At 68.0% G+C, this 56451-nt stretch carries 57 protein-coding genes (1 of these 57 only partly in view); 48 read left to right on the plus strand and 9 right to left on the minus strand.

Annotated features, from left to right (window positions below):
• The 22 genes from ndhC to VKQ35_RS14260 form a co-directional block, all read left to right on the plus strand.
• The coding region (gene ndhC, locus VKQ35_RS14155) for an NADH-quinone oxidoreductase subunit A (protein WP_324362870.1) at window positions 1-110 on the plus strand (110 nt) is incomplete at its 5' end.
• Window positions 80-661 carry an NADH-quinone oxidoreductase subunit B family protein gene (locus tag VKQ35_RS14160; RefSeq protein ID WP_324362684.1) on the plus strand — a complete coding sequence of 194 codons (582 nt, stop codon included), beginning with the start codon at window positions 80-82 and terminating at the stop codon, window positions 659-661. The genes ndhC and VKQ35_RS14160, both read left to right, overlap by 31 nt.
• Complete coding sequence (locus VKQ35_RS14165) at window positions 658-1320, plus strand: NADH-quinone oxidoreductase subunit C (RefSeq protein ID WP_324362686.1); 663 nt, start codon at window positions 658-660, stop codon at window positions 1318-1320. The genes VKQ35_RS14160 and VKQ35_RS14165 overlap by 4 nt, the downstream gene beginning before the upstream one ends.
• Complete coding sequence (locus tag VKQ35_RS14170; protein WP_324362688.1) at window positions 1317-2555, plus strand: NADH-quinone oxidoreductase subunit D; 1239 nt, start codon at window positions 1317-1319, stop codon at window positions 2553-2555. The genes VKQ35_RS14165 and VKQ35_RS14170 overlap by 4 nt, the downstream gene beginning before the upstream one ends.
• On the plus strand, window positions 2552-3229 hold the full coding sequence (nuoE, locus tag VKQ35_RS14175) for an NADH-quinone oxidoreductase subunit NuoE (RefSeq protein WP_324362690.1): 678 nt from the start codon (window positions 2552-2554) through the stop codon (window positions 3227-3229). The genes VKQ35_RS14170 and nuoE overlap by 4 nt, the downstream gene beginning before the upstream one ends.
• On the plus strand, window positions 3226-3438 hold the full coding sequence (locus tag VKQ35_RS14180) for a hypothetical protein (RefSeq protein WP_324362692.1): 213 nt from the start codon (window positions 3226-3228) through the stop codon (window positions 3436-3438). The genes nuoE and VKQ35_RS14180 overlap by 4 nt, the downstream gene beginning before the upstream one ends.
• A 1-nt stretch (window position 3439) precedes the next feature.
• Window positions 3440-4756 (plus strand): NADH-quinone oxidoreductase subunit NuoF, encoded by a 1317-nt coding sequence (nuoF, locus tag VKQ35_RS14185; RefSeq protein ID WP_324362694.1) that lies wholly within the window; start codon window positions 3440-3442, stop codon window positions 4754-4756.
• 4 nt (window positions 4757-4760) lie between these two features.
• Window positions 4761-6806, plus strand: coding sequence for an NADH-quinone oxidoreductase subunit NuoG (gene nuoG / locus VKQ35_RS14190; protein ID WP_324362696.1), 2046 nt, complete (start codon window positions 4761-4763; stop codon window positions 6804-6806).
• Window positions 6807-7898, plus strand: a complete 1092-nt coding sequence (gene nuoH / locus VKQ35_RS14195; protein WP_324362698.1) for an NADH-quinone oxidoreductase subunit NuoH — start codon at window positions 6807-6809, stop codon at window positions 7896-7898.
• Window positions 7895-8104, plus strand: coding sequence for a hypothetical protein (locus VKQ35_RS14200; RefSeq protein ID WP_324362700.1), 210 nt, complete (start codon window positions 7895-7897; stop codon window positions 8102-8104). Before nuoH ends, VKQ35_RS14200 begins: the two co-directional genes overlap by 4 nt.
• A complete protein-coding gene (gene nuoI, locus VKQ35_RS14205) occupies window positions 8104-8595 on the plus strand; it encodes an NADH-quinone oxidoreductase subunit NuoI (RefSeq protein ID WP_324362702.1) in 492 nt (163 codons plus the stop codon). Before VKQ35_RS14200 ends, nuoI begins: the two co-directional genes overlap by 1 nt.
• Window positions 8596-8658: 63 nt before the next feature.
• On the plus strand, window positions 8659-9288 hold the full coding sequence (locus VKQ35_RS14210) for an NADH-quinone oxidoreductase subunit J (RefSeq protein WP_324362704.1): 630 nt from the start codon (window positions 8659-8661) through the stop codon (window positions 9286-9288).
• 96 nt (window positions 9289-9384) lie between these two features.
• A complete protein-coding gene (gene nuoK, locus VKQ35_RS14215) occupies window positions 9385-9693 on the plus strand; it encodes an NADH-quinone oxidoreductase subunit NuoK (protein WP_324362705.1) in 309 nt (102 codons plus the stop codon).
• A gap of 2 nt (window positions 9694-9695) precedes the next feature.
• Complete coding sequence (gene nuoL / locus VKQ35_RS14220) at window positions 9696-11771, plus strand: NADH-quinone oxidoreductase subunit L (RefSeq protein WP_324362707.1); 2076 nt, start codon at window positions 9696-9698, stop codon at window positions 11769-11771.
• A 14-nt stretch (window positions 11772-11785) separates the two neighbouring features.
• Window positions 11786-13270 (plus strand): NADH-quinone oxidoreductase subunit M, encoded by a 1485-nt coding sequence (locus tag VKQ35_RS14225; protein WP_324362709.1) that lies wholly within the window; start codon window positions 11786-11788, stop codon window positions 13268-13270.
• Between the two features lie 8 nt (window positions 13271-13278).
• Window positions 13279-14709 (plus strand): NADH-quinone oxidoreductase subunit NuoN, encoded by a 1431-nt coding sequence (gene nuoN, locus VKQ35_RS14230; RefSeq protein WP_324362711.1) that lies wholly within the window; start codon window positions 13279-13281, stop codon window positions 14707-14709.
• A gap of 4 nt (window positions 14710-14713) precedes the next feature.
• Window positions 14714-15454 carry a biotin--[acetyl-CoA-carboxylase] ligase gene (locus VKQ35_RS14235; RefSeq protein ID WP_324362712.1) on the plus strand — a complete coding sequence of 247 codons (741 nt, stop codon included), beginning with the start codon at window positions 14714-14716 and terminating at the stop codon, window positions 15452-15454.
• A 4-nt stretch (window positions 15455-15458) separates the two neighbouring features.
• A complete protein-coding gene (locus VKQ35_RS14240) occupies window positions 15459-16238 on the plus strand; it encodes a type III pantothenate kinase (RefSeq protein ID WP_324362713.1) in 780 nt (259 codons plus the stop codon).
• Entirely contained in the window at window positions 16239-17921 is a 1683-nt protein-coding gene (locus tag VKQ35_RS14245) for a ribonuclease J (protein ID WP_324362714.1), read from the plus strand.
• Between the two features lie 68 nt (window positions 17922-17989).
• The gene (locus VKQ35_RS14250; RefSeq protein WP_324362715.1) at window positions 17990-18583 is read left to right on the plus strand and encodes a DUF2975 domain-containing protein; all 594 of its coding nucleotides are present in this window, start codon (window positions 17990-17992) and stop codon (window positions 18581-18583) included.
• Window positions 18583-18834 carry a helix-turn-helix transcriptional regulator gene (locus tag VKQ35_RS14255; protein ID WP_324362717.1) on the plus strand — a complete coding sequence of 84 codons (252 nt, stop codon included), beginning with the start codon at window positions 18583-18585 and terminating at the stop codon, window positions 18832-18834. The genes VKQ35_RS14250 and VKQ35_RS14255 overlap by 1 nt, the downstream gene beginning before the upstream one ends.
• A 39-nt stretch (window positions 18835-18873) precedes the next feature.
• The gene (locus tag VKQ35_RS14260) at window positions 18874-19731 is read left to right on the plus strand and encodes an alpha/beta hydrolase (RefSeq protein ID WP_324362718.1); all 858 of its coding nucleotides are present in this window, start codon (window positions 18874-18876) and stop codon (window positions 19729-19731) included.
• A gap of 222 nt (window positions 19732-19953) precedes the next feature.
• Here the strand turns inward: VKQ35_RS14260 and VKQ35_RS14265 are convergent, their stop codons facing one another.
• Window positions 19954-20928 (minus strand): aldo/keto reductase, encoded by a 975-nt coding sequence (locus VKQ35_RS14265; protein ID WP_324362720.1) that lies wholly within the window; start codon window positions 20926-20928, stop codon window positions 19954-19956.
• 134 nt (window positions 20929-21062) lie between these two features.
• On the opposite strand from VKQ35_RS14265, the gene VKQ35_RS14270 reads away from it, so the two are divergent.
• From VKQ35_RS14270 to VKQ35_RS14300, 7 genes are all read left to right on the plus strand, one after another.
• Complete coding sequence (locus VKQ35_RS14270; protein WP_324362722.1) at window positions 21063-23318, plus strand: CoA transferase; 2256 nt, start codon at window positions 21063-21065, stop codon at window positions 23316-23318.
• A 58-nt stretch (window positions 23319-23376) separates the two neighbouring features.
• Window positions 23377-23799, plus strand: a complete 423-nt coding sequence (gene mce, locus VKQ35_RS14275; protein ID WP_324362724.1) for a methylmalonyl-CoA epimerase — start codon at window positions 23377-23379, stop codon at window positions 23797-23799.
• The gene (locus VKQ35_RS14280) at window positions 23799-24062 is read left to right on the plus strand and encodes a DUF1467 family protein (RefSeq protein WP_324362726.1); all 264 of its coding nucleotides are present in this window, start codon (window positions 23799-23801) and stop codon (window positions 24060-24062) included. Before mce ends, VKQ35_RS14280 begins: the two co-directional genes overlap by 1 nt.
• Window positions 24063-24134: 72 nt before the next feature.
• Window positions 24135-25454 carry a proline--tRNA ligase gene (proS, locus tag VKQ35_RS14285; protein ID WP_324362727.1) on the plus strand — a complete coding sequence of 440 codons (1320 nt, stop codon included), beginning with the start codon at window positions 24135-24137 and terminating at the stop codon, window positions 25452-25454.
• Window positions 25455-25514: 60 nt separating this feature from the next.
• Window positions 25515-26804: a lipoprotein-releasing ABC transporter permease subunit gene (locus VKQ35_RS14290; protein WP_324362729.1), complete on the plus strand. Its 1290-nt coding sequence runs from the start codon at window positions 25515-25517 to the stop codon at window positions 26802-26804.
• A complete protein-coding gene (locus tag VKQ35_RS14295; RefSeq protein WP_324362731.1) occupies window positions 26797-27486 on the plus strand; it encodes an ABC transporter ATP-binding protein in 690 nt (229 codons plus the stop codon). Before VKQ35_RS14290 ends, VKQ35_RS14295 begins: the two co-directional genes overlap by 8 nt.
• Before the next feature lie 127 nt (window positions 27487-27613).
• Window positions 27614-28138 (plus strand): hypothetical protein, encoded by a 525-nt coding sequence (locus VKQ35_RS14300; RefSeq protein WP_324362733.1) that lies wholly within the window; start codon window positions 27614-27616, stop codon window positions 28136-28138.
• A gap of 13 nt (window positions 28139-28151) precedes the next feature.
• On the opposite strand, the gene VKQ35_RS14305 is transcribed toward VKQ35_RS14300, so the two are convergent.
• Window positions 28152-28568, minus strand: a complete 417-nt coding sequence (locus tag VKQ35_RS14305; protein ID WP_324362735.1) for a Spy/CpxP family protein refolding chaperone — start codon at window positions 28566-28568, stop codon at window positions 28152-28154.
• A 170-nt stretch (window positions 28569-28738) separates the two neighbouring features.
• On the opposite strand from VKQ35_RS14305, the gene sidA reads away from it, so the two are divergent.
• Window positions 28739-28828: a cell division inhibitor SidA gene (sidA, locus tag VKQ35_RS14310; RefSeq protein ID WP_324362737.1), complete on the plus strand. Its 90-nt coding sequence runs from the start codon at window positions 28739-28741 to the stop codon at window positions 28826-28828.
• Window positions 28829-28839: 11 nt separating this feature from the next.
• Window positions 28840-32313 (plus strand): DNA polymerase III subunit alpha, encoded by a 3474-nt coding sequence (gene dnaE / locus VKQ35_RS14315; RefSeq protein ID WP_414692350.1) that lies wholly within the window; start codon window positions 28840-28842, stop codon window positions 32311-32313.
• Between the two features lie 3 nt (window positions 32314-32316).
• On the opposite strand, the gene VKQ35_RS14320 is transcribed toward dnaE, so the two are convergent.
• Window positions 32317-32664, minus strand: a complete 348-nt coding sequence (locus VKQ35_RS14320) for a hypothetical protein (protein WP_324362741.1) — start codon at window positions 32662-32664, stop codon at window positions 32317-32319.
• 268 nt (window positions 32665-32932) lie between these two features.
• Here VKQ35_RS14320 and rpsB point away from each other — a divergent pair, with 268 nt between their 5' ends.
• From rpsB to lpxB, 15 genes are all read left to right on the plus strand, one after another.
• Entirely contained in the window at window positions 32933-33913 is a 981-nt protein-coding gene (rpsB, locus tag VKQ35_RS14325; RefSeq protein WP_414692348.1) for a 30S ribosomal protein S2, read from the plus strand.
• Window positions 33914-34013: 100 nt separating this feature from the next.
• Window positions 34014-34952 carry a translation elongation factor Ts gene (tsf, locus tag VKQ35_RS14330; RefSeq protein ID WP_324362743.1) on the plus strand — a complete coding sequence of 313 codons (939 nt, stop codon included), beginning with the start codon at window positions 34014-34016 and terminating at the stop codon, window positions 34950-34952.
• Window positions 34953-35047: 95 nt separating this feature from the next.
• Window positions 35048-35767, plus strand: a complete 720-nt coding sequence (gene pyrH, locus VKQ35_RS14335; protein WP_324362745.1) for a UMP kinase — start codon at window positions 35048-35050, stop codon at window positions 35765-35767.
• A gap of 67 nt (window positions 35768-35834) precedes the next feature.
• Complete coding sequence (gene frr, locus VKQ35_RS14340) at window positions 35835-36401, plus strand: ribosome recycling factor (RefSeq protein WP_324362746.1); 567 nt, start codon at window positions 35835-35837, stop codon at window positions 36399-36401.
• Window positions 36402-36444: 43 nt separating this feature from the next.
• On the plus strand, window positions 36445-37218 hold the full coding sequence (gene uppS, locus VKQ35_RS14345; protein WP_324362748.1) for a polyprenyl diphosphate synthase: 774 nt from the start codon (window positions 36445-36447) through the stop codon (window positions 37216-37218).
• The gene (locus VKQ35_RS14350) at window positions 37196-38074 is read left to right on the plus strand and encodes a phosphatidate cytidylyltransferase (protein WP_324362750.1); all 879 of its coding nucleotides are present in this window, start codon (window positions 37196-37198) and stop codon (window positions 38072-38074) included. The genes uppS and VKQ35_RS14350 overlap by 23 nt, the downstream gene beginning before the upstream one ends.
• A complete protein-coding gene (locus VKQ35_RS14355; protein WP_324362752.1) occupies window positions 38062-39267 on the plus strand; it encodes a 1-deoxy-D-xylulose-5-phosphate reductoisomerase in 1206 nt (401 codons plus the stop codon). The genes VKQ35_RS14350 and VKQ35_RS14355 overlap by 13 nt, the downstream gene beginning before the upstream one ends.
• Window positions 39268-39290: 23 nt before the next feature.
• Complete coding sequence (locus tag VKQ35_RS14360; protein WP_324362754.1) at window positions 39291-40508, plus strand: RIP metalloprotease; 1218 nt, start codon at window positions 39291-39293, stop codon at window positions 40506-40508.
• 29 nt (window positions 40509-40537) lie between these two features.
• Window positions 40538-43015 (plus strand): outer membrane protein assembly factor BamA, encoded by a 2478-nt coding sequence (gene bamA / locus VKQ35_RS14365; protein WP_324362756.1) that lies wholly within the window; start codon window positions 40538-40540, stop codon window positions 43013-43015.
• A 7-nt stretch (window positions 43016-43022) separates the two neighbouring features.
• Window positions 43023-43712 (plus strand): OmpH family outer membrane protein, encoded by a 690-nt coding sequence (locus VKQ35_RS14370; RefSeq protein ID WP_324362757.1) that lies wholly within the window; start codon window positions 43023-43025, stop codon window positions 43710-43712.
• A 38-nt stretch (window positions 43713-43750) separates the two neighbouring features.
• Complete coding sequence (lpxD, locus tag VKQ35_RS14375; RefSeq protein ID WP_324362759.1) at window positions 43751-44767, plus strand: UDP-3-O-(3-hydroxymyristoyl)glucosamine N-acyltransferase; 1017 nt, start codon at window positions 43751-43753, stop codon at window positions 44765-44767.
• Window positions 44764-45237, plus strand: coding sequence for a 3-hydroxyacyl-ACP dehydratase FabZ (fabZ, locus tag VKQ35_RS14380; RefSeq protein WP_324362761.1), 474 nt, complete (start codon window positions 44764-44766; stop codon window positions 45235-45237). Before lpxD ends, fabZ begins: the two co-directional genes overlap by 4 nt.
• Window positions 45234-46031, plus strand: a complete 798-nt coding sequence (gene lpxA / locus VKQ35_RS14385; RefSeq protein WP_324362763.1) for an acyl-ACP--UDP-N-acetylglucosamine O-acyltransferase — start codon at window positions 45234-45236, stop codon at window positions 46029-46031. The genes fabZ and lpxA overlap by 4 nt, the downstream gene beginning before the upstream one ends.
• 1 nt (window position 46032) lies before the next feature.
• Window positions 46033-46872 carry a UDP-2,3-diacylglucosamine diphosphatase gene (gene lpxI / locus VKQ35_RS14390; protein WP_324362765.1) on the plus strand — a complete coding sequence of 280 codons (840 nt, stop codon included), beginning with the start codon at window positions 46033-46035 and terminating at the stop codon, window positions 46870-46872.
• Entirely contained in the window at window positions 46869-48041 is a 1173-nt protein-coding gene (gene lpxB, locus VKQ35_RS14395) for a lipid-A-disaccharide synthase (protein WP_324362767.1), read from the plus strand. The genes lpxI and lpxB overlap by 4 nt, the downstream gene beginning before the upstream one ends.
• Here the strand turns inward: lpxB and VKQ35_RS14400 are convergent.
• The 3 genes from VKQ35_RS14400 to gltX form a co-directional block, all read right to left on the minus strand.
• The gene (locus VKQ35_RS14400) at window positions 48038-49573 is read right to left on the minus strand and encodes a carboxylesterase/lipase family protein (RefSeq protein WP_324362769.1); all 1536 of its coding nucleotides are present in this window, start codon (window positions 49571-49573) and stop codon (window positions 48038-48040) included. The genes lpxB and VKQ35_RS14400 overlap by 4 nt on opposite strands.
• Window positions 49574-49635: 62 nt before the next feature.
• Entirely contained in the window at window positions 49636-50916 is a 1281-nt protein-coding gene (gltA, locus tag VKQ35_RS14405; protein ID WP_324362771.1) for a citrate synthase, read from the minus strand.
• A gap of 46 nt (window positions 50917-50962) precedes the next feature.
• On the minus strand, window positions 50963-52369 hold the full coding sequence (gene gltX / locus VKQ35_RS14410) for a glutamate--tRNA ligase (protein ID WP_324362773.1): 1407 nt from the start codon (window positions 52367-52369) through the stop codon (window positions 50963-50965).
• On the opposite strand from gltX, the gene VKQ35_RS14415 reads away from it, so the two are divergent.
• Both VKQ35_RS14415 and VKQ35_RS14420 read left to right on the plus strand, forming a co-directional pair.
• Complete coding sequence (locus VKQ35_RS14415) at window positions 52347-54560, plus strand: ComEC/Rec2 family competence protein (protein ID WP_324362775.1); 2214 nt, start codon at window positions 52347-52349, stop codon at window positions 54558-54560. The genes gltX and VKQ35_RS14415 overlap by 23 nt on opposite strands.
• Entirely contained in the window at window positions 54560-54835 is a 276-nt protein-coding gene (locus VKQ35_RS14420) for a hypothetical protein (RefSeq protein WP_324362777.1), read from the plus strand. The genes VKQ35_RS14415 and VKQ35_RS14420 overlap by 1 nt, the downstream gene beginning before the upstream one ends.
• A 50-nt stretch (window positions 54836-54885) precedes the next feature.
• Here the strand turns inward: VKQ35_RS14420 and VKQ35_RS14425 are convergent, their stop codons facing one another.
• The 3 genes from VKQ35_RS14425 to trpC form a co-directional block, all read right to left on the minus strand.
• Window positions 54886-55191, minus strand: coding sequence for a hypothetical protein (locus tag VKQ35_RS14425; RefSeq protein ID WP_324362779.1), 306 nt, complete (start codon window positions 55189-55191; stop codon window positions 54886-54888).
• Window positions 55192-55320: 129 nt separating this feature from the next.
• Window positions 55321-56010 (minus strand): transcriptional repressor LexA, encoded by a 690-nt coding sequence (lexA, locus tag VKQ35_RS14430; RefSeq protein ID WP_324362781.1) that lies wholly within the window; start codon window positions 56008-56010, stop codon window positions 55321-55323.
• Between the two features lie 160 nt (window positions 56011-56170).
• Window positions 56171-56451, minus strand: the final stretch of a protein-coding gene (gene trpC, locus VKQ35_RS14435; protein ID WP_324362783.1) for an indole-3-glycerol phosphate synthase TrpC. The gene runs 511 nt beyond the window's last position; only the last 281 of its 792 coding nucleotides appear in the window; its start codon lies off the right edge, out of view — the gene reads right to left on this strand; its stop codon occupies window positions 56171-56173.

The following is a 56451-nucleotide window of genomic DNA, read 5'->3' on the forward strand; positions in this document are numbered from 1 at the left end:
TGCCGCATCAGACCCAGGTGTTTTCGTTCTGGTCGATGATGTGTTTCCTCGGCGTGCTGACCGTCGGCTTTATCTATGAGTGGAAGAAGGGCGCCCTGGAATGGGAGTGATCGTTCCCGCCGGTGAGGCAGGCCGCACCACCGTCGAAGGCTATAATCCCAAGGCCCACGATCCGTTCTTCGACGGCGTGTCGCAACAGCTCGCCGACAAGGGCTTCATCACGGCCGGCGTCGATGACCTGATCACCTGGGCGCGCACCGGCTCGCTGATGTGGATGACCTTCGGCCTGGCCTGCTGCGCGGTCGAGATGATGCAGGCGTCGATGCCGCGCTACGACCTGGAGCGCTACGGCTTCGCCCCGCGCGGATCGCCCCGCCAAAGCGACGTGATGATCGTCGCCGGCACGCTGGTGAACAAGATGGCTCCCGCCTTGCGCAAGGTCTACGACCAGATGCCCGAGCCGCGCTACGTGATCTCCATGGGCTCCTGCGCCAACGGCGGCGGCTACTACTACTTCAGCTATTCGACCGTGCGCGGCTGCGACCGCATCGTGCCGGTGGACGTCTATGTCCCCGGCTGCCCGCCGACCGCCGAAGCGCTCGTCTATGGCGTCCTGCAGCTGCAGAAGAAGATCCGCCGCACCGGGACCATCATGCGATGAGCTGGCCCCAGCCCCTTCCCATGCTGGAAAAGCTCGGCCAGCAGATCGTCAAGAAGTCCAAGGGCGCCTTCTCGGGCTACGAGGTGATGTACGGCGAGGTCAACCTCATGACGTCCGCCGCCCGCGTGATCGACGCGCTGACGGTCCTGCGCGACACGCCGGAGTTCGGCTTCTCGATCCTGATCGACGTCTGCGGCGCCGACTATCCCGAGCGCGAGCTGCGCTTCGACGTGGTCTATCATCTGCTGTCGATGACCAAGAACCTGCGCTGCCGGGTGAAGCTGCAGACCGACGAGGACACCGCCGTGCCGTCGGTCACCTCGGTCTTCCCCAGCGCCGACTGGTACGAGCGCGAGACCTTCGACATGTACGGGGTGTTCTTCAGCGATCACCCGGACCTGCGCCGCATCCTCACCGACTACGGCTTCCACGGCCATCCGCTGCGCAAAGACTTCCCGATGACCGGCTACGTCGAGGTCCGCTACGACGACGAGCTGAAGCGGGTGGTCTACGAGCCCGTGAAGTCCGTCGAATGGCGCAACTGGGATTTCCTCAGCCCCTGGGAAGGCGCCGAGCCCGGCTATGCCCCGCTGATCCCGGGCGACGAGAAATCGCTTCCCGCGGCTAAGGAGCCCATTGCTAAAGAGGGGGGCAAATGACCGGCGCCAACGCTCCCGCCAAGGACTCCGACTTCTTCGCGCCCGACGTGATCGGCGAGACCAAGGTCCGCAAGTTCAACATCAACTTCGGCCCGCAGCACCCGGCCGCGCACGGCGTGCTGCGCATGGTGCTGGAGCTGGACGGCGAGGTGGTCGAGCGCGTCGACCCGCACATCGGCCTGTTGCACCGCGGCACCGAGAAGCTGATGGAGGCCAGGCCCTATCAGCAGACGATCCCCTATTTCGACCGGCTCGACTACGTCGCCCCGATGAATCAGGAGCACGCCTATGTGCTGGCCCTGGAAAAGCTGATGGGCGTCGAGGTGCCGATCCGCGGCCAGCTGATCCGGGTGCTCTACGACGAGATCGGCCGCATCCTGAACCACATCCTCAACGTCACGACCCAGGCGATGGACGTCGGCGCCCTGACCCCGCCGCTCTGGGGCTTCGAAGAGCGCGAGAAGCTCATGGTCTTCTATGAGCGGGCGTCCGGCGCGCGCATGCACGCCAACTACTACCGGGTCGGCGGCGTGCGCCAGGACCTGCCGCCGGAGCTGGTCGAGGACATCGCCGACTGGTGCAGGCGCGTGCCCAAGGTGTTCGACGACATCGAGGGACTGATCACCGGCAATCGGATCTTCAAGCAGCGCAACGTCGACATCGGCAAGGTGACTAAGGCAGAGGCCCAGGCTTGGGGCTTCTCCGGCGTCATGGTGCGCGGCTCCGGCATCGCCTGGGACCTGCGCCGCAGCCAGCCCTACGAGTGCTACGACGAGCTGGAGTTCGAGGTGCCGCTAGGCGTGCACGGCGACTGCTACGACCGCTACCTCTGCCGCATGGAAGAGATGCGCCAGTCGGTGAAGATCATGGCCCAGTGCTGCGAGCGCCTGATGAAGACGCCGGGCCCGGCGCTGACGCCCGACAACAAGTTCGCAGCCCCCAAGCGGGGCGAGATGAAGCGCTCGATGGAATCGCTCATCCACCACTTCAAGCTGTTCACCGAGGGCTATCGGACCCCGCCCGGCGAGGTCTATGCCGCCGTCGAGGCGCCCAAGGGCGAGTTCGGCGTCTATCTGGTTTCGGACGGCACGAACCGGCCGTACCGCTGCAAGATTCGCGCGCCGAGCTTCGCCTTCCTGCAGGCGATGGACTGGATGAGCCGCGGCCACATGCTGGCCGACGTCTCCGCGATCCTGGGGTCGTTGGATATCGTGTTCGGGGAGATCGACCGTTGAGCGTTCGCCGCTTAGCTCAAGTCCAGCCGGCCAGCTTCGCCTTCAAGCCGGCGACGCTGAAGGCCGCCCAGGGCTGGATGGCCAACTTCCCGGCCGGCCGGCAGCAATCGGCGGTGATCGCCATCCTGTGGCTCGTGCAGAAGCAGGAAGGCTGGGTCTCCGAGCCCGCGATCCGCGCCGTCGCCGAGCTGCTCGGCATGCCGGTGATCCGGGTGCTGGAGATCGCCACCTTCTACACCATGTTCATGCTGGAGCCGGTGGGCGAGGTCGCCCTGGTGCAGGTCTGCGGCACCACGCCCTGCCAGACCCGCGGCTCGGAAGGCCTGCTGGCCGTGTGCCAGCGCAAGTTCGGCCCCTCGAACCATCGCTCTGCGGACGGCAAGTTCTACTGGCAGGAAGTCGAGTGTATGGGCGCCTGCGCCAACGCGCCCATGGCCGCCATCAACGACTACTACTACGAGGACCTTACCGCCGAGAGCCTCGAGAAGCTGCTGGACGACTTCGCGGCCGGCAAGAAGCCGAAGCCTGGCTCGGCGATCGGCCGCCAGGGCTCGGCGCCGGAAGGCGGGGCGACGACGCTGACCGACGCCAAACTCTACGACGGCTCGCTCGCCAAGAAGATCAAGATCCCGAACCTGCCCGAGAAGCCCTCCAAGGCGAAGGCGTCGGCATGAGTGGCGACCTCGACCTCATGAAGCAGCGGTTCGTGCAGATGATCCTCGGCTGCACCGCGCTGATGTTGATCGCCGTCGCGTTTGCGATCGCGCACTTCATCTATGGCGTGGGCTGGGCGCTTTGGGGCTTCGTCGGCTTCATGGCGGTCTCGTTCGCCTTGCAGATCTGGTTCGTCCGCGGTTTCGCCCGCACGAAGAAGGGTGGCTGAGTTGGCCGGTTTGCTCGCGGACAAGGACCGCATCTTCCTCAACATCTACGGCCAGCGCGACTGGGGGCTGGAGGGCGCGAAGGCGCGCGGCGCCTGGAACGGCACGCGCGACATCGTCGCCCAGACGCCGGAATGGATCTGCGACCAGATCAAGGCGTCGGGCCTGCGCGGCCGCGGCGGCGCGGGCTTCGCCACCGGGCTCAAGTGGACCTTCATGCCCAAGCAGGAGAGCGAGCGGCCGCACTATCTGCTGGTCAACGCCGACGAGAGCGAGCCCGGCGCCTGCAAGGACCGCGACATCCTGCGCAACGATCCGCACCTCCTGATCGAGGGCTGCCTGATCGCGTGTAAGGCCATGCGGGCGCACACCGCCTACATCTATATCCGCGGCGAATATGTCTTCGAACGCGAGCGGATGACCGCGGCGATCAAGCAGGCCTACGACGCCAAGCTGATCGGGCCGGGCAACGTCCATGGCTGGGACTGCGACGTGCGCCTGGCGCATGGCGGCGGGGCCTACATCTGCGGCGACGAGACGGCGCTGATGGAAAGCTTCGAGGGCAAGAAGGGCCAGCCGCGGCTGAAGCCCCCGTTCCCGGCCGGCGCCGGCATCTACGGCTGCCCGACCACGGTCAACAACGTCGAGACCATCGCCGTCGTCGGCACCATCCTGCGCCGCGGCGCGGCCTGGTTCGCGGGTTTCGGCACCGAGAAGTCGACCGGCACCAAACTGTTCGCCGGCTCCGGCCACCTGAACAAGCCCTGCGTCGTCGAGGACGCCGTCGGCATCAGCGTCAAGCAGCTGATCGAAGACCACTTCGGCGGCGTGCGCGGCGGCTGGTCGAACCTGAAGGCGGTGATCCCCGGCGGCATCTCGGTGCGGATGATCCCGGCCGATCAGTGCGACGAAGCCATCATGACCTACGAAGACCTGCAGTCGCGGGGCTCGGGCCTGGGCACCGGCACCATGATCGTCTTCGACAAGGACGCCGACCTGGTGAAGGCGATCGCGCGGGCCTCCTACTTTTACAAGCACGAGAGCTGCGGCCAGTGCACCCCCTGCCGCGAAGGCACCGGCTGGATGTGGCGGGTGATGGAGCGGATGGTCACCGGCGAGGCCGAGATGAGCGAGATCGACCTGCTGCTCGACGTCGCCAGCCAGGTCGAGGGCCACACCATCTGCGGCCTGGGCGACGCCGCGGCCTGGCCGATCCAGGGTCTCTTCCGCCACTTCCGCCACGAGGTGGAGGACCGGATCACCCAGTACCGCGCCGGCAAACCTCATGTGCAGGGCCACACCCTGCAGGCGGCGGAGTAGGCCCATGCCGATTTGCAAGGTCGACGGCGTCGAGGTCGAGTTCGAGCCCGGGATGAACGTCCTGCAGGTGGCCGAACTGGCGGGGAAGGAAATCCCGCGCTTCTGCTACCACGAGCGCCTGAGCATCGCCGGCAACTGCCGCATGTGCCTGGTCGAGGTGAAGCCCGGCCCGCCGAAGCCGCAGGCCTCCTGCGCCCTGCCGGCCGCCGAGAACATGGAGATCTTCACCGACACGCCGATGGTGAAGAAGGCCCGGCATGGCGTCATGGAATTCCTGCTGATCAACCACCCGCTGGACTGCCCGATCTGCGACCAGGGCGGCGAGTGCGACCTGCAGGATCAGGCCATGGGCTATGGCCGCGACGACAGCCGCTACGCCGACAACAAGCGCGCCGTCGAAGAGAAGTTCATGGGGCCGCTGGTCAAGACGGTGATGACCCGCTGCATCCAGTGCACCCGCTGCGTCCGGTTCATCACCGAAGTGGCCGGCGTGCCGGAAATCGGTCTGATAAGTCGCGGCGAAGACGTTGAAATCACGACCTATCTCGACAAGGCCGTGACCTCGGAACTGAGCGCCAACATCATCGACCTCTGCCCGGTCGGCGCGCTCACCTCCAAGCCCTACGCCTTCAACGCCCGGCCCTGGGAGCTGAAGAAGACCGAGAGCGTCGACGTGATGGATGCGCTGGGCTCGGCGATCCGGGTGGACGCGCGGGGCGCCGCGGTGCTGCGCGTCCTGCCGCGCGTCAACGAGGACATCAACGAGGAGTGGATCTCCGACAAGACCCGCTACGCCGTCGACGGCTTGGCGCGCCAGCGTCTGGACCGGCCGTTCATCCGCTCGGCCGGCAAGCTGCGCCCCGCCACCTGGGCCGAGGCGCTGGACGCCGTGGCGGCGAAGCTGAAGGCGACGTCGCCGGACCGCATCGGCGTCATCGCCGGCGAACTGCAGGACGCGGAATCCATGAAGGCCGCGCTCGATCTCTTCCGTGGCCTGGGCGTGCAGTCCACCGACTGCCGTGAGGATGGGATGCAGCTGGGCGCAGGCCCGCGCCAGAGCTGGCTGTTCAACTCGACGATCGCGGGCATCGAAGACGCCGACGTCGTCCTGCTGGTGGGCGTCAATCCGCGGACCGAAGCGCCGGTGCTCAACGCGCGCCTGCGCAAGCGCTGGCTGGCCGGCGCGCTCAAGGTCGGCGTCATCGGCGAGCAGATCGACCTGACCTATCCTTACGAACACCTGGGCGCGGGCCCCAAGAGCCTGGGCGCGCTCGCCAAGTCGAAGAGCGATTTCGTCGCCGCGCTGAAGTCGGCCAAGGCGCCGGCGATCATCGTGGGGGCCGGGGCCCTGACCCGCGCCGACAGCGCCGCGGTGCTGAAAAGCGCCGGCGCCGTGGCCAAGGCCTTCGGCATGACCTGGAACGTGCTGCACAGCGCCGCCTCCCGCGTCGGCGGCCTCGACCTCGGCTTCACGCCGGGCGAGGGCGGCAAGACGGCGGCGGAGCTGGCGGCCAAGGGCGGCGCGGACGTGCTGTTCCTGCTGGGCGCCGACGAGATCGACACCTCGGCCTCCGGCGCCTTCACCGTCTATCTCGGGACCCACGGCGACCGTGGCGCGCACAAGGCCGACGTGATCCTGCCGGGCGCGGCCTACACCGAGAAGAACGGCCTCTACGTCAACACCGAGGGCCGGGTGCAGCAGGGCGTGCGCGCCGTGTTCCCCAAGGGCGAAGCCAAGGAGGACTGGGCGATCCTGCGCGCGCTCTCCGAGCGGCTGGGCGCCAAGTTGCCCTACGACAGCCTGGACGCGCTGCGCGCAAAGCTGTTCGCCGATCACCCGAGCTTCGGCCGCATCGACCACGTGGACGGCCGCGACGCCGCCGCCGGCCTCGACCTGGGTTCGCTCGGCGGCAAGGGTGACGTCTCCGACGCCCCCTTCGCTAGCGCGGTGACCGGCTTCTACCAGACCAACGCCATCGCCCGCGCCAGCGTGACCATGGCCGAGTGCGCCGCCCAGGCTTCGGGCGCCGCCAGACTTGCGGCGGAATAGATGGATTTCTGGACCACCCCCATCGGCTGGACCCTGCTGACCGTCGGCCAGATTCTGCTGGTCACCGTCGTCCTGCTGCTGACCGTCGCCTTCCTGATCTACGGCGACCGCAAGATCTTCGCCGGCGTGCAGATGCGCAAAGGCCCCAACGTGGTAGGCCCCTTCGGCCTGCTGCAGTCCTTCGCCGACCTGGGCAAGTTCCTGATCAAGGAGCTGATCGTCCCGGCCGGCGCCGACAAGTTCGTCTTCCTGCTGGCGCCGCTGATCAGCGTGACGCTCGCCCTCGGCTCCTGGGCCGCCATGCCTCTCGCGCCCGGCTGGGTGATCTCCAACATCAATGTGGGGATCCTCTACCTGTTCGCCGTCTCCTCGATGGGCGTCTACGGCATCATCATGGGCGGCTGGGCGTCCAACTCGAAGTACCCGTTCCTGGGCGCCCTGCGCTCAGCCGCGCAGATGGTGTCCTACGAGGTTTCCATCGGCTTTGTGATCATCACGGTCGTCCTGCTGTCCGGCAGTCTGAATCTGACGACGATCACCGAGAAGCAGGGCGGCGGCTTCTGGAACTGGAACATCTTCGGCGGCGCGGGCCTGCACAATCTGCCTCTGGCCCTGGTGATGATCCCGATGGGGGTGATCTTCTTTATCTCGGGCCTGGCCGAGACCAACCGCCCGCCCTTCGACCTGCCGGAGGCCGAGAGCGAGCTCGTGGCCGGCTATGCGATCGAATATGGCTCTACGCCCTACATGCTCTTCTACCTGGCCGAGACCGCCAACATCATCCTGATGAGCGGGCTGATGGCGATCCTGTTCCTGGGCGGCTGGCAGGCCCCCTGGCCGACGCACTACCTCGATGGCTTCCACGGCAACGGCCTCTTCAGCGGCGCCTGGATCGCCAGCCTGCATGGCCTGATCATGTTGGCGGTGAAGACGTTCGCTGTCTTCTTCATGAACGCCATGGTCCGCGCCGTCGTGCCGCGCTATCGCTACGACCAGCTGATGCGCCTGGGCTGGAAGGTGTTCCTGCCGACCTCGCTGGTCGCCGTGGCGCTCGTCGCCGGCTGGCGCGTCTATGCTCCGGTGATGGGATGATCCGCGCGTTTGCTCCCCTGCTGGCCGTGCTCGCGCTGGGCCTTTCGGCCTGCGCGGAGACGCAGGACGCCAACGTCACCGGCACCGCCGACTACGACACGCTGAAGCGCGCCACCGCTGACTGCGCGGCCAAGGGCGGCAAGTTCGTCCTCAAGGACGGTGGCGACAGCCAGTACATCCAAGACTACGCGTGCAAGGGGACCTGATGTTCAGCCGTATCGGACAGGCGATGAAGGGCGCGATGCTGCTGGATTTCGCCGGCGCGCTCGGCCTTGGCCTGAAGTACATGGCGCGCCCCAAGGCGACCGTGATCTACCCCCACGAGCGCAACCCGCAGAGCCCCAGGTTCCGCGGCGAGCACGCCCTGCGTCGCTATCCCAACGGCGAGGAACGCTGCATCGCCTGCAAACTCTGCGAGGCCATCTGCCCGGCCCAGGCCATCACCATCGAGGCGGAACCGCGCGAGGACGGCAGCCGGCGCACGACCCGCTACGACATCGACATGGTCAAATGCATCTACTGCGGCCTGTGCCAGGAGGCCTGCCCGGTGGACGCCATCGTCGAGGGGCCGAACCTGGAGTTCGCCGTCGAGACGCGCGAGGAGCTCTACTACGACAAGGCCAAGCTGCTCGATAACGGCGACCGCTGGGAACGCGAGATCGCGAAGAATCTGGAACTGGACGCGCCCTATCGCTAAGACCCGCCCGGGCCTGACGCGTAAGCGAATCTGACGACGAACGACGGGAGCTAGAACCGGCCGATGGCCCTGCAGGCGATCGCATTTTATCTGATGGCGGCGGTGACGCTTGCGAGCGCGCTCGCGGTCGTCTCCGCGAAGAATCCCGTGCACTCGGTGCTGTTCCTGATCGCGGCGTTCTTCTCCGCGGCGGGACTGTTCGTGCTGCTGGGCGCCGAGTTCCTGGCGATGCTGCTGGTGGTCGTCTACGTGGGCGCCGTGGCGGTGCTGTTCCTGTTCGTGGTCATGATGCTGGACGTCGACTTCGCCCAGCTTAGGCAGGGCTTCGTGCAGTACATGCCGCTGGGCGGGCTGATCGCCGGCGGCCTGGCCATCGAGATGATCATCGTCTCGACCACGGTCGCCACCAAGGGCGCGGCCCGACTGAACGATACGCCGATGGCCATGGGCAGGGACCCGACGGCGGGCATGAGCAACATCGAGGCGATCGGGCGCGTGCTCTACACGCACTACGTCTACTTCTTCCAGGCGGCCGGCATGGTGCTGCTGGTGGCGATGATCGGGGCCATCGTGCTCACCCTGCGCCACAAGCCCGGCGTGAAGCGCCAGATCATCATGGACCAGGTGCTGCGCACGCCGAAGAGCGGCATGCGCATGGTCTCGCCCAAGCCCGGCGAAGGGATCGACGCATGATCCTCCTTCGCCAAGGCTTCGGAGGGTGCATCCTCCTGGCGTCCGCACATCGTTCCGAAGGATCAATCCTTCGAAGCTCCAGAGGAGCGAAGTAGGATGACCATCGGGCTGCAGCACTATCTCGCGGTTGCCGCGATCCTTTTCACAATCGGGGTCTTCGGCATCTTCGTGAACCGCAAGAACATCATCGTCATCCTGATGTCGGTGGAGCTGATCCTGCTCGCCGTGAACATCAACCTGGTGGCCTTCTCGGCCTATCTGGGCAACGTCACCGGCCAGGTGTTCGCCATGTTCGTGCTCACCGTCGCGGCCGCCGAGGCCGCCGTGGGCCTGGCGATCCTGGTCACCTTCTTCCGTAACCGCGGCGATATCGCCGTGGACGACGCCTCGATGATGAAGGGCTGAGGATGGATCCCAAGCTCCTCGTCACGATCATCCTCTACGGTCCGCTGATCGGCGCGATCGTCGCGGGCCTGTTCGGCCGCCGGATCGGCAATGTCGCGTCGCAGACGGTGACCACCGGCTTCCTGATGCTATCGGCGGTGCTGTCCTGGGTAGTGTTCAGCCAGTGGACCTGGGGTCATCTCGAGCCCTTCACCAACGTCTACGCGCCGTTCATCCAGGTCGGGAAATTCGTCTCCAACTGGTCGTTCAGGCTCGATGGGCTGTCGGCGGTGATGCTGGTGGTGGTGACCACGGTCTCCAGCCTCGTGCACCTCTACAGCTGGGGGTACATGGCCGAGGACGACAGCAAGCCGCGCTTCTTCGCCTACCTGTCGCTGTTCACCTTCGCCATGCTGAGCCTGATCAGCGCCGCGGACTTCATGCAGCTGTTCTTCGGCTGGGAAGGCGTGGGCCTGGCCAGCTACCTCCTGATCGGCTTCTGGTTCCACAAGCCCACCGCCAACGCCGCGGCGATCAAGGCCTTCGTGGTCAACCGGGTCGGCGATTTCGGCTTCGCGCTCGGCATCATGACGGTGTTCTGGTCGCTGGGCTCGATCCAGTTCGCCCAGGTCTTCCCGTTGGTCGCGGCGCACGCGGGCGACACCTGGCAGTTCGCCGGCCAGAGCTTCCGGCTGATGGACCTCGCCTGCACGCTGCTGTTCATCGGCGCCATGGGCAAGTCGGCGCAGTTCTTCCTGCACACCTGGCTGCCCGACGCCATGGAAGGCCCAACGCCGGTCTCCGCCCTGATCCACGCCGCGACCATGGTCACCGCCGGCGTCTACATGGTCTGCCTGCTGTCGCCGATGTTCGAATATGCGCCGGTGGCCAAGCACGTCGTCGTGGTGATCGGGGCGATGACCGCGCTGTTCGCCGCCACGGTCGGCCTCGTCCAGAACGACATCAAGCGGGTGATCGCCTATTCGACCTGTTCGCAGCTCGGCTACATGTTCATGGCCGCGGGCGTCGGCGCCTATCAGGCCTCGATGTTCCACCTCTTCACCCACGCCTTCTTCAAGGCCCTGCTGTTCCTGGGCGCGGGTTCGGTGATCCACGCCATGGTCCACGAGCAGGACATGCGCCGCTACGGCGCCCTGGCGAAATACCTGCCGGTGACCTTCGCGGTCATGACCATCGGCACCATCGCCATCACCGGCCTTGGCATCCCCGGCGTCGGCGGCTTCGCGGGCTTCTATTCCAAGGACTCGATCATTCAGTCGGCCTACGCCGCCGGCCACGCGGGCGATCCGATCGGCTACTTCGCCTTCGTCATGGGCGTGTTCGTGGCCGGCCTGACCGCCTTCTACTCCTGGCGCTTGGCCTTCTTCACCTTCAACGGCCACGCCCGCTGGACGAGCGAGGACCTGGAGCATCACTGGCACAACCGCGACCACGATCAGGGCGACCACGGCCATGACGATCATGCGCATGCGGCCGAGACCCACGCCGAACCCGGCCACGGCGACCATGCCCACCTGCCGCATGAGAGCCCCTGGACCATGCGCCTGCCGCTGATCCTGCTGGCCATCGGCGCCATCGCCTCGGGCTTTGTCTTCGCCGGCAAGTTCATCGGCGAGGAGCACATTGAGTTCTGGAAGGGCGCGATCTTCACCGCCGCGAACAACCATGTCCTGGCCGAGGTCGAAGCGCCCTGGTGGCTCGCGCAGTCGCCGCTGATCGTCTCGATCCTGGGCCTGCTGTTCGCCGCCTGGATGTACATCCTGAAGGAAGGCATCGGCGCGAAGTGGGCCGCCCAGAAGGGCCCCGTCTACCTGTTCCTCTACAACAAGTGGTTCTTCGACGAGCTCTATGACGCGACCTTCGTGAAGGCCGCCAAGGTCCTGGGCGACCTCTTCTGGAAGGGCGGCGACCAGAAGCTGATCGATGGTCTCGGCCCCGATGGCGTCAGCGCCGTCTCGCTGCAGGTCGGCAAGGGGGCAGGGCGCCTGCAGACCGGCTTCCTCTATCACTACGCCTTCGTGATGCTGCTGGGGGTCGCCGCGATCCTCACCTACGCCCTCTGGGCCTGGAACGCGTAGGGAGCGACAAGCACATGCCCATTCTCTCCCTCATCACCTACGCCCCGCTGCTCGGCGTCGCCGGCATCCTGGCGCTGCGCCTGTTCGGCAAGGCCGACGACCCCAAGTCGGTCGAGGCGTCGAAGTGGATCGCGCTGGTCACCACGCTCGCGACTCTGGCGCTCTCGGTCCTGCTGGTCGTGCAGTTCAATCCGAACGACGCCGGCTTCCAGTTCAACGAGACCGCGCCCTGGTTCGCGGGCCTCAACTACCGCATGGGCGTGGATGGCATCTCCGTCCTGTTCGTGCTGCTCAACGCCTTCCTGATGCCGATCTGTATCGTCGCGTCCTGGAAGGCGATCGAGAAGCGCGTCCTCGAATATATGATCGCCTTCCTGATCCTCGAGACGCTGGTGACGGGGGTGTTCGTCTCCCTCGACATCATCCAGTTCTACATCTTCTTCGAGTTCGGCCTGGTGCCGATGTTCCTGATCATCGGTATCTGGGGCGGCCAGCGGCGGGTCTACGCGGCCTTCAAGTTCTTCCTCTACACCCTGCTGGGCTCGGTCCTGATGCTGGCCGCGATCCTGGCGATGATCGGCATCAGCCACACCAGCTCGATCCCCGAGCTGATGACCTATCACTTCGACCCGGCCGTCCAGACCTGGCTGTGGCTGGCCTTCTTCGCCTCCTTCGCGGTGAAGATGCCGATGTGGCCGGTGCACACCTGGCTGCCCGACGCCCACGTCGAGGCCCCGACCGCGGGCTCGGTGATCCTGGCCGGCATCCTCTTGAAGCTCGGCGGCTACGGCTTCATGCGCTTTTCCCTGCCGATGTTCCCGCAGGCCTCGCACCTGTTCACGCCGCTGATCTTCGCGCTCAGCGTCATCGCCATCGTCTACACCTCGCTGGTCGCGTTCCGGCAGGTCGATATCAAGAAGCTGATCGCCTATTCGTCGGTCGCCCACATGGGCTTCGTGACCATGGGCATCTTCTCCGGCACGCCCACCGGCGAGCAGGGCGCGCTCTTCCAGATGCTGAGCCACGGGGTGATCAGTGGCGCGCTCTTCCTCTGCGTCGGCGTCGTCTACGACCGGATGCATACCCGCGAGATCGCCTTCTACGGCGGCATCGTCACCCGCATGCCCTGGTACGCGGCGACCTTCATGCTCTTCACCATGGGCAATGTCGGCCTGCCGGGCACCTCGGGCTTCGTCGGCGAGATCCTGACCATGACCGGGACCTATGGCGTCTCGACCTGGACGGCGATCGTCGCGGCGACCGGGGTGATCTTCTCGGCGGTCTATGCGCTCAGCCTCTACCGGCGCGTGGTGTTCGGCACGATCGTCAATCCCAAGCTGGCCGACATCGGCGACCTCGACTGGCGCGAGGTGGCGATCTTCGCCCCGCTGATCGCCGCCACCCTGGTGCTGGGCGTGCAGCCCGGCCTCATCATGAACCTGACCCAGGCCTCCGCGGACCACCTCGTCTCGGCCTATCAAGCGGCCATCGGGGGCTGACGACCTAAATGACCTTCTCCGCCGACCTGGGCCTCGCCTATCCCGAACTGATCCTGGCCATCGGAGCCATGGTGCTCCTGGTGCTGGGCGCGTTTGCGCCCAAGGCCGGACGGCTGGTGGGTTGGGGCGGCGTGCTGGTGCTGGCCGCCGCGGCCTTCCAGGCCGCCACCGGGCCGTTCGGCAGGGGCTTCGCCGGCGGCATGATCGCCGACGACGCCTCGGCCTTCGCCCAGGTGGCGATCTTCGCCTCCAGCGCCATCTCCATCCCGCTCGGCCAGCGCTGGTTCGAGCGGCGCGGCGTGCACAATTTCGAGTTCCCGGTGCTGATCGTCCTGGCCGCGCTCGGCATGGGCATGATGGCGTCGGCCGGCGACCTGATCTCGCTCTACGTCGGCGTCGAACTGCACAGCCTCGCCCTCTACGTCCTGGCCGCCATGCACCGCGACAACGCCAAGGCGTCCGAGGCGGGCCTGAAGTATTTCGTGCTCGGCGCGCTCTCGTCGGGCCTGCTGCTCTATGGCGCGAGCCTGGTCTACGGCTTCGCCGGCTCGACGCTGTTCAGCGACATCGCGGTCGCCGTGAAACACGGCGCCAACACCGGCGTCCTGTTTGGCCTGGTCTTCCTGATCTGCGGCCTGGCCTTCAAGGTCTCCGCCGCGCCCTTCCATATGTGGACGCCGGACGTCTACGAGGGCGCGCCGACCCCGGTCGTCGGCTTCTTCGCCGCCGCGCCGAAGCTGGCCGCCATGGTGCTGTTCGCGCGCCTGCTGGCCGAGGGCTTCGGCGGCGCGATCCCGCAGTGGCAGCAGGTCTTGGTGGTGCTGGGGCTGATCTCGGTCGGCGTCGGCGCCTTCGCGGGCCTGGCGCAAAAGAACCTCAAGCGCCTGTGGGCCTATTCCTCCATCGCCAACGTCGGCTACGCGATCATCGGCCTCTCGGCCGGCACCGCGGAGGGCGTGCAGTCCATGCTGATCTTCATGGTCCTCTACATGGTCGACGTGACCGGCTTCTTCGCCTGCCTTGCCGCGCTCAAGCGCCAGGGCCGCGACATGGAAACCTTCGACGACATGGCGGGCCTCTTCAAGGAGCAGCCGGGCATCGCGCTGGCCATGACCGCCTTTTCGCTCTCGGCGCTGGGTTTGCCGCCGTTCTCCGGCTTCTGGGCCAAGCTGTTTGTCTTCAAGGCGGCGCTGAACGCCGGCCTGCCGGTCGCCGCGGCGCTCGGCTTGGTCGGCTCGGTCGTGGCGGCTTTCTACTATCTGCGCCTGATCAAGGTGATGTGGTTCGACGGCGCGACCGGCGTCACCGACACCCCGCCCGTCGAGGCCAAGACCATCGCCATCGGCCTGGCGCTCTTCACCTTCCCGATCGTCCTTGGCGCGCTCATCTGGATCTATCCGGCGGCGGACCGGGCCGCGCGCGCCTTCGGCCTAGCCTAGCCCGTTGGCCGACCACCCACCGATCGAAGCCTACGACGAGATCGACTCCACCAACGCCGAGGCGCGCCGCCGCGCGGAAGCCGGCGAGGGCGGGCCGGTGTGGATCACCGCGCGCCGCCAGACCGCCGGCCGCGGCCGCCGGGGCCGCGCCTGGTCCACCGAGACCGGCAATCTCGCCGCGACGCTCCTCACCACCACCGACGCGCCCGCCGCCGAGGCCGCCCAGCTGTCGTTCGTGGCCGCGCTCGCCGCCTGCGATCTGGCCGACACCTGCCTGGGCGCCGGCGCCGCACGCCTGAAATGGCCCAACGACGTCCTGGTGTTCGGCAGGAAGGCGGTCGGCATCCTCGTGGAATCCGGCGCCCGGCCCGACGGGCGGCTCTGGCTCGCCGTCGGCATCGGAATCAATCTGGCCCACGCGCCCACCGATATCGAGCGTCCGGCCACCTCTTTCGCCGAGCACATGCCCGGTCCGCCGCCCAAGCCAGCCGACGCTGTCGAGGTGCTGGCCGGCAGGTTTGAATCCTGGCGCAAGCTTTGGGCGACACAGGGGTTTTCGCCTATCGCCGAGGGCTGGACGGCCCGCGCCCACGGGCTGGGCGAACGCTGCGAGGCGCGCCTGCCCAACCGCACGCTCCTGGGTGTCGCCGAGGGCATGGACGCGGACGGCGCCCTCAGACTCCGGCTGGACGACGGCGCGCTGGAGCGCATAACGGCCGGCGACGTCTTTTTCGGAGGGGCCTGACCCCATGCTCTTGGCCATCGAACAGGGCAACACCAACACCCTCTTCGCCGTGCACGACGGCAAGGCGTGGATCGCCCAGTGGCGCTCGGCCACCCATTCCACCCGCACGGCCGACGAATACGCCGTCTGGCTGTCGCAGCTGCTGGCGATGGCCGGCCTGGAGCTCGGGGTCTTCACCGGCTGCATCATCTCCAGCGTGGTGCCGCAGTCGATCTTCAACCTGCGCAACCTCGCCCGCCGCTACCTGAAGGTCGAACCCCTGGTGATCGGCGAGAACGTCGAACTCGGCATCGAGGTGCGCATCGAAAAGCCCTCCGAGGCCGGCGCCGACCGCCTGGTCAACGCCGTGGGCGCGCACATGGTCTATCCCGGCGACCTGATCATCATCGACAGCGGCACGGCGACCACCTTCGACGTCATCGCCGCGGATGGGGCCATGGAGGGCTGCGCCATCGCGCCCGGCATCAACCTTTCCATGGAAGCCCTGCATCAGGCCGCCGCCAAGCTGCCGCGCATCGCCATCCAGCGCCCGCGCGGCAACACCGCCATCGGCAAGGACACCGTCGCGGCCATGCAGTCCGGGGTCTTCTGGGGCTATATCGCCCTCATCGAGGGCTTGGTGACCCGGATCAAGACCGAGTGGGGCCAGCCCATGACCGTCGTCGGAACCGGCGGCGTCGCCTCGCTCTTCCACGGAGCGACCAGCTCCATCGACCACTTCGATCCGGACCTCACCATCCGGGGCATGCTCGAGATTTACCGCCGGAACACGGCGCAGGGATAAATGGCCAAAGCTAGTAAAGACGACGAACTCGTCTTCCTGCCGCTCGGCGGGTCGAACGAGATCGGCATGAACTTCAACCTCTACGGCTTTGGGCCGTCGCACGACCGCAAGTGGATCGTGGTCGACCTCGGCATCACCTTCGGCGACCAGACGACGCCCGGCGTCGAGGTGATCCTGCCCGATCCGACCTTCATGGAGGAGAACGCCGACCGCCTCCTGGGCATCGTGCTGACCCATGCGCACGAGGACCACATCGGCGCGGTCGCCTGGCTCTGGCCCCGGTTCAAGGCGCCGATCTACGCCACGCCCTTCACCGCCTTCATCCTGCGCGAGAAGCTGCGCGAGGCCGGCCTGTTGGACGAGGCGGAGATCACCGAAGTGCCCTTGAGCGGCAAGATCTCGCTGGGCCCCTTCGAGCTTGAACTGATCACGCTCACCCACTCGATCCCCGAGCCCAACGGCCTGGCGATCCGCACCCCGCTGGGTGTCATCCTGCACACCGGCGACTGGAAGATCGACCCCGACCCGCTGCTGGGCGCGGTCACCGACTCCGACGCCATCCAGCGCCTGGGCGACGAGGGCGTGCTGGCCATGGTCTGCGACAGCACCAACGTCTTCGTCGACGGCCACGCCGGCTCAGAGGCGCAGGTGCGCGAGACCCTGATCCCGCTGATCGGCAGCCTGAAGGGCAAGGTCGCCGTCGCCTGCTTCGCCTCCAATGTCGCGCGGATGGACTCCATCGCCCGCGCCGCCGAGGCCAACGGCCGCCGCGTCTGCCTGGCCGGCCGCTCCATGCACCGCATGTCGGCGGCGGCCAAGTCGGTGGGCCTGATGCAGGGCCTGCAGCCGTTCCTCGACGACAGCGAGGCCAAGAAGTTCCCGCCGGACAAGGTGCTGTTCCTCTGCACCGGCAGCCAGGGCGAGGGCAGGGCCGCGCTGGCCCGGATCGCCGACGGCACCCATCCGCACGTCAACCTGGGCGCGGGCGATTCCGTGGTGTTCTCCAGCCGCGTGATCCCCGGCAACGAGATCCCGATCCGCAACCTGCAGGACAAGCTCGCCGACCGCGGCGTGCGCCTCTACACCGAGCGCGACCACCCGGGCATCCACGTCTCCGGCCACCCCTGCCGCGACGAGCTGGCGGAAATGTACCGCTGGGCGCGGCCGGAAATCTCCGTCCCGACCCACGGCGAGCGCCGCCACCTCCTGGAACACGCCGCCTTCGCCCGCGACCTGCAGGTACCCCAGCAGGTGACGCCCCGCAACGGCGACATGGTCCGCCTCGCGCCCGGCCGCGCGGCGATCATCGACGAGGTCCCGGCGGGCCGGCTCTACGTCGACGGCGGCATGGTCACCGTCGAGAACGGCGACGCCTTGCGTGAGCGCCGTCACGCGGCCTCCAACGGCATGCTGGCGGTCTCCGTCGTGCTGGACGGCAAGAACCGCATCGTCTCCGGCCCGCAGGTGAGGGCGCTCGGCCTGCCCTCGGAGCCGGACTATCCGCTCGACGACATCCTCGACGACCTGGCCGACGAGGCCGAACAGGCGCTCGGCCGCCTGAAGGGCGAACAGCGCGAACTCGACGAAGACGTCGAAGCCGCCATCTCCCGCGCCATCAAGAAGGCCAGCCAACGCGTCTGGGGCCGCCGTCCGGTGGTGGAGACGACGGTGCTGCGGCTCTAACTAATATTATCGTTTGACAGTAATTAATTGATGCGAGACGCTGTGGTCAGCCTCAGGGAGACCGCGTCATGGCCGCTGTCGTCGATATCGCCCCGCCGCAACCCGCCGCGACCCCGAGCTTCCGCCGGCTCCGGGCCGCGAGCAGGGCGCTGGAATGGCTGTTCGCGGGGCTGTTCGCCGTCTTCATCGCGATCGCGGGGGGCAGCCTGTGGATCCTGTGGCTCTACCAGGGGACCCTGATCACCGTCGGCCCACGTGGCGGCTGGATATCGACCACCACGCCACCGCCGGATTTCATTCCGTTCCGTGCCTGGCCGTTGGCGGAGAAGCTCGCCTATACCCCTGATGTCCTTTTCCGGGCCGCGCCGACCATCCTGTTGTTCTGGTGTCTGCGCAGCCTGTTTCAGGGCTATGGGCGCGGGCAGGTGTTCACGGCGCGCAATGCCGGTCTGATCCAGGCCATGGGCGTCTGCCTGATCGTCGACGCCGCCGCGCCCTTCCTCTGTCACCTGATCCTGTCGGCCACCGGCTACGAGATCGACAGGATGTGGGCCCACATGGCCGCCCTGCAGGAACTGGTGCTGGGCGCCGTGGTCTTCGTCGTCGCCCTGGTCATGCAGGCCGGTCACGAGATCGAGGAAGACCGCGAGGGGTTCGTCTGATGGCCATCGTGCTTCGCCTCGACGTGGTGATGGCCCGGCGCAAGGTGCGATCGAACGTGCTGGCCCGCGCCATCGGCATCACCGAGGCCAACCTGTCGCTGCTGAAGTCCGGCAAGGTGAAGGGCCTGCGCTTCTCCACCCTGGAGGCGATCTGCCGGTTCCTCGACTGCCAGCCGGGCGACATCCTGGAATTCATTCCCGACGAGCACGCCGAGGCGGCCGAAGCCGAGCCGCTGCGACAAGCCAGCTGACCTGACCCAACCCTAGAACCGAACCAAGGAGAACGACCGATGATCGGGCGAATGATGGCGCTTGCCTGCACGCTGGCGCTGATGGCCGGTGCCGCGCGGGCCGAGATGGTCGATGTCGACGGCGGCCAAATCTACTACGAGACCTGCGCGCCAAAGAAGACGGACGCGCAAGCCGTTGTCCTGATCCACGACGGGGTGGTGAACTCCGCCAGCTTCGACGACATGTGGCCGATCCTCTGCGGGGACTTCCGCGTCGTCCGCTACGACCGGCGCGGTTACGGCAAGTCGCCGGCCGCCAAGGCGCCCTATTCGCCGCAGGAAGACCTGGCCGCCGTGATGAAGGTCGCCGGCTTCGACCACGCCAGCCTCGTGGGCTTCTCCTTCGGCGGCGGTTTGGCGGTGAGCTACGCGATCCTGCACCCGGAACAGGTGGACCGCCTGGTGATCTCCGGGCCGTCCCTCAACGGCTTCCAGCCGAGCCCGGCGTTCGGAAAGGCCATCACCCACATCATGCTGCCGATGGTCATCGGCAATATGGACGCCGTGGCCGCCAACGCCGCGAAGTCCGGCTGGGTCATGGCGCCCGGCCACGACGAGGCGAGGCTCAAGGCGCAGGCGATCCTGAAGGCCAGTCCGCAGGACCTCCGCCATCAGATGAAGGACCCGATCAAGGGCTGGCCTTCAGACCTGCCGCGGATGCGCGATCTCCGCGTACCGACCCTGATCATGATCGGCGACCACGACATCGCCGACAACCAGGCGACCTCCGGCGCGGCCCAGGCGCTGATCCCCGGCTCGCGGCGTATCGTCATCGACGACGCCGGCCACCTGATGCAGCTGGAGCATCCCAAGGAGCTCGCCGACCTGATCGCCGACTTCGTGAAGAAGGGGAAGTAGGGTCGGTCGGTGTTCAGCGGCGGCGACGGATTGAACGCCTCCTTCCTCCTCGACGGAGGAAGGCCGGGATGGTGGTGTGGCCTCAGCGTTCGGTGAAGCCATAGGTCGGCGCCGATGACAGCCACACGCTTCATCTCGGCGTGCACACCACCACCCTGACCCTCCTCCATCGAGGAGGAGGGAAGCACCCTTTCCGCCCGCGCCGCTGGATCTCGATCCGCTCTATCCCTCCGCCAACCCCAACCCATCGATCGCCGCCAGCTGACCCGGCTCCAAAGGCCCGGCGGCCTCGGCCGCCAGGCATTGCGCGAGTTCGGCGCGGTTCTTCACGCCCAGCACCACGGTGTCGATATTGGGCATGCCGAGCGCATAGCGGTGCGCCACGACCGCCGGGTCCTCGCCCCAGCTTGCGCAGAGCGCGCGGAACGGCGCGGCGCGGGTAAAGTCGGTGTTGTCCGGGTTGTTGGCCGAGAGCGGCCGGTCGACGCCGGAGGTCAGGGCGCCCGCCTGCACCGCGCGGATGCCCATGACGCCCAGGCCCCGCGCCTTGGCCGCCGCGGCGACCTCGCGCGGACGGGCGGGCTCAGCGTAGCGGCGAAGCGCGCCGGGGCTATCCATCAGGTTGGCGATGGCCTGCACGACGTCGGGGCTCGGCGCATGGTCGATCGCCTGCAGCACCGCCGTCGGCACGCCGATGCCGGTGATCCCCCAGGCGCCGATCCGCCCCTGGGCCTTCAGCCGCGCCATCGCCGGGGCGACCTCCCCGGCATAGAGCGACCAGCGGGTCGAAAAGCCGTCCTTGTGCGCGTCGCCGTGCGCGTAGCTGAAGCAATCCAGGTGGATGTTGGAATGCAGGAAGAACAGATCGACGCGATCCAGCTTCATCGCCGCCAGGCTGTCGTTCAGCGATTGCTCCAGCCGCGAAGCGACCTCCGACGCCGGCGGCGAGCCCAGCTGGTGCTTGGTCGTGACCTTGACCCCCGCCGGCAGGCGCCCGCCGAACACCTCGCCGATGAAGGCCTCGCAGTTGCGGTACATGGGCGCCGCGTCGAGCACCGTGATCCCACCATCGATCGCGGCCGTCAGCGTCGCCAACGCCTCGTCCTTGGTGTTCTCGCCCCAGATCTGGCCGATCCCGCCGCCGCCCAGCGTCAGGCGGCTGACCTCGCCCAGCGGACCCAGTGTCGCGGTTCTCATGACGGTCTGTCCCTCGATCTCCAGGCGCCAGGGCTTGTCGGCGCGCCCCGGCCCGGCTTTCATAGCCGCCAGGGTGAAAAGCGGGAACCGCGCCGCCCCAAGTCCGCAAGATCGCGCCGGGGAGAGCGTCGCCAGTGTCCGCCTACAAGGGCCTCCGCATCGCCGATTTCAGCCAGGGCGTCGCCGGTCCGATGGCCGCCATGCTGCTGGGCGACTTCGAAGCCGAGATCGTCAAGATCGAGCCGCCAGGCGGCGACCGCGCCAAGGACCGCCCCGGCTACCAGGCCTTCAACCGCAACAAGCAGGTCGTGACGCTGGACCTGGAGACGGCCGACGGACTTGCGGCCGCCCAGACGCTGATCGCCGGCGCCGACGTGGCGATCTTCGACCATGCGCCCGGCCGACTTGAACCGCTGGGGCTGGACGGCGCGACCCTCACGGCGGCGCACGCCGGGTTGATCCACGCCTGGATGACGCCCTACGGAACCTTAGGCCCCTGGAGCCAGCTCGCCCCTCACCACAGCCTGCTGGCCGGCCTGACCGGGACCGCATTCAAACAGGGCGCCTACGCTGACCAGCCGGTGCATCTGGTCCTGCCGGTGCTCTGGTACGGCCAGGCGGTGATGGGCGCCGCCGCCATCGGTTCGGCCCTCTACGAGCGGACCCGCAGCGGCCTTGGTCAGGCCCTGACGGTCAGTGGCCTGCATGGCGCCTCGGAAGTCTCCGGCCCGATGCGCCTTCTGAACCAGCCGCCGCTGCCGCGCGGCATCCCGCCGGGCGCCAATCCACGCTACCGGCTCTACCAGTGCGCCGACGGCGAGTGGTTCTTCCTCGGCACCCTCTTCACCAACTTCTACCGAAAAGCCTTCGAAGTGCTCGGCCTGGAGGACGCCTTCGAGGCCCTCGAGCTCGATCAGGTCGCCGCCCGCGACCTCCTGGCCGAGATGTTCGCCACCCGCACCCGCGATGAATGGCTGGAGGCGCTGCAGGCCAATGACGTGCCCTGCGCCGCGGTCGGCTCGCGGGAAGCCTGGTTCGCCGGGGCGGTCGTCGGCGAGGCGGGCCTGCGCAAGGTGCTGCTGCACCCGACGCTCGGCGAGGTGGCGATTCCCGAGCCGCCGGCCAAGTTCAGCGCCACGCCGCCCTCCATCCGATCCCTGCCGACCCCCGCCAAGAGCCTGCCCGATTGGGAGCCGCGCCCAAAACCGCCCGCCAAGCCCTCGACGGCCGCGCCGCTCACCGGCCTGAAGGTGCTGAACCTCGGCACCGTGATCGCCGGCGCCTACGCCGGCACGATCCTCGGCAATTTCGGCGCCGACGTCGCCAAGGTGGAGCCCCGCGAGGCCGATCCGTTCCGCTCCGATGGCCCGGGGTTCCTGACCTACAACCGCGGCGTCCGAGGCCTGGGCCTCGACCTCAAGCAGCCGGCCGGGCGCGAGCTCTTCCACGACCTGGCCAGGACCGCCGACGTGGTGATCGACAACTACCGCCTGGGCGTCCGCAAGCGGCTCGGCATCGACTACGCGGCGCTGAAAGCGGTGAACCCCAGGATCATCTCCTGCTCGATCAACGCCTATGGCGAGACCGGCGCGCGTGCGGCGCTGCCAGGGTTCGACCCGCTGCTGCAGGCCGAGGGCGGGATGATGGCCGGGCAGGGCGGCGCGGACGACCCGATCCTCTACACCATCGCCGTCAACGACGTGGCGACCGCCGGTGTCGTGGCCGCCTCGGTGATCGCCGCGGTCAACGCCCGCGAACGCACCGGCGAGGGTCAGGAGATCCTGACCAGCCTGCTCGCCCAGAGCCTGCTCTTCCAGATCGGCGAGATGGTCAGCTACGCCGGCCGCCCGGCCAATGACCCAGGCGGCCTGGACTGCATCGGTGTCAGCGCGCTTCACCGCTACTATGCCTGCGCCGATGGCTGGATCGGGATCGCCTGTGACACGCCAGACTCTGCAAAGGCGCTGGGCGCTGTGCTCGGCCTGGACCTGGCGCCCGACGCCCTGGCCCAGCCCCGGGATGGCGAGCTGGCCTCGCGCCTGGAGGCGACCCTCGCGGCCCGCCCGCGCGCCGCTCTGCTGGAGGCCTTGCTGACCGCCGGCGTCGCCGCCGCGCCAGTGCTGCGCGGCGCCGAAGCCCTGCAAAGCGATTGGCTGTGGGAAAACGGCTGTCTGGAGAATTGGGAGCATCCGCGCCTGGGGCCGGCCATCGGCGTGCGCGGGTTCGCCGACCTGTCCCGAACCCCCGGAGGCTTCCGCTGCCCGACGCCGGATCTCGGCCAGGATTCGGTGGCGTTGCTGACCGACTGGGGGATCGCGCCGCAGCGGATCGAAACCCTGGTCGCCAGCGGCGCCGTCTTCACCTCGGACGGTGAGGGCGGTATCGCCTGAGCCGGATTTCGCCCTTGGCCATCTCGCGCCCGGCGCGCGGGCGGCCTATACCCACCGGATGATCGGCAAATTGAACCACGTGGGCGTCGCCACGCCCTCCATCGAAGCCTCCGTGAAGATGTACCGCGAGGTGCTGGGCGTCAGCGACATCGGCGAACGCTTCGCGCTTCCCGAACAGGGCGTCTGGGTCTGTTTCGTGAATCTGCCCAACAGCCAGATCGAGCTCATCGAGCCCTACGGGGACACGTCTCCGATCACCGCCTTCCTGGAAAAGAACCCCAAGGGCGGCCAGCACCATATCTGCTTCGAGGTGCCCGACATCCTCGCCGCCCGCGATGAAATGCGGGCCAAGGGCGCGACCGTGCTGGGAACCGGCGAGCCGCGCATCGGCGCCCACGGCGTGCCGGTGATCTTCGTCCACCCCAAGGACATGGGCGGCGTACTGGTCGAACTGATGGCCGAGCCGAAAGGCCACCACTAGTGGGCGGCCCGATCACGCTGATCGCCATCTACCTGACCATCTGGTGGACCGTGCTCTTCGCCATCCTGCCGATCGGGGTGCAGAGCCGCGCCGACGCGGGCCTGCCCAACGATGGCTCCGACCCCGGCGCGCCGGTGGATCCCAAGCTGAAGAAGAAGTTCATCACCACCACCTGGATCTCGGCCGTCGTCTTCGCGATCCTGTGGCTGGTGATCCACTTCAAGCTGATCGACCTGTCGCGCCTGCCGGGGCCGCACACCTAGGCGTTTGCCAACCGCGCTCGGCGAAGGCTATCAGAGCCCTCCGCCTACGTTCCGATTGAAAGCCTCCAGATCATGCGCCTGTCGCGCTACTTCATGCCCACCCTGCGCGATGCGCCCGCCGACGCCCAGATCGTCTCCCATCAGCTGATGCTGCGCGCCGGCATGGTCCGGCAGGAGGCCGCCGGCATCTACGCCTGGCTGCCGCTGGGCCTGAAGGTGCTGAGGAAGATCGAGCAGATCGTCCGCGAGGAAATGGATCGCGCCGGCGCCATCGAGGTGCTGCTGCCCACCCTGCAGCTCGCCGACCTGTGGCGCGAGAGCGGCCGCTACGACGACTACGGCGACGAGATGCTGCGCATCAAGGACCGCCACGACCGTGACCTGCTCTACGGGCCCACGGCGGAAGAGGTGATCACCGAGATCTTCCGAGCTTACGTCAAATCCTACAAGGACTTGCCGAAGAATCTTTACAACATCCAGTGGAAGTTCCGCGACGAGCGGCGCCCCCGCTTCGGGGTCATGCGCGGCCGCGAGTTCCTGATGAAGGACGCCTACAGCTTCGACATCGACGAGGCCGCCGCGCGCAAGTCCTACAACCGGATGTTCCTGGCCTATCTGAACATCTATGCGCGGCTGGGGCTGAAGGCGATTCCCGTGAAGGCCGACCCCGGCCCGATCGGCGGCGACCTCAGCCACGAGTTCATCATCCTGGCCGACACCGGTGAGAGCGAGGTCTTCGCCCACGGCGACCTGGTGGAGATGGGCGCGCCCGGTCCCGACATCGACTGGGACGGCGACCTGGAGCCCCTGGTTTCCCAGCGTTCGCGGCTCTACGCCGCCTCCGACGAGATGCACGATCAGGCCCGCTTCGAGGCCGAGGTCCCGGCCGACAAGCGGATGACCGCGCGCGGCATCGAGGTCGGCCACATTTTCTACTTCGGCGAGAAGTACTCCAGGCCGATGAAGGCGCTGGTCACCGGTCCCGACGGCAAGGACGCCCCGATCCACGGCGGTTCCTATGGCGTCGGCGTCTCGCGCCTGGTGGGCGGGATCATCGAAGCCAGCCACGACGAGGCCGGCATCATCTGGCCTGACGCCGTCGCGCCCTTCGGCGTGGCGGTCGTGAACCTTAGGGTCGGCGACGCCGCCTGCGACGCGGTGGCGGAACAGGCCTACGCCGCGCTCACCGCCGCCGGCAAGGAGCCGCTCTACGACGACCGCGACGAGCGGCCGGGCGCCAAATTCGCCTCCCTCGACCTGGTCGGCATCCCCTGGCAGCTGATCGTCGGGCCCAAGGGCGTCGCCGAGGGCGTCGTCGAGATCAAGCGGCGCGCCACCGGCGAGCGCCAGACCCTGACCCTGGACGCGGCGCTCAAGGCCATCGCCGGGTGACCCGCCTTCGCCAAGGCTTCGGAGGGTCATCCTTCGCAGCTCCCACAGGAGCGCAGTAGGATGAGCGAAGGCGCCGCCACCAACGCGCCGCCCTTCGGCCGCTGGGAGCGGATGCTGGCGAGCCGCTATCTGCGCGCCAAGAAGAGCGAGGGCGGGGTCGCGCTGATCTCGATCATCTCCTTCACCGGCGTGACGCTGGCGGTGGCGATCCTGATCATCGTCATGTCGGTGATGAACGGCTTCCGCGCCGAGCTCTTGAACAAGATCCTCGGCTTCAACGGCCATGTCTTCGTCACCGGCGGCCTGCTGGACAACGCCGCCATGCGCGACGCCGCCGTGGCGCGGATCGAGAAGGTCCCGTCGGTCACCCAGGCCATCCCGGTGATCGAGGCCCAGGCCATCGCCATGGGCCCGACCCAGATCACCGGCGCCATCGTCCGCGGCCTGACGCCAAAGGATCTCGCCCAGACCCGTATCGTCGCCGGCAACATCACCAAGGGCGACCTTCGCGGCTTCGGCCAGGGCCAGTACGGCGGCGACGTGGTGGTCGTGGGCGCCAGGCTGGCCGAGCAGCTGGGGGTCAAGCCCGGCGACAACATCAGCCTGATCTCGCCCTCCGGCGGCGCCACGGCCTTCGGCGGCACGCCGCTGCAGAAAGCCTACGTGGTCGGCGCGACCTTCACCGCCGGGATGAGCCAGTACGACCAGGCCTATATCTTCATGCCGCTCGACCAGGCGCAGCTGTTCTTCGGCCGCGAGGGCAGCGTCGACGCCATCGAGGTCCGCCTGACCGACCCCGACAAGGCCGAGGGCCTGAAGGCCGCCATCAACCGCGCCGCGGGGCCGACCGCGCTGGTCGCCGACTGGACCCAACGCGACGCCTCCTACTGGGGCGCGCTGAAGGTCGAGCGCAACGTCATGCGCCTCATCCTGATGATGCTGGTGGTGATCGCGGCCATGAACATCATCTCGGGCCTGGTCATGCTGGTGAAGAACAAGGGCCGCGATATCGCGATCCTGCGGACCATTGGCGCCGGGCAGGGGGCGATCCTGCGCATCTTCTTCATGGCCGGCGCGGCGATCGGGGCGGCGGGCACCCTGGCGGGCCTGGCGCTCGGCGTGCTGGTCAGCATCTACATCGACCCGATCCAGAGCTTCGTCGAATGGGCGACCGGCCAGCAGGTGTTCGCCTCCGACGTCTATTTCCTCTCCCGCCTGCCGGCCAAGGTCGACTGGCTGGAAGTGACCATCATCGTCGGCTTCTCGCTCGCCATGTCGATGGTCTGGACGCTCCCGCCAGCCTGGCGCGCCTCGCGCCTCGATCCGGTGGAGGCGCTTCGCTATGAGTGACGCCGTCCTGACGATCCGTGGCCTGGAGCGGGCCTACGAGACCGGCGCCGGGCCGCTGCCCGTTCTGCGCGGCGTCGATCTCGACGTCATGCCGGGCGAGATCGTCGGCCTGATCGGGCCGTCGGGCTCGGGCAAGTCATCCCTGCTGCACGCCGCGGGCCTGCTGGAGCACCCCAACGCGGGCCGGATCACCATCCAGGGCCGCGACTGCTCCGACCTGCCGGACCGCGAGCGCACGCGGGTGCGGCTTTCGACCATCGGCTTCGTCTACCAGTTCCATCATCTGCTGCCGGAGTTCTCGGCCCTCGACAACGTCGCGCTCCCACTGATGATCGCCGGCGCCTCGCGCAAGGCCGCCCAGGCCCGCGCCGTCGAACTGCTGGGCGAACTGGGTCTGGCTGACCGCGTGCAGCACCAGCCGGCGCAGATGTCGGGCGGCGAGCAGCAGCGCGTCGCCGTCGCCCGCGCGCTCGCCAATTCGCCCCGCCTGCTGCTGGCCGACGAGCCCACCGGCAACCTCGACCCGACCACCTCGACCGCCGTCTTCGAGAACCTCTATGCGCTCGCCCGCCGCACCGGCGTCGCCGCCGTGGTCGCCACCCACAACCTGGAACTGGCGCGCCACATGGACCGCGTCTTTGCGCTCAAGGACGGGCATCTTGAAGCGCAGCTCAAGGCGTAACGCCGTAAACCACGACGTCGCAGGAAGTCTTTGTAAGACGGGGCTTTTCGCGGGCCACGGCTGAGCCTATCCTGCGTTCGGGACGCTTACCGTGGGCTTTCGGGCCTCGGCCTCTATGGAGGTCTAGTTGAAGACGTTGATTGCGGCGCTGGGTTGCGCCTCTTTGCTAGCCGTGGCTGCGCCCGCGGCGGCGGATTCCTCACATCATGGCGGTGGTGGCGGCGGCTGGAGCCACGGCGGCGGCTCGTCCGCGGCGAGCGGCGGGTTCAGCGGCGGCCATTCCAGCTTCCAGGGCGGCAGCTTCGCCGGCCATGGCGGCTTCGGCGCCAGCCACTTCGGCGGACACGGATTCCGTCCGCGCTTCACCGGGTTCCGGGGCTATCCATACTATTTCGCCGACTTCGGCCTGGGCTTCGCGCTGGGCTTAAGCGTGCTGGACCCCTGGTACTATGACTACGGGCCCTACTACGCCGGCTACTACTACCCGCCGCCTGGCGGCTATTACTATTCCGCGCCGCCGGCCGGCTATGCGCCGCCGCCTCAAGGCGCTGCGCCTGGCCAGGGCGCGGCGCCGCAGCCGCAGGCCGCTTGCGGATCCTGGAAGTGGGACACCGACAAGCAGACCTACAACTGGATTCCCTGCGCGTCTTAGACCGCGCGGCCCGTCAGCCGGGCCTCGGATCTGACCCCGACGGCAGGGTGTCGCGGTCGAACACCTTCTGCTGCTCGGGCGTCAGCTTGCCGTAGAAGGCGTTCACCGCCGCGCCCTGCTTGCGGAAGTCCAGGTCATCCTGCGCCATGGTCGCCTCGATGAGCGCGATGCGCCGGGGCGTCGGCACCATCGGCAACAGCTCGCTGGTCGCCTGATGGCGCGCCTGAGTCTGTGGATTGGGGGCGATGGCGACGGTGTAGTCACGCCAGGCCGCCTCCTGGACATCGGTGAGCTGCAGGTCGTCGTGCAGGCGGATCAGGTCGGCGCTCACCGCCTGTTCGCCGCTACGCCGCTCGCTGCGCTGCGGCGGCTGCGCGAGCGCCGCCGTGCTTGCTGCCGCCAGACAAAAACCCAAGGCAATCCAACGCATTCCATCAAATCCTAAAAGGCGTCCTTCGCTGCGGACTATGGCACGCGGCCGGGCGTTCCGAAAAGTGGCTTGACCATGAGAACAAAAGGAGAATAAGAACGAAAACGGAACGACCCGCTACCCGTCTTTTGGGCCTGTCCACAGGCCCGCCCACAGAAGGATTGCCGCACATGGTTCGTCTGGCCCGAGAATCACTGGCCTTTGCGTCGGTGGCGAGTTTTGTCTGGATGATGTGCTCGGTGGCGGCGCACATGGGCTGACCGCCATGCGGATGGGAGAGGCGGCCAGCGTGAGTGAGGAAGCAGCTAGCGAGACCGGCGGCTTCGTTCATCTGCGCGTCCGCTCGGCCTATTCGCTGCTGGAAGGGGCCATCAAGGCCGACAAGATCGGGCCGATGGCGGCCGAGGCCGGGATGCCGGCCGTGGCGCTCACCGACCGGGCCAACCTGTTCGGCGCCCTGGAATTCTCCGTCCTCACCAAGGAAGCCGGCGTCCAGCCGATCGTCGGCTGCGCGCTGCCGGTCACCGGCATCGGCGAGGCCCCACCGGAGCGCTGGGCCAAGACGCCGACCATCGTGCTGCTGGCCCAGAACGAGCAGGGCTACGCCAACCTCTCGGAACTCTCCTCGGCCGCCTTCCTGGAGGTCGACCCGGCCGACGAACCCAACGTCGCCTGGAGCAAGGTCTGCGAGCACGCCGAGGGTCTGATCCTGCTTTCCGGCGGTCCGGATGGCCCGGCCGACCCGCTGTTCGCCGCCGGCAAGGTCAAGGAGGGGCGCGCGGTCCTGGCCGAGATGAGCCGGGTCTTCGGCGACCGCTTCTACGTCGAGCTGCAGCGCCACGAAACCGCCGCCGAGGCCGCCGCCGAGCCGGGCCTGGTCGCCTTCGCCTACGAGGCCGACGTGCCGCTGGTCGCCACCAACGACGTCTACTTCAAGGCCTCGTCCCTGCACCTGGCCCACGACGCGCTGCTGTGCATCGCCGACGGGGCCTTCATCGGCCAGGACGAGCGTCGGCGCGTCACCGCCGAGCATTGGTTCAAGCCGGCCGCGCAGATGCGCGCCCTCTTCGCCGACCTGCCGGAGGCCTGCGACAACACCCTCGATATCGCCCGGCGTTGCGCGTTCGCGGTCCCCAAGCGCGACCCGATCCTGCCGCGCTTCCCCACCGAAGGCGGCCGCTCGGAGAACGACGAGCTCACGCATCAGGCGCGCGAAGGGCTTAAAAGCCGGCTGGCGATCAACGGCGCCTCGCAGCCGATCGAGGCCTATGAGGAGCGGCTGGAGAAGGAGATCGGGGTCATCACCTCGATGGGCTTCGCCGGCTACTTCCTGATCGTCTCGGATTTCATGAAGTGGGCCGTGGCCCACGGCGTCCCGGTGGGCCCCGGCCGCGGCTCCGGCGCCGGCTCGCTGGTCGCCTGGTCCCTGATGATCACCGGCCTCGACCCCCTGAAGTACGGGCTGATCTTCGAGCGCTTCCTCAATCCCGAGCGGGTCTCGATGCCCGACTTCGACATCGACTTCTGCCAGGAGCGCCGCGACGAGGTGATCACCTACGTCCAGCAGCGCTATGGCCGCGACCGCGTCGCCCAGATCATCACCTTCGGCACCTTGCAGGCCCGCGCGGTTCTGCGGGACGTCGGCAGAGTGCTGCAGCTCCCGCTGGGCCAGGTGGACCGGCTGGCCAAGATGGTCCCGGCCAACCCCGCCAATCCGGTGACGCTCGCCAAGGCCATCGAGATCGAGCCCCGCCTGCGCCAGGCCCGCGACGAGGACGAGGCGGTGGCCCGGCTCCTGGACATCGCCCTGCAGCTGGAGGGCCTCTACCGAAACGCCTCGACCCACGCCGCCGGCATCGTCATCTCCGACCGGCCGCTGACCCAGCTGGCCCCGCTCTACCGCGATCCGCGCTCCGAACTGCCGGCCACCCAGTTCAACATGAAGTGGGTCGAAAGCGCCGGGCTGGTGAAGTTCGACTTTCTGGGCCTGAAGACGCTCACCGTCGTCGACCGGGCGATGAAGCATCTGGAGCGGCGCGGCGCCGGGTTTGCGCTTGAGACCCTGCCGCTGAACGATCCGGCCGCCTACGAGGTGATGGCCTCAGGCCAGACGGTGGGCGTGTTCCAGATGGAAGGGCAGGGGATGCGCGACACGCTTCGCCAGCTGCGCCCGCAGTCGCTGGAAGAGTGCACCGCGCTGATCTCGCTCTACCGGCCGGGCCCGATGGATTCGATCCCCGCCTACGTCGACTGCAAGATGGGCCGCAAGCCCCTCGACGTGCTGCACCCCCTGCTGACCGACGTGCTCAGCCCGACCTACGGGGTGATCGTCTACCAGGAGCAGGTGATGCAGATCGCCCAGATCCTGGCCGGCTACTCCTTCGGCGAGGCGGACCTGCTGCGCCGCGCCATGGGCAAGAAGAAGAAGGAGGAGATGGACAAGCAGCGGGCGCGCTTCATGTCCGGCGCCGCCGAGCGCAACGTCTCGCCCGACCTCGCCGACCTCTTGTTCGGCCTGATGGAGAAGTTTTCCGGCTACGGCTTCAACAAGTCGCACGCCGCGCCCTATGCCCTGATCGCCTATCAGACGGCCTGGCTGAAGGCGAACACGCCGGTGGAGTTCTTCGCCGGCTCCATGAGCCTGGACCTGGCCAACACCGACAAGCTCTCGGTCTTCTACCAGGACGCCAAGCGTTCCGGCGTGAAGATCCGCAGCCCCGACGTGAACCTCTCCGGCGCCGACTTCGAGGTCGAGGACGGCGAGGTGCTCTATGCGCTCGGCGCCATCCGCAATGTCGGCCTGCAGGCGATGGAGCACGTGGTCGCCGAACGGCGCGAACGCGGGCCGTTCCGCGACGTGTTCGATTTCGTCGAGCGGGTCGATCCCAAGCAGGTCAACCGCCGCACCTTCGAAACCCTGGCCAGGGCCGGCGCCTTCGACAGCCTCAATCCGAACCGCGCGGAGTTGGTTGAGAACGCCGAGGTGCTGATCGCGCACGGGCAGGGAGTCTCGTCACGGCAGGCGTCCGACCAGATGGATCTGCTGGGAGACGACAAGTCGAACGCCGCGGCCGCTATCCGCCGAAAGATGAAGCGCACTGACCCCTGGACCCCGGTCGACCGGCTGGACGAGGAGCTGGCCGCGGTCGGCTTCTACCTCTCCGGCCACCCGCTGGACGACCTGGTCGAGGCCTTGCGCCGCCGCCGCACCGACCTGCTCACCGACGCCATCGCCAAGGCCGAGGCCGGCGCCGAGGCCCTGCGCATGGCCGGCGTGGTGCGCCGCCGCCAGGAACGCGCCGCGCAGAGCTCCGGCGAGAAGTTCGCCTTCGTGACGCTGTCCGATCCGACCGGCGAATATGAGGTGCTGTTCCCGCCCGAAAGCTGGCGGCGCTGCCGCGACATCCTCGAGCCCGGCGCGGCGGTGGCGATCACCGTGCGCGCCAAGGCCAAGGACGGTGAGGTCCGCTTCTTCGGCGACAGCGCCGAGCCGGTGGCCAAGGCTGTGGAGAACGTGGTCGCCGGCCTGCGGGTGCACCTGGCGCCCCGCAGCGCCGAGATCGACGCGCTGAAGAAGAGGCTGGAAGGCGTCGTCAATCCGCGCGGCGGCGAGATCATCCTGATCGCCGGCGTCGGCGCGGGCCGCGAGGTCGAGATGAAGCTGCCGGGCCGCTTCACCCTGGACGGCGCGGTGCGCGGCGCGATCAAGACCGCGCCCGGCGTCACCTTCGTGGAAGATCTCTAAGGTCTAGAACGGGCTGGCGTTCTGTTTGTCGCGCTTGGCCTGGGCCGCGGCGCGCTTCGCCTCGCCCTCAGGCGAGAAGGGGCCGCCCTGCGGCACGGCGTTTTCCTTGCGCTGACGCTTGGCCTCGCCAGCGGGTGAAAATTGCCCGTCGGAATAGGGGCTTGGCGGCATCGCGGGCGGTTTCACGGCCGTCGCGGGATTGAAGGGCTTGAAGGGCGCCTGCGACGCCTTGGCCCCCGGGATCGGTGGAATGCCGGGAACGGGCGCGATCGGCGCGATCGGCTGGACCTGCGAATGGGCCGCACCGGCGATGACGCCGAAGCCGGCGAGCGCGACGAGGAATTTTTGCATCTGTTGCCCCCAAGTTGCTGGCTGAAACACTACAACGCCAAGGCGAAGCTTCAAGCCCTCAGCGAACGGCCGGCGCGCAAGCGGTTGATTTTTCCCAGCAGTTGCTTTTTTGGGCCGAACCCCTTATTTGCCGCGCTCCAATCCACACGCTGGTGTTTGGCGACGCGGCGGGGAGACATCCCGCCCGCTTCCATTCCGGTCCTCCCCGAGACTTGTCGACGGGAGGCTTGCCAGCGGCGGTTCAACCGGAAGAAGGACTTAGCTACCCATGGCACTGCCCGATTTCTCTATGCGCCAACTGCTCGAAGCCGGCGCCCACTTCGGCCACCAGACCCACCGCTGGAACCCGAAGATGGAGCGCTACATCTTCGGCAGCCGCTCCAACATCCACATCATCGACCTGTCGCAGTCGATCCCGCTGCTCCACCAGGCCCTGGTGAAGGTGCGCGAAGTCGCCGCGTCCGGCGGCCGGATCCTGTTCGTCGGCACCAAGCGCCAAGCCAGCGAGCCGATCGCCACGGCCGCGCGCCGCTGCGCCCAGTACTATGTGAACCACCGCTGGCTGGGCGGCACGCTCACCAACTGGCGCACCGTGTCGGGCTCGATCGCGCGCCTGCGCGAACTGGAAGGCGTGCTGGAGACCGAAACCGGCCGCACCAAGAAGGAGCTGCTGCAGCTGCGTCGCGAACACGACAAGCTGGAGCTGAGCCTGGGCGGCATCAAGGACATGGGCGGCATTCCCGACCTGATGTTCGTGATCGACACCAACAAGGAAGCGATCGCCATCCAGGAAGCGCGCAAGCTCAACATCCCGGTGATCGCGATCCTCGACACCAACTGCAATCCCGACGGCATCACCTTCCCGATCCCGGGCAACGATGACGCCGCGCGCGCCATTCAGCTCTATTGCGACCTGATGGCCGACTCGATCCTCGACGGCCTGGCCGCCGGCCAGTCGGCCGCGGGCGTCGACCTGGGCGCCTCGGAGGCTCCGATGGAGCCGGCCCTGGCGCGCAGCGAAGCCCCGGCCGAAGCCAAGCCGAAGAAGGCCAAGGCCGAGGCGGCGCCCGCTGCCGAAGCCGCGCCCGAACCGGCCGTCGAAGCCGCACCGGAATCGGCTGCTGAAGCCGCGCCCGAGGCCGCCGCTGAACCGGTGGCGGAAGCCGCCGCCGAGCCCGATACCACCGCCGTCGCGGCGGAAGAGGCCCCGGCGGCCGAACAGCAGTCGAGCGAAGAACAGGCCAGCTGAGACGCGTTCAAAGCGTCTTATTGGCTGACTAGAACCCTTATTCAGGGGCGGAGTCCGCGAGGGCTCCGCCCGACCTCTATAGCTTTTGAAGGAGCTGACCATGGCGGAGATCACCGCTGCGCTGGTCAAGGACCTGCGCGAAAAGTCCGGCGTTGGCATGATGGACTGCAAGAACGCCCTGCAGGAAACCGGCGGGGACATGGAAGCAGCCATGGAGCTGCTGCGTAAGAAGGGCCTGTCGAAGGCCGAGAAGAAGTCCGGCCGCGCCGCGGCTGAGGGCCTGGTGGCCGGCAAGGTGAGCGCGGACGGCAAGACCGGCGCGCTGATCGAGCTGAACGCCGAGACCGACTTCGTCGGCAAGAACGACACCTTCCAGGCCGCGGCCCGGGAGATCGCCGACGTCGCCCTGACCACCGAGGGCGTCGACGCCATCTCCGCGGCCAAGACGGCCAAGGGCGAGACCGTCCAGGAGATGGTCACCAACATGATCGCCACGATCGGCGAGAACATGCGCCTGCGCCGCGCCGCCCGCCTCTCCGTGGGCCAGGGCGCCGTCTCCCTCTACCTGCACAATGCGCAGGGCGATGGCGTCGGCCGCCTGGGCGTGATCGTGGCCCTAGAAAGCGCCGGCGATCAGGCCGCGCTGAAGGAGGTCGGCCGGAAGATCGCCATGCACGTGGCCGGCACCCCGATGCCGCCGCTGGCGCTGTCGACCGACGACCTCGATCCGGCCGCCGTCGAGAAGGAAAAGAATTTCCTGACCGAGCAGGCGCTGGAAAGCGGCAAGCCGATCGGCGTGGTCGAGAAGATGATCGAAGGCCGCATCCGCAAGTGGCAGGAAGAGGTTGTGCTCCTGAAGCAGCCCTTCGTCATGAATCCGGATCAGACTATCGAGCAGCTGGTCGCCGACACCGCCAAGCAGGTGGGTTCGCCCGTGGCCCTGAAGGGCTTCGTGCGCTTCCAGCTGGGCGAAGGCGTGGAAAAGGCCGAAGGCCTCGACTTCGCCGCCGAAGTGGCGGCCATGTCCGGCCAGAGCTAAGCTCTTCGCCGACTCAAAGAGCTTTGGGGGCGCGGTGCGTTCGACGCGCCGCGCCCTCAGTGTATGTTGCGTTTGAGACGAGAGACCGCGCCCCCATGCCCGACGCCCAGCCCCGCTACAAGCGAATCCTCCTGAAGCTTTCGGGAGAGGCGGGTGTCGGCGGCGAGGGCTTCGGCATCGATCCCAAGACGCTGCAGGCCGTGGCGGAAGAGATCGCCGAGGTCGCCCGCGCCGGCATCCAGGTCTGCGTCGTGGTCGGCGGCGGCAACATCTTCCGTGGCGCGGCGCTCGCGGAGGCGGGCATGGAGCGGGCCAGCGCCGACTACATGGGCATGCTGGCGACCGTCATGAACGCGCTCGCCGTCCAGGCGGCCCTGGAGAAGATCGGCGTCTACACCCGCGTGCAATCGGCGATTCCGATGGAGGCGGTCTGCGAGCCCTACATCCGCCGGCGTGCGCTCAGGCACCTCGAAAAGGGCCGGGTGGTGATCTTCGCCGCGGGCGTCGGCGCGCCGTTCTTCACGACCGATTCCGGCGCGGCCCTGCGCGCCGCCGAAATGGGCTGCGACGCGCTCTTCAAGGGCACGAGCGTCGATGGCGTCTATACCGCCGATCCCAAAAAGGACGCGTCGGCCAAGCGTTACGAGACGCTCAGCTACAAGGAGGTCCTGGCCAAGGACCTGCGCGTCATGGACACCTCCGCGGTCAGCCTGATGCGCGATAATCACATCCCGATCGTGGTCTTCTCGATCCGCGAGCGGGGCAATCTCCTCAAGGTGCTGAAAGGCGAGGGCGTCTTCACGACGATCGCCTAGACGCGCCGAAGGGCAGGGACCCAAAGTACGGGGACCCCAGAATGCAGGGACCAAGGGAGCGAACATCATGGCCACTGTGGAAAAGCCGGAACTGGCGAAATATCGGGCGCGCATGGACAAGGCGGTCGACGCCTTGAAGGAAGAATTCGGCAGCCTGCGCACCGGCCGCGCCTCGGCGAGCCTGCTCGACCAGGTGCATGTGGAGGCCTACGGCTCGACCATGCCGATCAATCAGGTGGGCGCGGTCTCGGTGCCGGAACCCCGCATGATCAGCGTCAGCGTCTGGGACAAGGCTCTGGTGATCGCCGTCGAAAAGGCCATCCGTTCGGCGGGCCTGGGCCTCAATCCGGTGACCGACGGCCAGAACCTGCGCATCCCGATCCCGCCGCTGACCGAGGAACGCCGCAAGGATCTGGCCAAGGTCGCCGGCAAGTACGCCGAGCAGCAGCGGATCGCCGTGCGCAACATCCGCCGCGAGGCCAACGACGACCTGCGCGCCGCGGAGAAGGCCCACGTCATCAGCCAGGACGAGGAAAAGCGGATGGAATCCGAGGTCCAGAAGCTGACCGATGAGGCGATCAGGCGCGTCGACGAAGCCTTGAAAACCAAAGAACAAGAGATCATGCACGTCTAGCCTCGGCCTCGCCGAGCGCGCTCAAGGAACGCCTTCCAGCCCCATGGCCGCCAAAGACACCACCGCTGCGCAGGGTGCGCCCGATCCAGGCGATCGGACGGGGCTGCACGTGGCGCTGGTCATGGACGGCAACGGCCGCTGGGCCAAGCGGCGCGGCCTGCCGCGCACGCTCGGTCATCAGGCCGGCGTCGAGGCCCTGAAGCGGATCGTCCAGGCCTGCCCGGACCTTGGGGTGCGCTGGCTGACGGTGTTCGGCTTCTCCACCGAGAACTGGAGCCGGCCGGTGGCCGAGGTGGCCGAACTCATGGCTCTGCCGCAACGCTATTTCCGCAGCGACCTGCCGCGGCTCGAGCGGGAGGGCGTTCGCGTGCGCGTCGTGGGCCGCGAAGAGGGCCTGTCGCGCGACCTGGTGAAGATCTGCCGCGAGGCTGAGGCGCGCACCGCTCACAACAGCACGCTCTATCTGACGATCGCCTTCAACTACGGCGGCCAGGCCGACATCGCCGACGCCGCGCGCCGGTTCGCGCAGGATGTCGCCGCCGGCCGCGCCGACCCGGCCGATTTCGATGAGGCCCGCTTTGCGCAATATCTGTCGACCTCCGAACTGCCGCCGCCGGACCTGATCGTGCGGCCGTCGGGGGAGCAGCGCCTGTCGAACTTCATGCTCTGGGAGGCGGCCTATGCGGAACTGGTGTTCCAGGACGTGCTGTGGCCCGACTATGCGCCGGAGCATCTGAAGGCGGCCATCGCCGAGTACCACACGCGGGACCGCCGCTATGGCGCCGTCGTGGCCGATGACGTCCTTGCCGCAGGCTAAGCGCTTCGACTGGTCGAACCTGGGCTTGAGGATCGCCTCGGGCGTCGTCCTGGTCCCGACCGCGCTCTACGCGACGCTGGGCCAGCACCAGCACTGGGTTCCGGCGCTGGCGGGACGGCAGGAGGCCTTGCCCTATCTGCTGATGGTCTCTGTCGCCGTGGCGCTCCTGGCGATCGAATGGGGATCGATGAGCGCGCCGATCGCCCCGGTCCGGGTGTCGGCGGCGGTGACGGCCGCGGTGCTGGCGGCGGTGTTCCTGGGCTATGGCGCGCACCACCTGACCCGCTATCTTGAGGCGTGGGCGGTCATGGGCCTCGGCGCCCTGGCCGCGGCGCTGGTGGCGCGCGGCGTCGCCGAGCGGCCGGCCGACGCCGCCTACGGCGTCCTCTACGTGGGGCCGGCCGCGCTCTGCCTGGTCTGGCTTAGGGCCACCAATCAGGGCGTCTGGTGGACACTCATGCTGTTCGCCTGCACCTGGGGCGCCGACATCGGGGCCTTCGCCGTCGGCAGCATCCTGAAAGGCCCGAAGCTCTGGCCCCGGTTCTCGCCGAACAAGACCTGGTCGGGGTTCGTGGGCGGGCTCGTGACCGCGATGGCGGCCGGCACCTTCATGGCCGCGCTGCCGTATTTCCAGCTCAGCCTTTGGGCCGCCGCATTCATCGGGCTTTCAGTCGGCCTGGCGACCATGGCCGGCGACCTTTGGGAGTCAGCCTTGAAGCGGCGGTTCGGCGTTAAGGACTCCGGCGATATCATCCCCGGCCATGGCGGCCTGCTGGACCGGGTCGACGGGCTGATGTTCGCCGTGGTGGTGATGTCGGTCGCCCGCCTCGCCAATGAGATCGGATGGGGCCATTGAGTCTGCCGCGTAAGGTCAGCGTCCTGGGTTCGACCGGCTCCATCGGGGTCTCGACCCTCGACCTCTTCGAACAGGCCAAGGCCGAGGTCGAGATCGTCGCGCTCGCCGCCGGCAGGAATGTCGAACGGTTGGCCGAGCAGGCGCTGAAGTGGCGCCCTCAGGTCGCGGTCATCGAGGACGGGGCGGCGTTGCCCAGGCTTCGGGAACGGCTGGCGGGATCGGGCGTGCGCGCCGCGGCCGGCGCGACCGCGGTGGCCGAGGCCGCGGCCATGGACGCCCAGTGGGTGATGTCGGCCATCGTCGGCTTCGCGGGCCTCGCGCCGACCCTGGCGGCGGCGCGGGCAGGGGCGGTCGTGGCGCTCGCCAACAAAGAAAGCCTGATCTGCGCCGGGCCGCAGCTGCTGCGCACGGCCAAGCTGGCCGGCGGCGCGGTGATCCCTGTGGATTCCGAGCATTCGGCGATCTTCCAGGTGTTCTCGCCCTCCAACGCCCAGCATGTGGCGCGGTTGATCCTGACCGCGTCCGGCGGCCCGTTCCGCGGCTGGACCCGCGAGCAGATGGCCCGCGCGACGCCGGCCCAGGCGCTCGCCCATCCCAACTGGTCCATGGGCGCCAAGATTTCCATCGACTCCGCAACCATGATGAACAAGGGCCTGGAAGTCATTGAAGCGGCGTATCTTTTCTCCATGCCGCCCGAACGGATCGACATTCTCATTCACCCGCAATCCATCGTCCACTCGATGGTCGAGTACGCCGACGGCTCGACGCTGGCGCAGCTCGGGCCGCCGGACATGCGCAGCCCCATCGCCTGCGCCTTCGCCTGGCCCGACCGGCTGCCCTGGCCGGCGCAGAAGCTGGATCTCGCCCGGGTCGGCCCGCTGGACTTCCAGGAGCCGGACCTGGAGCGGTTTCCGGCGCTCCGAATCGCCAAGTCCGCCCTGCTGGCCGGCGGCGGCGCGCCGGCCGCGATGAACGGCGCCGACGAGATCGCGGTGGCGGCCTTTCTGGACGGGCGCATCGGCTTCCTTGATATTGCCGAAGTTGTCGAGGAAACGCTTAGCCGGATGGATCGCCAGAACCTGCTCAGGCCGCCTGAAAACGACCCGGTGGACGCCGCCCGCGTCACCGATGCGACCGCGCGTCGCGTGGCGGGCGATGTCGTAAGCGGCCTTATGGCCCCGGCCCACGCATAGCGGGCGAAGGAACAGACGCAACCATGGCCGGCTTCCTGCCCAATCTCGCCTTCTACATCCTGCCGTTCCTGCTGGTGGTCGGCATCGTGGTGACCTTCCACGAGTTCGGACACTTCCTGGCGGCCAAGGCGTTGGGCACCAAGATCGACCAGTTCTCCATCGGTTTCGGCAAGGCCTTCGCCCACTGGACGGACAAGTCTGGCGTCGAATGGCGGCTGGGCTGGCTGCCGATCGGCGGCTTCGTGCGCTTCGCCGGCGACGAGAACGCCGCCAGCGTGCCCGACCAGAACGACCTGGCGGCCATGCGCCGTGAAGTCCTGATGCGCGAAGGCGAAGCGGCGCTGGGCCGCTACTACCATTTCAAGCCGCTCTGGCAGCGGGCGGTGATCAGCGCCGCTGGGCCCTTCGCCAATTTCCTGCTGTCGATCACGGTCTTCGCGGGCCTGCTGATGGCGCTGGGCGAGCCGGTCTCGGCGGCGCGGGTCGCCATTGTCCTGCCGAACAAGCCGGCCGCCGTCGCCGGGCTGCAGCCCGGCGATGTGATCGTCCAGGCCAACGGCAAGCCGGTGAAGAGCTTCGAGTCGGTGAAGCAGCTGGTGATCCTGCGGACCGGCGTGCCGATCAATCTGGTCGTCGATCGCGGCGGCCGCGAGGTGGCGCTCTCCGTGACCCCCGTGCGCGGCAATGTCACCGACGCCGTCGGCCATGTGCACCAGCTGGGCACCATCGGGGTGCAGTTCGCCGACCTGCCGCAGGACCGCAAGACGGTCCGCTATGGACCGATCGCAGCGCTGAAGGGCGGCGTCGACCGCACCGTCGACGTCGTCCAGACAACGGTTTTCTATATCGGGCGGATGATCACCGGCCAGGAAACCGCCGACCAGATCTCAGGTCCGCTCGGCATGGCCCAGATCTCCGGCGACCTGGCCAAACAGACCGCCGACGTGTCGCAGACCCTCGCCGCCTTCGTCGTCAACGGCGCGCTGACGGTGCTCCTACTGGTGGCCAACATCTCCGTCGGGATCGGTTTCCTGAACCTTTTGCCGATACCTGTGCTCGATGGGGGACACCTGCTGTTCTATGCCTATGAAGCGGTGGCGCGCCGCCCACTTGCTGCCAAGGTTCAAGCGGCAGGGTATCGCGTAGGCCTTGCGCTGGTTCTCGGATTGATGTTGTTCGCCACCTGGAACGATCTGCAGCGCCTGCGTGTGTTCAATTTCATCGGCGGGCTATTCTCCTAACACCCGACTTTTCCTCAACGGCTGATTCGATGCACAGACACCGCGCCCGTAGCGCTGCGCTAGTTTCCGGTCTTGCCGGTCTTATGGCGACGACCGCTCTAGCCACGCCAGGGTTGGCGTTCGCACAGCCGGCCCCAGCCGCGCCGGCGGCGCAACCAGCACCCGCGCCAGGCGCGCCGGTCGCCACGGCGCCGCCGCCTGCGCCTGCCCCTATTCAGCCGCCGCCGATCCAGACCGGCGTGATCCAGCGCTTCGTCGTGCGCGGCAACGAGCGGATCGAACCCACGACGGTGATCTCCTATCTGCCGCTGTCGGTCGGCGAGACGGTGGACCAGGCCAAGATCGACGCGGCCTATAAGTCGCTGTTCCGCACTGAGCTGTTTTCGGACGCCACCATGGAGCTGGTGAACGGCGACCTGATCGTCACCGTGGTCGAGAACCCGATCATCAATCGCGTGCTGTTCGAGGGGAATTCCTCGATCAAGGAAGACAAGCTGCGCGACGAGGTCACCGTGCGCCCGCGAGGCATCTTTACCCGCGCCAAGGCGCAGTCGGACGTCGGCCGGATCATCGAGCTCTACCGCCGCGCCGGCCGCATCTCCGCCGAGGTGACGCCGCAGATCGTCGAGCTGCCGCAAAAGCGCGTCGACCTGATCTTCAAGATCAACGAGGGCCCCAAGAGCGGCGTGCTCCGGGTCAATTTCCTCGGCAACAAGGCCTTCTCCGACGACGACCTGCGCGATGTCGTCGTGACCGAGCAGAGCCACTGGTACAAATTCTTCTCGTCGAACGCCAACTACGACCCCGACCGGCTTGAGTACGACAAGGAGCAGCTGCGCAAGTACTACCGCAACCGCGGCTTCTACGACTTCCGCGTGGCCTCGTCGGTGGCTGAATTGTCGCCAGACAAGAACGGCTTCGTGATCACCTTCACGGTGGAAGAGGGGCCGGAGTACAAGTTCGGCAAGATCAACGTCGAGACCGATCTGAAGAAGCTCGACAAGAACGTGCTGGCCTCGCTGGTGCCGTTCAGCTCCGGCGACATCTACCAGGACGAAAAGATCGAGCAGGCCACCGACGCGCTCACCTTCGCGGCCGGCGCCGCGGGCTTCGCCTTCGTCGATGTGCGTCCGCGCTACACGCCCAATCGCGCCAAGGGCGTTGTCGACGTGACCTTCGACGTGAAGGAAGGCCCGAGCGTCTACGTCGACCGCATCGATATCGTCGGCAACACCCGCACGCTCGACTATGTGATCCGCCGCGAGATGAACGTCTCGGAAGGCGACGCCTACAACCGCGTGCTGGTCGATCGCTCGAAGAACCAGATCAAGGCGCTCGGCTACTTCAAGGACGTCGACATCACCGAGACGCCCGGGACCGCGCCCGACCGCACCGGCCTGCAGGTGAAGGTCACCGAGCAGCCCACAGGCGAACTGTCGTTCAGCGCCGGCTATTCTTCCATCGACAGGCTGGTGATCGACTTGGGCGTCAGCGAGCGCAACTTCCGTGGCCGCGGCGAGGACGTCCGCGCCCGCGTCTCGATCGGCTCGTTCCGCCAGTCGGTCGATCTGGGCTTCACCGAGCCGCGGTTCCTGGGGCGCGACCTCTCGGCCGGCGTCGACGCCTACTACTACCAGTACGACCTCACCCAGTTCTCAGCCTACAAGCAGTCGACCATCGGCACAGGGTTGCGGCTGGGCTTCCCGCTCAGCCTGAATTCACGCGGGTCTCTGCGGTACACACTGCGCGAGGACGACGTGCAGATCGATCCGACCTTCTGCGATCCGGCGAACCTGTTGCTGTCGGCCTCGCTCTGCGGCCAGCGTGGCAACTTCCTGACCTCGCTGCTGGGCTACGGCTACTATCTCGATCACCGCAACGACGCGATCAACCCGACGCGGGGCTACTTCGTGCGCTTCGACCAGGATTTCGCGGGCCTGGGCGGTAGCGTGAAATATGTGCGCACCGAGGGTGAGACCGGCTGGTACCACGGCTTCAACAAGACCTTTAACCTGAGCGTCACCGGCGCCGCCGGCGATATCGAGGCCTGGGGCGGCGACCACGTCCGGATCAACGACCGCTTCTACAAGGGCGGCAACAGCTTCCGCGGGTTCCAAATCGCGGGCATCGGTCCGCGCGACTTGACGCTGAGCACGACCGGCCAGAACGACGCGCTCGGCGGCAAGGTCTATGCGATCGGCTCGCTGGAGCTGACCGTGCCGACCTTCCTCCCCGAACAGTACGGCATCAAGGCCGCGCTGTTTAGTGACTTCGGCACAGAAGGCCTGTTGGATTCCTTCGACAAGCGGACCATCAACACCACCACCGGCCTGCCGGTCACCGATCCGAACATCAAGGACAATCTGGGCCTGCGCGCATCTGCCGGCTTGAGCGTTCGCTGGAAGTCGCCGATGGGTCCCATCCAGTTCGACTTCAGCCAGATCCTGAAGAAGGAGCCTTACGATCGAACCGAAACCTTCGCGTTCCGAACCGCAACACGTTTCTAGGATTATCATGACCTCCAAGCCTCTCGTCGCAGGCCTCTGCGCCGCCGCCGTCGCCCTGACCACGGGTTCCTCCGCCCTGGCGCAAGCCGCCGCCGCTCCGGGCGCCGCCGCGGTTCCTGTGACCCATGGTCCGCCGCTCACCGGCGTCTGCATCTTCTCCTTTGAGAACGCCATCGGGCTCTCCAAGGTGGGGCAGTTCGTCGATGGTCGCATGAAGCAGATCATCGCCCAGACCAACGCCGAACTGACCGGCGAGAAGAACCAGATCGACGCCTCGGCCAAGGCGCTGGAGGGGCAACGCGCCACGCTCGATCAGACCACCTTCGAGCAGCGCGGCTCCCAGCTGCAGATCCAAGCCAGCGCCCTGCAGCGCAAGGCCCAGTTGCGCGACCGCGAAGTCCAGGCCACCGAGCAGAAGGCGGTCGCGCGGATCAGCCAGGAGTTGGAGCCCTTCGTTCGCCAGGCCTACCAGGCCAAGGCCTGCAGCATCCTGCTGCAGCGCAACTCGGTGATCATCGGCAACCCGGCCATGGACATCACCCAGGCCGTGGTCACCGGCGTCGACGGCAAGATCACCCAGTTCGCTTTCGACCGCGAACGTCTCGACCAACCTGGCGTCGCCACGCCGGCCGGCGGCGCGCCGCCTATCGTGCAGACGCCGGGTCCAGCCCCGCGTCCGGCGCCCGCCAAAAAGTAAGCGGCGCTGAAGAGGGCGTGGGTCGCCGTAGCTAAGCCATGCCCGATCCGCGCTTCTTCGAAGACCTCGGCCCCGTCACGCTCGCGGACCTCGCAGCGTTGACGGGCGCCGCGCTGGCCGATCCCGCGCAAGGCGGACGGCTGGTGGGTGCGGTCTCGGTGATGGCCGGCGCCACGGCCGATAGCATCACCTTCGTCAGCGACCGCAAGTTCGTGGCCCAGGCCGGGGATACCAGGGCCGGCGCCTGCTTCGTCACCCAGGACAATGTCGGCGACCTGCCGGCGACCTGCGCGGCGCTGGTGATGGCGTCGCCGCAGGTGGGCTACGCGCTCGCCGCCGCGCGCCTGCACCGGCCCCGCATCGCCGCCGGCGAGAAGGGCGTGCACGCCACCGCCCAGATCGAGCCGCAGGTGCAGCTGGGGCCGGGCGTGGTGATCGGCGCGGGCGCCCAGATCGGCCGCGGCACTCGGATCGGCGCCAACACGGTGATCGGCCCCGGCGTCGCCATCGGCCGCGACTGCGAAATCTCCGCCAATGTCACCATCGGCTTCGCCCTGATCGGCGACCGGGTGCGAATCCTGGCTGGCGCGGCCATCGGCGAACCGGGCTTTGGCGCCACCGTAGGGCCGAAGGGTCTGATCGATATCCCGCAGCTTGGGCGGGTGATCCTGCAGGACGGCGTCGGCATCGGAGCGAACAGCTGTGTCGACCGCGGCGCGTTCGACGACACGGTGCTCGGCGAAAACACCAAGATCGACAATCAGGTCCAGATCGCCCACAACGTCCGCGTTGGGCGCAACTGCGTAATGGCCGCCCACACTGGGATTTCCGGCAGCGTCATCATCGGTGACGGCGTGCAGTTCGGGGGCCGCGCGGGTGTGGCCGATCACGTGACCATCGGCGACCGCGCTCGCATCGGCGCGGCGGCTGGCGTGCTGAAGGATGTTCCGGCCGGCGAGACCTGGGGCGGTTTTCCCGCCCGGCCGATCCGGCAGTGGATGCGCGAAAATACTTGGCTCGCCAGAGAGGCGGGCCGCAAGGAAGGGGATTCATGAGCCGCAAGGCGCCGGTGAGCGAAGCTCCCACCGACATCGATATCACTGAGATCATGGCGCGGATTCCGCACCGTATCCCGTTCCTGCTGGTCGACCGCTGCGAGAAGTTCGTCCACAGCACCTCGATCGTCGGGATCAAGTGCGTGTCGGTCAACGAGCCGTTCTTCGCCGGTCACTTCCCCGACTATCCCGTCATGCCTGGCGTGCTGATCGTCGAGGCCATGGCCCAGACCAGCGCCGTCCTGATGTCGAAGTCGCTGGAGATCGATCCGGCCGGCAAGGCCATCTTCTTCATGTCGCTCGACAATTGCCGCTTCCGCGCGCCGGTGCGCCCGGGAATGGTTTTGCAGATGCATGTCGAGGTCACGCAGTCGCGGCGCGACATCTACAAGTTCAAAGGCCGCGCCGTCGTCGACGACAAGGTCGCGGCGGAGGCGGAGTGGGCCGCTATGGTGGTGGACACCAAGTGAGCGTCGAGATTCATCCGACGGCGATCGTCGCCAAGGGCGCGGAGTTCGCCGACGGCGTCAGCATCGGCCCCTACTGCATCATCGGCGAACATGTCCGCGTCGGCGCGCGCACGACGCTGGGCAGTCATGTGGTGCTCGAGGGCCACACGCGGATCGGCGAGGACTGCACGGTGCGCAACTTCGCCAACCTGGGCGGGCCGCCGCATCACACCGGCTACAAGGGCGAACCGACCGAGCTGATCATCGGCGACCGCAACAAGATCTGGGAACATGTGACGATGCACATTGGCACGCCCCAGTCGGAGGGCGTGACGAGGGTCGGCAACGACGGCATGTACATGGCCACCAGCCATGTGGGCCACGATTGCACGGTGGGCGACAACGTGATCCTGGCCCACTCCGCCACGCTCGGTGGCCACGTCGATATCGGCGACTTCGTGATGGTGAGCGGCCTGGCGGCCGTCCACCAGTACTGCCGGGTCGGGCGCTATTCCTTCATCGGCGGCCTGGCCGCGGTGACCAAGGACGTGATCCCCTATGGCTTGGTCTGGGGCAATCACGCTCACCTAGAGGGCCTGAATCTGGTGGGCCTAAAACGCCGCGACTTCGGCCGCGAGACGATCAGCGAGCTGCGTTCGGCCTACCGGCTGCTGTTCGCCGAGGAAGGGACGTTCCAGGAGCGGGTGGACGACACCGCGACCACCTTCGGGGGGTCGGCGCCGGTGATGGAGATCATCGATTTCATCCGCGCCGACGCCGGCCGGCCGCTCTGCCTGCCCGAACGCGAGGTCTAAGGTGGAAAAGCTCGGCCTGATCGCCGGCGGCGGGAGCCTGCCCGTCGAGATCGCCGAGCACTGCCAGCGCTCAGGCCGCCCGCTGTTCGTCATCCGCCTGAAGGGCTTTGCCGGCGCGGGCCTTGAGCCGTTCGCGGGCGCCGAGGTCGGCCTGGCCGAGCTCGGCAAATGCTTCAAGGCCCTGAAGCGCGCCGGCTGCAAGGCGGTCTGCCTCGCCGGTCAGGTCAACCGCCCGGACTTCGCGACCCTGATGCCCGACCTGCGGGGCCTGGCGGCCCTGCCGGCCGCCATCGCCGCGGCGCGCAAGGGCGACGACGCCCTTTTGCGCATGCTGGTCGCCGAGTTCGAGAAGGAGGGCTTCGCCGTCGAAGGCGCGCATGAAGTGATGGATGACCTGGGCCTCGCGGCGGGGCCTCTGGGCCGTCACGCGCCAGGGCCTGAGCATCAGGCCGACATCGGCCACGCTCTGCAGGTGGCGCGCGCCATCGGCCGCCTCGACGCCGGCCAGGCCGCCGTGGTCTGCCGCGGCCTTGTCCTCGCCCTGGAAGCCGCCGAGGGAACCGACGCCTTGCTGGCCCGCGTCGCGGACCTGCCCGAAGCGCTGCGCGGCCGCCCTGGCGCGCCGTTGGGCGTGCTCGCCAAGGCCCCAAAGCCCACCCAGGAAACCCGCGTCGACCTGCCGACCATCGGCCCCGCCACCGTGGAGGCCGTCGCGCGCGCGGGGCTGGCCGGCATTGTCGGCGAGGCCAATCATCTGCTGGTCCTGGATCGCGAGGCGGTGATCGCGCTCGCCGACGAGCTTGGCCTGTTTATCGTCGGCGTCGAGCCGGGCGGGCCGTGAGCCGGCCGCTCACGGTGATGCTGGTGGCTGCGGAGGCTTCCGGCGACGACCGCGGCGCCGGGCTGGCGCGAGCGCTGAAGGCGCGGCTGGGCGAGGGCTTGCGTTTCGTCGGCGTCGGCGGCGAGCGAATGGCGGCCGAGGGCGTCGAGAGCCCCTTCGACATCGCCGAACTCTCGATCCTGGGCCTGTTCGAAGGACTGATGGCCTATCCGCGCATCGTTCGCCGCGCCGACGAAACCGCGGCTCTGGCCGTCCGCGAAAAGCCCGACGTGGCCGTGCTGATTGACAGCTGGGGTTTCACCCTGCGCGTCGCCCAGCGCCTGCGCCGACAGAACCCGGCGCTGCCGCTCATCAAATACGTCGGGCCGCAGGTCTGGGCGACCCGGCCGGGACGCGCGAAGACGCTGGCCGCCGCCGTCGACCATCTGCTGTCGATCCATGCCTTCGACGCCCGCTATTTCGAAGCCGAGGGCCTGCCGGTGACCTTCGTCGGCAATTCCGCCCTCACGGTCGATTTCTCGAAAGCCAAGCCGGCGCGGCTGCGCAAGCAGATCGGGGCCGCGCCCGACGATCCGATCCTCGTCGTCACGCCCGGTAGCCGCCCGGGCGAGATCGCGCGCATGCTGCCGCCCTTCGAGGACGCCATCCGCCGCCTGAAGGAAACCCGTCCGAACCTGCACGTCGTCGTGCCCGCGGCGCCGACGGTGGCCGAGATGGTCAAGGCCCGCGTCGCCGGCTGGTCCCATCGCGCCCACGTGGTGGAGGGCGACGAGGGTAAGCTCGACGCCATGAAGGCCGCGACCGTCGCCCTGGCCTGTTCGGGCACCGTCACGACCGAGCTGGCGCTGGCAGGGGCGCCGATGGTGATCGGCTATCGCCTTGGCCCGGTCACAGCCTGGATCGTGCAGAACCTGCTGCTGCGGACGAAGTGGGTGACGCTCTTCAATATCGCCGCGCAGGACTTCGTGGCTCCCGAGCTGATCCAGAAATACTGCACCGGCGAGATCCTGGCCCGGGAGGTGGCGCTGCGGCTGGACGACAAGGCGTTCCGCGAGCGCCAGATCGCCGCTCAATACGCCGCGCTCGACAAGATGGGCCGCGGCGGTCCCGATCCGTCGGAAGCCGCCGCCGACGCGGTGCTGAAGATCGTGGAAGCGCGGCGGGCCTAGGGCGCCTTGGCCTTCCCGAACGGGGCGCCGCGCAGCGTGCTGTAGACGCCGTCGAAGATCTTCAGGGTCGCGAGCTCCGGAGGCGGCCCGGGCCTTACCGGGTCGTCCAGGCGCAGCACGGGCCCACCCTCCGGCATGCTGAGCTTGGGCCAGGCAGGCCGGCCCGGTCCGTTCGGATCGCCGGTCTTGGCGAAATTCACCCAGTAGTCAGCCATGGCGTCGGCCAGTCGCCGATCTGCGTCCGTCCAGGCCCAGCTCTCCTGGTCCAGGTGATCAAAGACGTACCAGAGCTCGGCGAAGTGCGAGGCGCCCCAGCCGGCGCGGACGGTTCCGGCCGGGAACGGCGGTTTGCGCTCGAAGCGGTAGGCATAGGCCGGCTGGCCAGCCATGGCCTGCAGCCGCGCCCAGGCCCAATCGTCCCAGGCGAAGCGCAGGTCGCGCTCGAAGTCGCCGCGGGCGGTGACCGCCTGGGCGTCATCGGCGTGCGGGTAGGCGTCGATCAGGGCCGAGGGCAGGGGGCCAAAGGCCTTGCGGATGTCCTCGGTGAAGGTCACGGCCTTGGCCGTGCTGAGATCGGTCAGCGAGCGGGCCTCCTGTGCGTTCCAGCCGACCAGAACAGGAATCTTCGCCTGCCGCCCGGCGACAAAGGCGTCGTAGGGCGCCATCGGCAGGGCGTAGGGCTCGACAACGGGATGGGAGATCTTCCAGCCCTGACCCTTCAGCAACGCCGCGCCGGGCAAAGCCCGCAAGTCGGCGAGCGAGGCCGCGCCCACCGACTTGGCGTAGGCCTCGCCGTCCTTCTGGGCGGCCGCAAGGCTGTACTGGGGCGCCAGTTGCAGGGGTTCGAACAGGCCACCGCTCTCGCCGATGGCGCGCTGGAAGAGTCCCTGCGAAAGCGGCGAGACCATCAGCATGCTGACTGACATGGCGCCCGCAGACTGGCCGAACAGGGTCACCCGCCCCGGATCGCCGCCGAAGGCCGCGATATTCCGCTTCACCCAGGCGAGCGCGGCGGCCTGGTCCATCAGGCCGTAGTTCCCGGAACTGTGGTGTGGCGACTCAGCGGTAAGCTCGGGGTGCGCCAGGTAGCCCAGCGGACCCAGGCGGTAGGCCACCGTCACCACCACGACGCCGCGGCGCGCCAGCCGGTCGCCCCAGTAGAGCGGCAGCGAGGTCGCGCCGTTGGTGTAGCCGCCGCCCGGAATGAACACCATGACCGGCAGTTGGCCGTGACGCCGCCCGCTCGGCGCCCAGACGTTCAGGTAGAGGCAGTCCTCGTCGGTCTTCGGGTCCGGCTCTCCGGGCATGGAGACGCCGAGCTGCAGGCAGGCTGGCGCGAACGCGGTGGCGTTGCGGACGCCCGTCCAGTGCGCCGCCGGTTGCGGTTCGCGCCAGCGCAACGGGCCGACCGGGGGCGCGGCGAAGGGCACGCCTTCATAGGCCGCGACGCCGTGGCCTTCGACGCCGCGCAGCAGGCCGGTCTCCACCCGTGCGGTCGCCGCCGCCGCCAGCGCCGGCAAGGCGGCGGCCAAAAGCGCTAGGCCCGCGCTTCGAAATAGGGTGGCCCTGGGAAATCCCGGAGCCCGGCGGCGCATCAGCGCTTGTCGACGGGGATGTAGGGGCGCTGCAGGGCGCCGGTGTAGAGCTGGCGCGGACGGCCGATCTTGTAGGCTGGGTCCTCTATCATCTCTTTCCACTGGCTGATCCAGCCGACCGTGCGGGCGACCGCGAACAGCACGGTGAACATCTCGGCCGGGAAGCCGAGCGCGCGCAGCGTGATGCCCGAGTAGAAGTCGACGTTCGGGTAGAGCTTGCGCTCGATGAAGTACTCGTCGCTGAGCGCGATGCGCTCCAGCTCCATCGCCACCTTCAGCAGCGGATCGTCCTCGTGGCCGACTTCGGCCAGCACCTCGTGGCAGGTCTTCTGCATCACCGTCGCGCGCGGGTCGTAGTTCTTGTAGACGCGGTGGCCGAAGCCCATCAGGCGATAGCGGCGGTCCTTCACCCCCTGGACGTATTCCGGGATGCGGTCGACCGTGCCGATCTCCTTCAGCATGTTCAGAGCCTCCTCGTTCGCCCCGCCGTGCGCGGGCCCCCAGAGGCAGGCGATGCCGGCGGCGATGCAGGCGAACGGGTTGGCGCCTGACGAGCCGGCCAGACGCACCGTCGAGGTCGACGCGTTCTGCTCGTGGTCGGCATGCAGGATGAAAATGCGGTCCATGGCCCGGGTCAGCACCGGATTGGGCTTCCAGTCCTCAGCCGGGACCGAGAAGCACATGCGCAGAAAGTTCTCGGCGTAGGAGAGGTCGTTGCGCGGGTGCACGAAGGGCTGGCCGACGAAGTATTTGTAAGCGCGCGCCGCGATGGTCGGCATCTTGGCGATCAGGCGATGGGCCGAGATCATCCGCTGCTGCGGATCGTTGATGTCGGTTGAGTCGTGATAGAAGGCCGAGAGCGCGCCGACCGCGCCGGTCATGATCGCCATCGGGTGGGCATCCCGACGGAAGCCTTGGAAAAATCTATCGAACTGCTCATGCAGCATGGTGTGATAGGTGATCGTGTGCTCGAACTCGGCATATTGCTTGGCGTTCGGCAGCTCGCCGTTCAGCAGCAGGTAGCAGACATCGACGAAGGTCGATTTCTCGGCCAGTTCGCCGATCGGGTAACCGCGGTGCAAGAGGACGCCCGCGTCGCCGTCGATGTAGGTGATCTTGCTTTCGCAACTGGCCGTCGAGGTGAAGCCGGGGTCGTAGGTGAAAGCGTCGCTCTCGGCGTAGAACTTTCGGATATCGACGACGTCGGGGCCCGTCGTGCCCTTCAGAATGGGCAGGTCGATGGACTTGCCACCGATGCTGATTTTCGCGGTGTCGGCCATGCCCGTCCCCTTCGATGAAACGCCTGTTCGGACGGCTTATAGCGCGTTAGCCGCCAAGCGAAAGCGCATCGTCGAGACGGCCCAAGCTTTCGTCTTTCCCGAGTGAAACAAGCGCGCCGGCAAGGTCGGGCGCCGGCGATCCGCCGGAGAGCACCTGACGGAGCGCCGGACCGATCTTTCCCAGGCCGACGCCCTCGCTTTCGGCGAAGCTTCGGTTCAGCGCTTCGAGGCTTGGAACATCCCAGGCGCCCTGGCCGGCGTAGGCGGCGCGCAGGCGGGCAAAGCGCTCGCGGGTTTCTTCGGTGAGCAGTTCCTTGCCCTTGTCTGTCATCGCCAAGGGGCGGCGCTTCAGCGCGAAGACAACGGCGTCGGCCAGTTCCAGCGTCGTCTTGGCCCCATCGCGGACGAAGGGGATCACGTGGGCGAGTCTCGCCAGGTCGCCATCGTGCAGCGGCCAGTCCCGGCTCTTCAGGATCGCGGCGACGAGGGCCGCCAGCCGCGCCGGCTCGGCCAGGCGGATGTAGTGGTTGTTGAGGTGGTTGAGCTTGTCCCAGTCCAGGCGGGCCGGGGCGCCGACCACGTCCTTGATGTCGAACCAGGCCACCGCCTGCTCGTCGCTGAAGATCTCGTCGTCGCCGTGGCCCCAGCCGAGCTTGGCCAGGTAGTTGCGCATAGCCTCTGGCAGATATCCCATGTCGGCGAACTCGCTGACCGCCTGGGCGCCGTGACGCTTGGAGAGCTTGGTCCCATCCGGCCCGTGGATCAGCGGCAGGTGCGCCCAGACCGGCGGGGTCCAGCCGAGGCCTTGGTAGATCAGGGTTTGGCGCGCGGCATTGTTCAGGTGGTCGTCGCCGCGGATCACATGCGTCACGCCCATCTCGTGATCGTCCACGACGACGGCCAGATTGTAGGTCGGCGTGCCGTCGGTGCGTAGCAGGATGAGGTCGTCGAGGTCCTTGTTCTGGAAGGTCACGGCGCCCTTCACCTGGTCGCCGATCAGGGTCTCGCCTTCCAGCGGAGCCTTCAGGCGCACGACAAAGGGGCGGTCCGGCGCGTCGTTGGGCGAGGCGTCGCGCCACGGCGAGCGCACGACGCGGCCCTCGGCGCGGGCGGCGGTGCGTTCGGCCTCCAACTCATCGGGGGTCATGTAGTCCCGGTAGGCGGAGCCGCGCGTCAGCATCTCGGCGACGGCGGCGGCATGGCGATCGGCGCGGCTGGCCTGGAAGACCGGCGCCTCGTCGGCTTCGAGCCCCAGCCACGCCAGCCCATCGAAAATAACCTGTACAGCGGCCTGCGTGGACCGCTCGCGGTCGGTGTCCTCAACCCGCAGCAGGTACTTGCCACCCGTGTGGCGAGCATAAAGCCAGTTGAACAGGGCCGTCCGGGCGGTGCCAATATGCATGGCGCCGGTCGGCGAGGGGGCGATACGGGTGACGACGGGCTTGTCGGACATCGAGCTGGGGGAACCTGGGGAAGCTGCGGCGGGAGCCGGGGCGGCGCCTCTTAGCACGCCGCCCAAGGCGCGTCCTAGCCTCGCGGGCCTAAGCACCTGGGTCGGTGAGGAGATCGAGCGGCAAGGCGAGCGCTGGACGCTGTGGAGCCCGGTAGCCTTCGGCTGCGGCGCCGGGCTCTATTTCGCCCTGCTGCGCGAGCCGCAGGCGTGGGTCGGGTTCGCGGGCGTGGCGGTGGCCGCCGCGGTGCTGCTTGGCGCGAGCCGCTGGAGCCGGGTGAGGGCGCTGACCGCGCTGCTGGTGCTGCTGGCCTGCGGCCTGGGCGGCTTCTCCATGGCCAAGCTGCGCACCGAAGGGGCCAAGGCCCCGGTGGCCGGTGTCGATACCAAGCCGCAGCGGCTGGAGGGCTGGGTGGTGGATATTGTCAGCCCAGGTCAGGGCGGGCCACGCCTCCTGATCGCACCCTACCGGATCGCCGACCGGGCGCCGGCCGCCACCCCGATCCGGGTCCGCGTCACCTTGCGAGGTGGATATCTGCCCGCGCCGGGCGAGCCGATCCGCCTGCTGGCGGTCATCAACACACCGCCGCAGCCCGCCAGTCCCGGATCCTATGATTTCGCCCGCGACGCCTTTTTCCAGAGTGTCGGGGGCGTCGGCTTCGCGCTCGGGCCCGTACAGACCTGGTATCCGCCCGACCTGCCGCCGGCGCGTCTGCGGCTGACCATGCGGATCAATGCGCTCCGCTGGGCGCTGACGCGGCGGATCGTCGACACCTTGGGCATCCAGAGCGGCGGGCTGGCCGCGGCCATGACCACGGGCCATGACGCCTTCATCCCCAAGGACCAGGTCAACGACCTGCGCGCCGCGGGCCTGGCGCACATCATCTCGATCAGTGGCCTGCACATGGCCATCGTCGGCGGCTTCGTTTTCGCCATCGCCCGTTTCGGCATCGCCGCCTGGCCGTGGCTGGCGCTGCGGGCGCCCGGCAAGAAGGTCGCCGCCGCCTTGGCCCTGGCCTCCGTGCTGGCCTACCTGGTGCTCTCCGGCTGGCCGCCGCCCGCCGAGCGGTCCGCGGTGACCGCCGCCGTGGCCTTTGGCGCGATCCTGGTCGATCGTCAGGCGATCAGCCTGCACGCGCTGGCGCTCGCCGCGCTGGTGGTGCTTTTCCTGCAGCCTGAGGCCGTGACCCAGCCCGGATTCCAGATGTCCTTCGCCGCCACGGCCGCCCTGGTGGCGCTCGCCGAGGTCTGGCGACATCCGGTGCGGGAGATCAACACCCCCTGGCCGATCAAGATTCTCCAGGGGTTTTGGACCTGGACGCTCGCCGGCGCCGCGGCGAGCTTCGTCGCCGGCACGGCGACCGGCCCCTTCGCCATGCAGGACTTCAACCGCGTCTCCACCTGGGGCCTGATCTCCAACATGGTCACCGAGCCGATCTCCGGCTTCCTGATGATGCCGGGGCTGGCGATCGGGGCGGTGCTGGCGCCGTTCGGCCTAGGGAAGTGGCCGCTGGAGGTGGCCGGCTTCGCCATCGACCTGATGAACCGGGTGGCGCACATCGCCGCCACCGCGCCCTACGCTCAGATCAATGTGGCGAGCGGTCCCAACTGGTCGCTGCCGGCGGCCTTTCTGGGCCTGCTCTGGCTCTGCCTCTGGAAGGGCCGGTTGCGGTGGCTGGGCCTGCCGCTGGCGCTGGCGGTGAACCTCGCGCCCAAGCCGCCAATCCCGGACATCTGGGTGGACGGCGCCGGCTCGGCCGTGGCCGTCCACGCCGGCAAGGACGCCATCCTGTTCCGGCCGGACGTGAAGCTGTTCGGGGCGGAACTCTGGGCGCGCCGGCGTGGCCTCGTCCCGCAGGAAAACGAAGCTGTCCGCGACGCCAGCTATGACTGCGACCACTGGAGTTGCACGCCGCTCGCCACCGCGCCGGTGAAGGTCGCCGCCGCCTGGAACATGAAGCGGCCGCTGAAGGATGGCCGTTTCGCCCAGATGTGCGGGTCCTCTGAGGTCGTGATTCTGCGCAACGACGAGGCGCCGGACGCCTGCTCTGGGCCCTTGGTGTTGACCGGCGCGGACTTCGCCCGCGGCGGCTCGGCCGAGCTGTTCCGCGAGAGCGCGACGCAGTGGCGGATCGTTTGGGCGCAGGACGCGCGTGGGCGCCGGCCCTGGACCTGGGGCCCCGACCCGCGATGATGTTCACCAAGCGCCTGCGCGAGCCGGTGATGCGCGGCGAGGTCACCTGCAGCGTGCGCATCTGGCAAAGGCCGCATGTGAAGGTCGGGGGGCGCTATCCGCTGGGCGAAGGCGCGATCGAGGTGACCTCGATCCGCGAGATCGCCCTAGGCGACATCACGCCAGACCTGGCGCGCAGATCAGGCTTCCTGGGCGTGGTCGATCTATTGAAGGTCGCCAGGCACGGACCCGGCGAGAAGGTCTATCTGGTGGAATTCGAATACCACGAGGCTTGAAGGTGAGGGGGAGCCCCGGCGCTTCAGGCCAGGGCTCCGGTCTCGTAGGGCTACTTCTTCGCCGCCTTGGCGTCGGCCTTAGCCGCGTCCTTGCTGGCGTCGGCCGCCTTGTCGGCGTGCGCCGCCGCGGTCTTGGAGGCGTCGGTCGCCGCATTGGCGTCGGCCTTGGCCGCATCTGGAGTCGGCGCAGCGGCCGCCGCCGAGGCGTCCGTCGCCGCCGTGGTGGCCGCCGTGCTGGCCGCCGCCGACTCGGCGTTCGCCTTGGTGGTGTCGTCAGCGGCCTTTTCGGCGGGCTTTTGGCAGGCCGCGGCCGCGAGGCTCAGCGCGGCGACCGCCGCCAGAGTGAGGATGCGCATGTTTGGTCTCTCCCTATCGACACCGCTTGAGTGCGGCGCCTTCGACAACAGGAGCGATTGTCTGTTTGCAAACGCCCCGGCCCAGCGTCGAAACGCCGAGCCAAAGCGAAGGTTGCACCGCTTTGCGGCCTAGTGATAGCGGCGGATCAGCCCGACGAGCTTGCCCTGCACATCCACCTGGTCGGGTCCGAAGATTCGGGTCTCATAGGCCGGGTTGGCGGCCTCCAGGGCGATGGAGGCGCCCTTGCGGCGCAGGCGCTTCAGGGTGGCTTCCTCGCCCATGACAAGCGCCACGACGATGTCGCCCGATGTCGCGGTGTCGCCGCGGCGGATGACCACGAAGTCGCCGTCCAGGATGCCGGCGTTGATCATCGAGTCGCCCTGGATCTCCAGGACGAAGTGCTCGCCGGCGCCCAGCATGCTCTCGGCCACCGGGATGCGGTCGCGCTCCTGCTGGATCGCCTCGATGGGCGTGCCGGCGGCGATCTTGCCCAGGATCGGCAGTTCGCGGGTGTCGTTGGCGGCGGGCGGCATGGCCGGTCCGCCATCGACGATCTGTGGCTTGAAGGGTGCGCGCCCCTTGGGCGGGGCGGCCATGGTGGCCTGCTGCGGCAGCTTCACCACCTCCAAGGCGCGCGCCCGGTGGGGCAGGCGGCGCAGGAACCCGCGCTCTTCCAGCGCGGTGATCAGCCGGTGGATGCCGGACTTCGACGCCAGGTCCAGCGCCTCCTTCATCTCGTCGAAGGACGGCGAGACGCCGCTCTCCTTGATCCGTTCGTGGATGAACATCAGCAGTTCGTGTTGCTTGCGGGTGAGCATCGGTGCGGACCTCGACTAAAGCGCGCCAACAAGAGCGTCGGGAGAACAAAGCGCAAACGTTGAGAATGTTCTCTAGGTGTTCCGCATTAATGTCAAGTTACGGCGTCTGTCGCTGAAACTGCACAGGAAATTCCGGCTCCCGGACGCCCGGAAACCCGACTCAACCGGCCAGCAGGATTCGCGTCGCCGCCTCGACGTCGGCCTGCCGCATCAGGCTTTCGCCCACCAGCATGGCCTTGGCCCCAGATCGCTCGAGCCGCGCCGCGTCGCCCGCGGTGAAGATGCCGCTCTCCGTCACCAGCAGGGCGTCCTTGGGCGCGGCGCCGGTCAGGCGCTCCGTGATCGCAAGGTCGACATCGAAGGTCCGCAGGTCGCGGTTGTTCACGCCGATCAGGTTGGCCTTGAGCGCCGCCGCCCGGGCCAATTCGGCCGCGTCGTGGG

Source organism: Phenylobacterium sp., from assembly GCF_035309685.1.
In the GTDB taxonomy this organism is placed as follows: Bacteria; Pseudomonadota; Alphaproteobacteria; order Caulobacterales; family Caulobacteraceae; genus Phenylobacterium.

Coding starts and splice junctions, on each gene's coding strand:
- lexA (WP_324362781.1), bottom strand. CDS start 56,010: ATGCTCACCCGCAAGCAACACGAACTGCTGATGTTCATCCACGAACGG.
- mce (WP_324362724.1), top strand. CDS start 23,377: ATGATCGGCAAATTGAACCACGTGGGCGTCGCCACGCCCTCCATCGAA.
- VKQ35_RS14210 (WP_324362704.1), top strand. CDS start 8,659: ATGGCCCTGCAGGCGATCGCATTTTATCTGATGGCGGCGGTGACGCTT.
- VKQ35_RS14305 (WP_324362735.1), bottom strand. CDS start 28,568: ATGCGTTGGATTGCCTTGGGTTTTTGTCTGGCGGCAGCAAGCACGGCG.
- VKQ35_RS14250 (WP_324362715.1), top strand. CDS start 17,990: ATGGCCGCTGTCGTCGATATCGCCCCGCCGCAACCCGCCGCGACCCCG.
- VKQ35_RS14265 (WP_324362720.1), bottom strand. CDS start 20,928: ATGAGAACCGCGACACTGGGTCCGCTGGGCGAGGTCAGCCGCCTGACG.
- nuoI (WP_324362702.1), top strand. CDS start 8,104: ATGTTCAGCCGTATCGGACAGGCGATGAAGGGCGCGATGCTGCTGGAT.
- uppS (WP_324362748.1), top strand. CDS start 36,445: ATGGCCGCCAAAGACACCACCGCTGCGCAGGGTGCGCCCGATCCAGGC.
- VKQ35_RS14360 (WP_324362754.1), top strand. CDS start 39,291: ATGGCCGGCTTCCTGCCCAATCTCGCCTTCTACATCCTGCCGTTCCTG.
- VKQ35_RS14350 (WP_324362750.1), top strand. CDS start 37,196: ATGACGTCCTTGCCGCAGGCTAAGCGCTTCGACTGGTCGAACCTGGGC.
- VKQ35_RS14170 (WP_324362688.1), top strand. CDS start 1,317: ATGACCGGCGCCAACGCTCCCGCCAAGGACTCCGACTTCTTCGCGCCC.
- VKQ35_RS14180 (WP_324362692.1), top strand. CDS start 3,226: ATGAGTGGCGACCTCGACCTCATGAAGCAGCGGTTCGTGCAGATGATC.
- VKQ35_RS14240 (WP_324362713.1), top strand. CDS start 15,459: ATGCTCTTGGCCATCGAACAGGGCAACACCAACACCCTCTTCGCCGTG.
- nuoN (WP_324362711.1), top strand. CDS start 13,279: ATGACCTTCTCCGCCGACCTGGGCCTCGCCTATCCCGAACTGATCCTG.
- VKQ35_RS14295 (WP_324362731.1), top strand. CDS start 26,797: ATGAGTGACGCCGTCCTGACGATCCGTGGCCTGGAGCGGGCCTACGAG.
- pyrH (WP_324362745.1), top strand. CDS start 35,048: ATGCCCGACGCCCAGCCCCGCTACAAGCGAATCCTCCTGAAGCTTTCG.
- VKQ35_RS14165 (WP_324362686.1), top strand. CDS start 658: ATGAGCTGGCCCCAGCCCCTTCCCATGCTGGAAAAGCTCGGCCAGCAG.
- VKQ35_RS14200 (WP_324362700.1), top strand. CDS start 7,895: ATGATCCGCGCGTTTGCTCCCCTGCTGGCCGTGCTCGCGCTGGGCCTT.
- VKQ35_RS14370 (WP_324362757.1), top strand. CDS start 43,023: ATGACCTCCAAGCCTCTCGTCGCAGGCCTCTGCGCCGCCGCCGTCGCC.
- VKQ35_RS14290 (WP_324362729.1), top strand. CDS start 25,515: ATGAGCGAAGGCGCCGCCACCAACGCGCCGCCCTTCGGCCGCTGGGAG.
- VKQ35_RS14355 (WP_324362752.1), top strand. CDS start 38,062: ATGGGGCCATTGAGTCTGCCGCGTAAGGTCAGCGTCCTGGGTTCGACC.
- gltX (WP_324362773.1), bottom strand. CDS start 52,369: ATGTCCGACAAGCCCGTCGTCACCCGTATCGCCCCCTCGCCGACCGGC.
- tsf (WP_324362743.1), top strand. CDS start 34,014: ATGGCGGAGATCACCGCTGCGCTGGTCAAGGACCTGCGCGAAAAGTCC.
- nuoG (WP_324362696.1), top strand. CDS start 4,761: ATGCCGATTTGCAAGGTCGACGGCGTCGAGGTCGAGTTCGAGCCCGGG.
- frr (WP_324362746.1), top strand. CDS start 35,835: ATGGCCACTGTGGAAAAGCCGGAACTGGCGAAATATCGGGCGCGCATG.
- VKQ35_RS14260 (WP_324362718.1), top strand. CDS start 18,874: ATGATCGGGCGAATGATGGCGCTTGCCTGCACGCTGGCGCTGATGGCC.
- VKQ35_RS14425 (WP_324362779.1), bottom strand. CDS start 55,191: ATGCGCATCCTCACTCTGGCGGCGGTCGCCGCGCTGAGCCTCGCGGCC.
- dnaE (WP_414692350.1), top strand. CDS start 28,840: ATGGGAGAGGCGGCCAGCGTGAGTGAGGAAGCAGCTAGCGAGACCGGC.
- nuoK (WP_324362705.1), top strand. CDS start 9,385: ATGACCATCGGGCTGCAGCACTATCTCGCGGTTGCCGCGATCCTTTTC.
- nuoL (WP_324362707.1), top strand. CDS start 9,696: ATGGATCCCAAGCTCCTCGTCACGATCATCCTCTACGGTCCGCTGATC.
- nuoH (WP_324362698.1), top strand. CDS start 6,807: ATGGATTTCTGGACCACCCCCATCGGCTGGACCCTGCTGACCGTCGGC.
- VKQ35_RS14225 (WP_324362709.1), top strand. CDS start 11,786: ATGCCCATTCTCTCCCTCATCACCTACGCCCCGCTGCTCGGCGTCGCC.
- bamA (WP_324362756.1), top strand. CDS start 40,538: ATGCACAGACACCGCGCCCGTAGCGCTGCGCTAGTTTCCGGTCTTGCC.
- sidA (WP_324362737.1), top strand. CDS start 28,739: ATGGTTCGTCTGGCCCGAGAATCACTGGCCTTTGCGTCGGTGGCGAGT.
- VKQ35_RS14255 (WP_324362717.1), top strand. CDS start 18,583: ATGGCCATCGTGCTTCGCCTCGACGTGGTGATGGCCCGGCGCAAGGTG.
- VKQ35_RS14420 (WP_324362777.1), top strand. CDS start 54,560: ATGTTCACCAAGCGCCTGCGCGAGCCGGTGATGCGCGGCGAGGTCACC.
- rpsB (WP_414692348.1), top strand. CDS start 32,933: ATGGCACTGCCCGATTTCTCTATGCGCCAACTGCTCGAAGCCGGCGCC.
- lpxD (WP_324362759.1), top strand. CDS start 43,751: ATGCCCGATCCGCGCTTCTTCGAAGACCTCGGCCCCGTCACGCTCGCG.
- VKQ35_RS14320 (WP_324362741.1), bottom strand. CDS start 32,664: ATGCAAAAATTCCTCGTCGCGCTCGCCGGCTTCGGCGTCATCGCCGGT.
- fabZ (WP_324362761.1), top strand. CDS start 44,764: ATGAGCCGCAAGGCGCCGGTGAGCGAAGCTCCCACCGACATCGATATC.
- VKQ35_RS14245 (WP_324362714.1), top strand. CDS start 16,239: ATGGCCAAAGCTAGTAAAGACGACGAACTCGTCTTCCTGCCGCTCGGC.
- gltA (WP_324362771.1), bottom strand. CDS start 50,916: ATGGCCGACACCGCGAAAATCAGCATCGGTGGCAAGTCCATCGACCTG.
- proS (WP_324362727.1), top strand. CDS start 24,135: ATGCGCCTGTCGCGCTACTTCATGCCCACCCTGCGCGATGCGCCCGCC.